At 70.1% G+C, this 56,917-nt stretch carries 53 protein-coding genes and 1 tRNA gene (1 of these 54 cut by a window edge); 6 read left to right on the top strand and 48 right to left on the bottom strand.

Translation table 11 applies throughout. The features are described from left to right. The 16 genes from KDK95_RS14115 to KDK95_RS14040 all read right to left on the bottom strand — a co-directional run. Positions 1-904, bottom strand: partial view of an NADH-quinone oxidoreductase subunit M gene (locus KDK95_RS14115; RefSeq protein ID WP_212518591.1) — the 5' portion only. It extends 653 nt beyond the left edge of the window; only the first 904 of its 1,557 coding nucleotides appear in the window; the start codon lies at positions 902-904; its stop codon lies off the left edge, out of view. A 1-nt stretch (position 905) separates the two neighbouring features. Continuing rightward, a complete protein-coding gene (nuoL, locus tag KDK95_RS14110) occupies positions 906-2,834 on the bottom strand; it encodes an NADH-quinone oxidoreductase subunit L (RefSeq protein ID WP_212518590.1) in 1,929 nt (642 codons plus the stop codon). A gap of 14 nt (positions 2,835-2,848) precedes the next feature. Then, the gene (nuoK, locus tag KDK95_RS14105; protein ID WP_212518589.1) at positions 2,849-3,148 is read right to left on the bottom strand and encodes an NADH-quinone oxidoreductase subunit NuoK; all 300 of its coding nucleotides are present in this window, start codon (positions 3,146-3,148) and stop codon (positions 2,849-2,851) included. Then, the gene (locus tag KDK95_RS14100) at positions 3,145-3,963 is read right to left on the bottom strand and encodes an NADH-quinone oxidoreductase subunit J (RefSeq protein WP_212518588.1); all 819 of its coding nucleotides are present in this window, start codon (positions 3,961-3,963) and stop codon (positions 3,145-3,147) included. Before KDK95_RS14100 ends, nuoK begins: the two co-directional genes overlap by 4 nt. Further along, positions 3,963-4,589, bottom strand: a complete 627-nt coding sequence (nuoI, locus tag KDK95_RS14095; protein ID WP_212518587.1) for an NADH-quinone oxidoreductase subunit NuoI — start codon at positions 4,587-4,589, stop codon at positions 3,963-3,965. Before nuoI ends, KDK95_RS14100 begins: the two co-directional genes overlap by 1 nt. Further along, positions 4,576-5,940: an NADH-quinone oxidoreductase subunit NuoH gene (gene nuoH, locus KDK95_RS14090; RefSeq protein ID WP_212518586.1), complete on the bottom strand. Its 1,365-nt coding sequence runs from the start codon at positions 5,938-5,940 to the stop codon at positions 4,576-4,578. Before nuoH ends, nuoI begins: the two co-directional genes overlap by 14 nt. Further along, positions 5,941-8,433, bottom strand: coding sequence for an NADH-quinone oxidoreductase subunit G (locus tag KDK95_RS14085; RefSeq protein WP_212518585.1), 2,493 nt, complete (start codon positions 8,431-8,433; stop codon positions 5,941-5,943). Continuing rightward, positions 8,433-9,749, bottom strand: coding sequence for an NADH-quinone oxidoreductase subunit NuoF (nuoF, locus tag KDK95_RS14080; RefSeq protein WP_212518584.1), 1,317 nt, complete (start codon positions 9,747-9,749; stop codon positions 8,433-8,435). The genes KDK95_RS14085 and nuoF overlap by 1 nt, the downstream gene beginning before the upstream one ends. Beyond that, complete coding sequence (gene nuoE, locus KDK95_RS14075; RefSeq protein WP_249161188.1) at positions 9,746-10,462, bottom strand: NADH-quinone oxidoreductase subunit NuoE; 717 nt, start codon at positions 10,460-10,462, stop codon at positions 9,746-9,748. The genes nuoF and nuoE overlap by 4 nt, the downstream gene beginning before the upstream one ends. After that, complete coding sequence (locus KDK95_RS14070) at positions 10,459-11,817, bottom strand: NADH-quinone oxidoreductase subunit D (RefSeq protein ID WP_212518599.1); 1,359 nt, start codon at positions 11,815-11,817, stop codon at positions 10,459-10,461. The genes nuoE and KDK95_RS14070 overlap by 4 nt, the downstream gene beginning before the upstream one ends. A 47-nt stretch (positions 11,818-11,864) precedes the next feature. Further along, the gene (locus tag KDK95_RS14065; RefSeq protein WP_212518583.1) at positions 11,865-12,599 is read right to left on the bottom strand and encodes an NADH-quinone oxidoreductase subunit C; all 735 of its coding nucleotides are present in this window, start codon (positions 12,597-12,599) and stop codon (positions 11,865-11,867) included. Positions 12,600-12,669: 70 nt separating this feature from the next. Further along, positions 12,670-13,227: a NuoB/complex I 20 kDa subunit family protein gene (locus KDK95_RS14060; protein ID WP_212518582.1), complete on the bottom strand. Its 558-nt coding sequence runs from the start codon at positions 13,225-13,227 to the stop codon at positions 12,670-12,672. Between the two features lie 16 nt (positions 13,228-13,243). Then, a complete protein-coding gene (locus KDK95_RS14055) occupies positions 13,244-13,603 on the bottom strand; it encodes an NADH-quinone oxidoreductase subunit A (RefSeq protein WP_212518581.1) in 360 nt (119 codons plus the stop codon). A gap of 495 nt (positions 13,604-14,098) precedes the next feature. Then, the gene (locus KDK95_RS14050; protein WP_307844351.1) at positions 14,099-15,376 is read right to left on the bottom strand and encodes a geranylgeranyl reductase family protein; all 1,278 of its coding nucleotides are present in this window, start codon (positions 15,374-15,376) and stop codon (positions 14,099-14,101) included. A gap of 34 nt (positions 15,377-15,410) precedes the next feature. Continuing rightward, complete coding sequence (locus KDK95_RS14045; protein ID WP_212518580.1) at positions 15,411-16,910, bottom strand: hypothetical protein; 1,500 nt, start codon at positions 16,908-16,910, stop codon at positions 15,411-15,413. A 56-nt stretch (positions 16,911-16,966) separates the two neighbouring features. Further along, positions 16,967-18,544 (bottom strand): N,N-dimethylformamidase beta subunit family domain-containing protein, encoded by a 1,578-nt coding sequence (locus KDK95_RS14040; RefSeq protein WP_307844353.1) that lies wholly within the window; start codon positions 18,542-18,544, stop codon positions 16,967-16,969. Between the two features lie 70 nt (positions 18,545-18,614). Here KDK95_RS14040 and KDK95_RS14035 point away from each other — a divergent pair, with 70 nt between their 5' ends. Next, positions 18,615-19,304 carry a demethylmenaquinone methyltransferase gene (locus tag KDK95_RS14035; protein ID WP_212518578.1) on the top strand — a complete coding sequence of 230 codons (690 nt, stop codon included), beginning with the start codon at positions 18,615-18,617 and terminating at the stop codon, positions 19,302-19,304. Positions 19,305-19,536: 232 nt separating this feature from the next. Next, a complete protein-coding gene (locus tag KDK95_RS14030; protein WP_212518577.1) occupies positions 19,537-20,337 on the top strand; it encodes a CPCC family cysteine-rich protein in 801 nt (266 codons plus the stop codon). Positions 20,338-20,505: 168 nt separating this feature from the next. Here KDK95_RS14030 and KDK95_RS14025 read toward each other — a convergent pair whose 3' ends face one another. From KDK95_RS14025 to mtrA, 32 genes are all read right to left on the bottom strand, one after another. After that, positions 20,506-21,051, bottom strand: coding sequence for a hypothetical protein (locus KDK95_RS14025; protein ID WP_212518576.1), 546 nt, complete (start codon positions 21,049-21,051; stop codon positions 20,506-20,508). Beyond that, entirely contained in the window at positions 21,038-21,694 is a 657-nt protein-coding gene (locus KDK95_RS14020) for a hypothetical protein (RefSeq protein ID WP_212518575.1), read from the bottom strand. Before KDK95_RS14020 ends, KDK95_RS14025 begins: the two co-directional genes overlap by 14 nt. Positions 21,695-21,826: 132 nt before the next feature. Beyond that, positions 21,827-23,101, bottom strand: a complete 1,275-nt coding sequence (locus tag KDK95_RS14015; protein WP_212518574.1) for an amidohydrolase family protein — start codon at positions 23,099-23,101, stop codon at positions 21,827-21,829. A gap of 11 nt (positions 23,102-23,112) precedes the next feature. Then, a complete protein-coding gene (gene mqnC, locus KDK95_RS14010; RefSeq protein ID WP_212518573.1) occupies positions 23,113-24,258 on the bottom strand; it encodes a cyclic dehypoxanthinyl futalosine synthase in 1,146 nt (381 codons plus the stop codon). Positions 24,259-24,269: 11 nt separating this feature from the next. After that, a complete protein-coding gene (locus tag KDK95_RS14005; protein ID WP_212518597.1) occupies positions 24,270-25,070 on the bottom strand; it encodes a menaquinone biosynthetic enzyme MqnA/MqnD family protein in 801 nt (266 codons plus the stop codon). Between the two features lie 62 nt (positions 25,071-25,132). Then, positions 25,133-25,459 carry a DUF4229 domain-containing protein gene (locus tag KDK95_RS14000; RefSeq protein WP_212518572.1) on the bottom strand — a complete coding sequence of 109 codons (327 nt, stop codon included), beginning with the start codon at positions 25,457-25,459 and terminating at the stop codon, positions 25,133-25,135. Between the two features lie 14 nt (positions 25,460-25,473). Further along, complete coding sequence (locus tag KDK95_RS13995) at positions 25,474-26,028, bottom strand: GNAT family N-acetyltransferase (RefSeq protein WP_212518571.1); 555 nt, start codon at positions 26,026-26,028, stop codon at positions 25,474-25,476. Positions 26,029-26,116: 88 nt separating this feature from the next. After that, positions 26,117-27,283, bottom strand: a complete 1,167-nt coding sequence (gene mqnE, locus KDK95_RS13990; protein ID WP_212518570.1) for an aminofutalosine synthase MqnE — start codon at positions 27,281-27,283, stop codon at positions 26,117-26,119. 122 nt (positions 27,284-27,405) lie between these two features. Continuing rightward, positions 27,406-27,861, bottom strand: coding sequence for an Lrp/AsnC family transcriptional regulator (locus KDK95_RS37695; protein ID WP_212518569.1), 456 nt, complete (start codon positions 27,859-27,861; stop codon positions 27,406-27,408). 117 nt (positions 27,862-27,978) lie between these two features. Beyond that, entirely contained in the window at positions 27,979-28,623 is a 645-nt protein-coding gene (locus KDK95_RS13980) for a UbiX family flavin prenyltransferase (protein ID WP_212518568.1), read from the bottom strand. Then, entirely contained in the window at positions 28,620-29,528 is a 909-nt protein-coding gene (gene mqnP, locus KDK95_RS13975) for a menaquinone biosynthesis prenyltransferase MqnP (protein WP_212518596.1), read from the bottom strand. The genes KDK95_RS13980 and mqnP overlap by 4 nt, the downstream gene beginning before the upstream one ends. Positions 29,529-29,533: 5 nt before the next feature. After that, positions 29,534-31,003, bottom strand: coding sequence for a menaquinone biosynthesis decarboxylase (locus KDK95_RS13970; RefSeq protein WP_212518567.1), 1,470 nt, complete (start codon positions 31,001-31,003; stop codon positions 29,534-29,536). A 22-nt stretch (positions 31,004-31,025) separates the two neighbouring features. Next, positions 31,026-31,688: a L,D-transpeptidase gene (locus tag KDK95_RS37690; protein WP_212518566.1), complete on the bottom strand. Its 663-nt coding sequence runs from the start codon at positions 31,686-31,688 to the stop codon at positions 31,026-31,028. Positions 31,689-31,807: 119 nt separating this feature from the next. After that, on the bottom strand, positions 31,808-32,896 hold the full coding sequence (locus KDK95_RS13960) for a dihydrofolate reductase family protein (protein WP_212518565.1): 1,089 nt from the start codon (positions 32,894-32,896) through the stop codon (positions 31,808-31,810). 34 nt (positions 32,897-32,930) lie between these two features. Beyond that, a complete protein-coding gene (locus KDK95_RS13955; RefSeq protein WP_212518564.1) occupies positions 32,931-34,790 on the bottom strand; it encodes an LCP family protein in 1,860 nt (619 codons plus the stop codon). Positions 34,791-34,883: 93 nt separating this feature from the next. Next, the gene (ccsB, locus tag KDK95_RS13950) at positions 34,884-35,933 is read right to left on the bottom strand and encodes a c-type cytochrome biogenesis protein CcsB (RefSeq protein ID WP_212518563.1); all 1,050 of its coding nucleotides are present in this window, start codon (positions 35,931-35,933) and stop codon (positions 34,884-34,886) included. Continuing rightward, positions 35,930-37,675, bottom strand: coding sequence for a cytochrome c biogenesis protein ResB (gene resB, locus KDK95_RS13945; RefSeq protein WP_212518562.1), 1,746 nt, complete (start codon positions 37,673-37,675; stop codon positions 35,930-35,932). Before resB ends, ccsB begins: the two co-directional genes overlap by 4 nt. Before the next feature lie 42 nt (positions 37,676-37,717). Then, the gene (locus KDK95_RS13940) at positions 37,718-38,530 is read right to left on the bottom strand and encodes a cytochrome c biogenesis CcdA family protein (RefSeq protein WP_212518595.1); all 813 of its coding nucleotides are present in this window, start codon (positions 38,528-38,530) and stop codon (positions 37,718-37,720) included. A 20-nt stretch (positions 38,531-38,550) separates the two neighbouring features. Beyond that, on the bottom strand, positions 38,551-39,144 hold the full coding sequence (locus KDK95_RS13935; protein WP_212518561.1) for a TlpA family protein disulfide reductase: 594 nt from the start codon (positions 39,142-39,144) through the stop codon (positions 38,551-38,553). A 126-nt stretch (positions 39,145-39,270) separates the two neighbouring features. After that, positions 39,271-39,939, bottom strand: a complete 669-nt coding sequence (locus tag KDK95_RS13930; protein ID WP_212518560.1) for a histidine phosphatase family protein — start codon at positions 39,937-39,939, stop codon at positions 39,271-39,273. Positions 39,940-39,994: 55 nt separating this feature from the next. After that, positions 39,995-41,296, bottom strand: coding sequence for a glutamate-1-semialdehyde 2,1-aminomutase (hemL, locus tag KDK95_RS13925; protein ID WP_307844348.1), 1,302 nt, complete (start codon positions 41,294-41,296; stop codon positions 39,995-39,997). A gap of 46 nt (positions 41,297-41,342) precedes the next feature. Continuing rightward, positions 41,343-41,918 carry an aminoacyl-tRNA hydrolase gene (gene pth, locus KDK95_RS13920; protein WP_212518558.1) on the bottom strand — a complete coding sequence of 192 codons (576 nt, stop codon included), beginning with the start codon at positions 41,916-41,918 and terminating at the stop codon, positions 41,343-41,345. Between the two features lie 6 nt (positions 41,919-41,924). After that, positions 41,925-42,530 (bottom strand): 50S ribosomal protein L25/general stress protein Ctc, encoded by a 606-nt coding sequence (locus KDK95_RS13915; RefSeq protein WP_212518557.1) that lies wholly within the window; start codon positions 42,528-42,530, stop codon positions 41,925-41,927. Between the two features lie 241 nt (positions 42,531-42,771). Then, on the bottom strand, positions 42,772-43,752 hold the full coding sequence (locus KDK95_RS13910; protein ID WP_307844347.1) for a ribose-phosphate diphosphokinase: 981 nt from the start codon (positions 43,750-43,752) through the stop codon (positions 42,772-42,774). Positions 43,753-44,001: 249 nt separating this feature from the next. Beyond that, the gene (glmU, locus tag KDK95_RS13905; protein ID WP_212518555.1) at positions 44,002-45,462 is read right to left on the bottom strand and encodes a bifunctional UDP-N-acetylglucosamine diphosphorylase/glucosamine-1-phosphate N-acetyltransferase GlmU; all 1,461 of its coding nucleotides are present in this window, start codon (positions 45,460-45,462) and stop codon (positions 44,002-44,004) included. A gap of 76 nt (positions 45,463-45,538) precedes the next feature. Beyond that, positions 45,539-45,609, bottom strand: a tRNA-Gln gene (locus tag KDK95_RS13900). An 89-nt stretch (positions 45,610-45,698) separates the two neighbouring features. Beyond that, on the bottom strand, positions 45,699-46,412 hold the full coding sequence (locus KDK95_RS13895) for a response regulator (protein ID WP_212518554.1): 714 nt from the start codon (positions 46,410-46,412) through the stop codon (positions 45,699-45,701). A gap of 220 nt (positions 46,413-46,632) precedes the next feature. Beyond that, positions 46,633-47,334, bottom strand: coding sequence for a ribosome hibernation-promoting factor, HPF/YfiA family (gene hpf, locus KDK95_RS13890; RefSeq protein WP_212518553.1), 702 nt, complete (start codon positions 47,332-47,334; stop codon positions 46,633-46,635). A gap of 243 nt (positions 47,335-47,577) precedes the next feature. Beyond that, positions 47,578-48,285 carry a ComF family protein gene (locus tag KDK95_RS13885; RefSeq protein WP_212518552.1) on the bottom strand — a complete coding sequence of 236 codons (708 nt, stop codon included), beginning with the start codon at positions 48,283-48,285 and terminating at the stop codon, positions 47,578-47,580. A 69-nt stretch (positions 48,286-48,354) separates the two neighbouring features. Next, positions 48,355-50,247, bottom strand: a complete 1,893-nt coding sequence (locus tag KDK95_RS13880; protein WP_212518551.1) for an LpqB family beta-propeller domain-containing protein — start codon at positions 50,245-50,247, stop codon at positions 48,355-48,357. Positions 50,248-50,284: 37 nt separating this feature from the next. After that, positions 50,285-52,099: an MtrAB system histidine kinase MtrB gene (mtrB, locus tag KDK95_RS13875; RefSeq protein ID WP_212518550.1), complete on the bottom strand. Its 1,815-nt coding sequence runs from the start codon at positions 52,097-52,099 to the stop codon at positions 50,285-50,287. 57 nt (positions 52,100-52,156) lie between these two features. Further along, positions 52,157-52,834 (bottom strand): MtrAB system response regulator MtrA, encoded by a 678-nt coding sequence (mtrA, locus tag KDK95_RS13870; RefSeq protein ID WP_034267548.1) that lies wholly within the window; start codon positions 52,832-52,834, stop codon positions 52,157-52,159. Between the two features lie 307 nt (positions 52,835-53,141). Here mtrA and KDK95_RS13865 point away from each other — a divergent pair, with 307 nt between their 5' ends. The 4 genes from KDK95_RS13865 to KDK95_RS13850 all read left to right on the top strand — a co-directional run. Beyond that, complete coding sequence (locus KDK95_RS13865; RefSeq protein WP_212518549.1) at positions 53,142-54,254, top strand: hypothetical protein; 1,113 nt, start codon at positions 53,142-53,144, stop codon at positions 54,252-54,254. A gap of 23 nt (positions 54,255-54,277) precedes the next feature. Beyond that, the gene (locus KDK95_RS13860; RefSeq protein WP_212518548.1) at positions 54,278-54,916 is read left to right on the top strand and encodes a DUF4129 domain-containing protein; all 639 of its coding nucleotides are present in this window, start codon (positions 54,278-54,280) and stop codon (positions 54,914-54,916) included. Then, positions 54,913-56,238, top strand: a complete 1,326-nt coding sequence (locus tag KDK95_RS13855) for a DUF4350 domain-containing protein (protein WP_212518547.1) — start codon at positions 54,913-54,915, stop codon at positions 56,236-56,238. Before KDK95_RS13860 ends, KDK95_RS13855 begins: the two co-directional genes overlap by 4 nt. Before the next feature lie 197 nt (positions 56,239-56,435). Beyond that, on the top strand, positions 56,436-56,917 hold a 482-nt coding region (locus tag KDK95_RS13850), incomplete at its 3' end, for an AAA family ATPase (protein WP_212518594.1).

Here is a 56,917-nt window from a genome sequence, read left to right as displayed (position 1 = left end):
CGTAGACCGTGCTGATGACGGCCAGGACGAGCACCGCCGGCGTGAACCAGTGCGACGCGTTCGGGAACAGCTCGAGGCAGAACCTGAGCATTCCGAAGGTGCCGATCTTGTCGAGCACGCCGACGAGCAGCACCGCGGTGCCGGGCGTCGCCTCGGACGCCGCGTCGGGCAGCCAGGTGTGGAACGGCCACAGCGGCGCCTTGACCGCGAACGCGATGAAGAAGCCGAGGAACAGCCAGCGCTCCACACCGGTGGAGAAGTGCAGCGTGCCCGACGAGACCGCGTTGGCCAGCGCCTGGAAGCTGAAGGGATCCGCCACGCTGCGCTCGGCCACGACGTAGAGGCCGATCACCGCGGCCAGCATGAGCAGGCCGCCGAGCAGGTTGTAGAGCAGGAACTTCACCGCGGCGTACGAGCGCTTCTGCTCGCCGCTGCGTCCGTACGAGCCGATCAGGAAGTAGGCCGGGATGAGCAGGCCTTCGAAGAGCACGTAGAACAGGAAGACGTCGGTGGCGGCGAAGACGCCGACCATCATGACTTCCAGCACGAGCAGCAGCGAGAAGAACGGCCGCGGCCGGTCTTTGTCGTCATGCCAGGAGGCGAGGATCACGACAGGTGTCAGGACCGTCGTCATCAGGATCAGGACGAGCGCGATGCCGTCCACCCCGACGCTGTAGTTGATGTGGAACTGCGAGATCCAGGTGTAGGACTCGTTCAGCTGGAACCGCGGTCCGCCGACGTCGAACTTCACCGCGTCGACGATCGACAGGACCAGGGTCAGCAGCGAGGCGCCGAGCGCGATCTGCTTGGACCGCGCCCCCGTCCCCTTCGGCAGCAGCGCGATCCCGGCCACGCCGACCAGCGGCGCCGCGATCGTGACGGTCAGATACGGGAAGCTCGACATGTCAGCCTCGCACCAGGAGTAGGGCCACGATCAGCAGCGTGGCGCCGCCGAACATCGAGAGCGCGTAGGAGCGGACGAAGCCCGATTGCAGCTTCCTCAATCGCCCGGAGCTGCCGCCGAGCCCGGCCGAGACCCCGTTGACCACGCCGTCCACGCCCTTCATGTCGAAGTACACGAGCACGCGGGTCAGGTACTGGCCGCCGCGCATGAACACGAGCTCGTTGAACGCGTCGCCGTACAGGTCCTGCCGGGCCGCGCGGGTCGCGAAGGAGCCGAGCGGCGGCGTCGACGGGGCCTGCTGCAGGCCGTAGCCCAGGTAGGCGTAGCCGATGCCGAGGGCGACGACCACCAGCGTGACCACCTGGAGGACGGCCGTGTTGATCGGCGAGTGGCCCTCGCTGAACCCGGTGACCGGGCTCAGCCAGTTCACGAACGCGTTGTGGTACGAGAACAGGAAGCCCGCGGCGACGGAGCCGACCGCCAGCACGACCATCGGGACCACCATGATCCACGGCGACTCGTGCGGGTGCGGCTCGTGGCCCTCGGCGTCCGGGACCCAGCGCTTCTGGCCGAAGAAGGTCATCAGCACCACGCGCGTCATGTAGAACGCGGTGACCAGCGCGCCGAGCAGTGCCGCGCAGCCGAGGATCCAGCCGGACGTGCCGCCTTGGGCGAACGCCGCCTCGATGATCTTGTCCTTGGACCAATAGCCGGAGAACGGCGGCACCCCGATGATCGCGAGGTAGCCGAGGCCGAAGGTGACGTAGGTCCACGGCATGAACTTGCGCAGCGCGCCGTAGTGCCGCATGTTCACGTCGTCGTTCATGCCGTGCATGACCGAGCCGGCGCCGAGGAAGAGCCCCGCCTTGAAGAAACCGTGCGTGATCAGGTGCATGATCGCGAAGACGTAGCCGATCGGGCCGAGGCCGGCGGCCAGGATCATGTAGCCGATCTGAGACATCGTCGATCCGGCGAGCGCCTTCTTGATGTCGTCCTTCGCGCAGCCGATGATCGCACCGAACATCAGCGTGATCGCGCCGATGATGGTGACGACGAGGCGGGCGTTCGGTGAGACGTCGAAGATGGCGTTGGACCTGACGATCAGGTAGACGCCCGCGGTGACCATCGTCGCGGCGTGGATCAGGGCGCTGACCGGGGTCGGGCCCTCCATCGCGTCGAGGAGCCAGGACTGCAGCGGGAACTGCGCCGACTTGCCGCAGGCGCCGAGCAGCAGGAGCAGGCCGATCGCCGTCATCGTGCCGACCTTCGCGCTGGAGGCGCCGTTGAGCACCGGGCCGAAGGCGAAGCTGCCGAACGTCGTGTACATCAGCATGACCGCGATGGACAGGCCGACGTCGCCGACGCGGTTGACGATGAACGCCTTCTTGGCCGCGACCGCCGCCGAGGGCTTGTGCTGCCAGAAGCCGATCAGCAGGTACGAGGCCAGGCCCACGCCCTCCCAGCCCGCGTACAGCAGCAGGTAGTTGTCGGCGAGGACGAGGACGAGCATCGCGGCGAGGAAGAGGTTCAGGTAGCAGAAGAACTTCCGCCGGTTCTCGTCGTGCTCCATGTACGCGACCGAGTAGATGTGGATCAGCGAGCCCACACCGGTGATCAGCAGCACGAAGACGATGGAGAGCTGGTCGAGGTGGAAGCCGACGTCGGCGGTGAACCCCGGCACCGGGATCCAGGTGTAGACGTGCTGGTCGTAGGAGCGCTGGGCGCCGGGCTTGGCCAGCAGCGCGAAGAAGAGCACCGCGCCGAGCACGAAGGAGCCGATCGCGGCCGCGCAGCCGAGCAGGTGGCCCCAGCGGTTCGTCCGCCGGCCGCCGATCAGCAGGATCGCCGCGCCCGCGAGCGGGAGCAGGATGACCCAGGCGGTCAGGGCGAACGTGCCGGTCGCCGCGACCGGGGCATAGGACGGTGTCATGCGCCTTCGGCCTCTCAGTACTTGAGCAGATTGGCGTCGTCGACCGAGGCCGAGCGGCGGGTACGGAAGACGCTGATGATGATGGCCAGGCCGACGACCACCTCGGCCGCCGCGACCACCATCGTGAAGAACGCGATGACCTGGCCGTCGAGCGCGCCGTGCATCCGGCTGAAGGTGACGAACGCCAGGTTCGCGGCGTTCAGCATCAGCTCGATGCACATGAACACGACGATGGCGTTGCGCCGGATCAGCACCCCGAGCGCGCCGAGGGTGAACAGGATCGCGGACAGGTACAGGTAGTTGTCCGGGTTCACTGCGACACCTCCTCGTTGCCCGCGTCGCCGCGGGAGGCGACGGCGGCTCCGTTGCGGCGGGCCCCGGGCAGCGGCAGCGGCCGGAAGCCGCGCACCGTGTCCCGGCCGCGCAGCGTCGCGTTGACGCTGGCCTCGCTCGGCGAGCCGTCGGGCAGCAGCGCCGGGGTGTCGACCGCGTTGTGCTGCGCGTAGACGCCCGGGTTAGGCAGGCCGGTGAGCGAGACCTTCTCGCCCTTGCCCCAGCGCTCGAAGCGCTCGATCGAGATCTCGCGCTGCGACTTGCGCGGCACGGTGCGCTCCCGGTGGGTGAGCACCATCGCGCCGGTCGCCGAGGTGATCAGCACCGCCGAGGAGACCTCGAAGGCCCAGAAGTAGCGGGAGAACAGCAGCAGCGCGAGGGACTGGACGTTGCCGCCGCCCTTCGCGTTCGCCGCGTCCGTGCCGACGAACTCCGGCAGGTTCGCGTGCGCGTAGACGCCGATGAGCACGAACCCGAAGGCGAGCACGAACGGCACGGCCAGCCAGCGCTGGCCGCGGATCGTCTCCACCAGCGAGTCCTGCGACTCGATGCCGATCAGCATGAGCACGAACAGGAACAGCATCATGACCGCGCCGGTGTAGACGACGATCTGCACCACGCCGAGGAAGACCGCGCCCTGGGCCATGTAGAAGAAGGCCAGGCACAGCATCACGGTGCACAGGCAGAGCGCGGCGTGCACGATCTTCTTGGAGAAGATCAGCCCGAGCGCGCCGAGGATCGAGATGATCGACCCGACCCAGAACAGAAATGTCTCGCCGTGTCCGGTGTTGCCCATCAGGAGCTCACCTCCGCGGCGTTCTCGTCGGCGGCCTTCGCGGCGGCGAGCATCTGGCCGAGCAGGTCGTCGTCCGCGCGCGGGACCTCGCCGCGGTAGTACTCCTTCTCGGTGACCTCGCGGCCCGAGGCGTCCTCGTACATCCGGTGCGGCGGCGGGACCATGCCCTCGGCCAGCGGCGCGAGCAGCCGGTCCTTGGTGTAGATCAGCGATTCGCGGCTGGTGTCGGCGAGCTCGTACTCGTTCGTCATGGTCAGCGCCCGGGTCGGGCAGGCCTCGATGCACAGGCCGCACAGGATGCAGCGCAGGTAGTTGATCTGGTAGACGCGGCCGTAGCGCTCGCCCGGGGAGAAGCGCTCCTCCTCGGTGTTGTCCGCGCCCTCGACGTAGATCGCGTCCGCCGGGCACGCCCAGGCGCACAGCTCGCAGCCGATGCACTTCTCCAGGCCGTCCGGATGCCGGTTGAGCTGGTGCCGGCCGTGGAAGCGCAGCTGGGTCGGTACCTTCTCCTCCGGGTACTGCTCGGTGTTCGGCTTCTTGAACATCGTGCCGAAGGTGGTGCCGAAGCCCGCGACCGAGGCGAGCGGCCCCGGCTTGCCCGGCTTCTTGCCCTTACTGGCGGCCATCTGAGGCCTCCTCCGCTGGAGTGTGTCCGTTTGCGGTGACGGCGAGGATCGGCGTGCGCAGCGGGCGCGGGGTGATCGCGGCGCGCTGCTGGCCCGGCATCGGCGGCACCGGGAAGCCGCCGCCGAGTCCCTCCAGGTCCTCCTCGCGGGCCAGCTCGGCCGCGTCGCGCGACCGGCGGTCCCGGGAGACCTGGTTGCGCTCGCGCACCTCGAGGGCGACGAGCACGAGGACGAACAGCGCGGCCGCGCCGAGGCAGATCGGGATCAGGTGCGCCTGGTCCATGTCGCCGACGTTCTTGAGCTGGCGGATCACCGCGACCAGCAGCAGCCAGACGAGGGAGACCGGGATCAGCACCTTCCAGCCCAGCTTCATGAACTGGTCGTAGCGCAGGCGGGGAAGCGTGCCGCGGAGCCAGATGAAGACGAAGACGAAGATCAGCAGCTTGACCAGGAACCAGATCATCGGGTACCAGCCCTGGTTCGCGCCCGACCACAGCGAGAGCGGCCAGGGGGCGCGCCAGCCGCCGAAGAACATCGTGATCGCCAGGCTGGAGACGGTGACCAGGTTGATGTACTCGGCCAGGAAGAACAGCGCGAACTTCAGCGAGGTGTACTCGGTGTGGAAGCCGCCGACGAGCTCGCCCTCGGCCTCCGGGAGGTCGAACGGCGCCCGGTTGGTCTCACCGACCATCGCGATGATGTAGATGATCCCGGAGATGCACAGCGGCAGGATGTACCAGGTCTGCTCCTGCGCGGCGACGATCCCGCTGGTGGACATCGTGCCGGCGTAGAGGAAGACGCCAGCGAAGCTCAGGCCCATCGCGATCTCGTAGGAGATCATCTGCGCGGACGAGCGGATGCCGCCGAGCAGCGGGTAGGTCGATCCGGAGCTCCACCCGGCGAGCACGATGCCGTAGATGCCGACCGAGGAGACGGCCAGGATGTAGAGCACGCCGATCGGCAGGTCGACCAGCTGCAGCGTGGTCCGGTGCCCGAAGATCGAGACCTCGGGACCCCACGGGATCACCGCGAACGCCAGGAACGCGGGGATCGCGGAGAGCACCGGCGCAAGCCAGAAGACCGGCTTGTCGGCGTTCTCCGGGACGATGTCCTCCTTGAGCGCCAGCTTCACGCCGTCGGCGAGCGACTGCAGCAGGCCCTGCGGGCCGACCCGGTTCGGGCCGATGCGCATCTGCATCCAGGACACCACGCGGCGCTCGAACCAGATGTTGAACAGGGTCAGGACGACGAGCATCGCGAACAGCGCGACGCCCTTGATCACGGTGAGCAGGAACCACCACGGGATGTGGGTGTCGAAGCCGTTGATGACCCAGTGGTCCATGTTCGCCATTCAGCTGCCCTCCGCGATGAGAGAGACGATGGCCCCGGTGTCCGCGCTGAGCATGCGGCGCACGTGGGAGCCCGGCGAGTTGGTCGGTAGCCAGACGACGCGGTCCGGCAGGTCCGCGACCTCGACCGGCAGCGTCACCGAGCCGGCGTCGGTGCTGACGATCACGGGTGCGCCGGCCGCGACGCCGATCTCGGCCGCGGTGGCCGCGGACAGCCGCGCGACGGGCCGGCGCGCGGTGGCGGCGAGGTGCTTCTCGCCGTCCTGCAGCCGTCCGTCGTCGAGCAGCTGGTGCCACGTGGCCAGTACGGCCTGCCCGGCGGCCGGCGCCGGGAGCTGCAGCATCTCGGCCCGCGGCGGCAGGGCGCGCGGTCCGTCCCAGGTGCCGAGCTCGTCCAGCTCGCGCCGCGCGGCGGCCACGTCGGGCAGGCCGAGGTGCACGTCCATCGCGTCGGCGATCCGGTCCAGCACGCGCAGATCGCTGATCTGGCCGCCCTGGGTCTGGGTGACCTCGGGGCTCAGCGCCGCCGAGAACGTGCGCACCCTGCCTTCCCAGTCCAGGAAGCTGCCGTCCTTCTCGGCGACCGCGGCCACCGGGAAGACGACGTCGGCCAGCTCGGTCACCGCGCTGCGCCTGAGCTCCAAGGACACCAGGAAGCCGACCGCCTCGAGGGCGTCGAGCGCGCCGGTGGGGTCCGGCAGGTCCGCTGGGTCCACGCCGCCGACCAGCAGGCCGCCGATCTCGCCGACCCGCGCCGCGGTGAGGATCGCGTCCCCGTCCCGGCCCTCGAGCGTCGGCAGGGCCCGGACGCCCCAGGCCGTGGCGACCTGGCCGCGGGCCAGCGGGTCGCCGATGGGCCGCGCGCCGGGCAGCAGGTTCGAGATCGCGCCGGCCTCGACCGCGCCGCGCTCGCCCGCGCGCCGTGGCACCCAGGCGAGCTTCGCGCCGGTTGCCTTGGCCAGCCGCAGCGCCGCGCTGAGCGCCGCGGGCACGGAGGCGAGCCGTTCGCCGACGAGGATGACCGCGCCGTCCTCGCGCAGCTGCCGCGCCACCTCCAGGCCCGCGTGGTCCAGGCCGGCCTCGAAGCTGCCCTCGGCCAGCGCCCGGAGGAACTCGGGCTCGGTGTGCGGAGCGGCCTTCAGCAGCGTCCCGTTGCACTTGCGCAGTCCGCGCGTGGCCAGCGGCGCTATGGCGACGACGTGCGTCTTGTTCACCCGCGCGGCCTTGCGCAGCCGCAGGAAGACGATCGGCGACTCGTCCTCCGGCTCGAAGCCGACGAGCAGCACGGCCGGGGCGCGGTCGAGGTCCGCGTACGTCAGGCCGCCCGATTCGGGGTTGCGGCCGGCCACGTGCGAGGCCAGGAACTCGGCCTCCTCGTGGCTCTGCGGCCGGGCGCGGAAGTCGATGTCGTTGGTGTCCAGCGCGAGGCGGGCGAACTTCGCGTAGGCGTACGCGTCCTCGAGGGTCGCGCGGCCGCCGACGAGCACGCCCGCCTGTCCGCGGGCCGCCCGCAGCCCCTCGGCCGCGAGGCGCAGCGCCTCCGGCCAGGACGCGGGAACGAGCTCGCCGTCCCTGCGGACCAGCGGGGTCGTGATGCGGTCCGCCTGCGTCGCGTACTGGAAGGCCCAGCGGCCCTTGTCGCAGTTCCACTCCTCGTTCACCGCCGGGTCGTCGCCCGCCAGCCGCCGCAGCACCTTGCCCCTGCGGTGGTCGGTGCGCAGCGCGCAGCCGGAGGCGCAGTGCTCGCACGCGCTCGGCGAGGAGACCAGGTCGAAGGGCCGGGAGCGGAACCGGTAGGCGGCGCCGGTGAGCGCGCCGACCGGGCAGATCTGCACGGTGTTCCCGGAGAAGTAGGACTCGAAGTCCTGGTCCCCGGCCACCGAGATGCCGACCTGCTGCTGCGCTCCGCGCTCGATCAGCGCGAGGAAGGGGTCTCCGGCGATCTGCTCCGAGAAGCGGGTGCAGCGCGCGCAGTTGACGCAGCGTTCGCGGTCGAGCAGGACCTGCGCCGATACGTTGATCGGCTTGGCGAAGGTGCGCTTCTTGTCCTCGAACCGCGTCTCGCCCCGGCCGTTGCTCAGTGCCTGGTTCTGCAGGGGGCACTCGCCGCCCTTGTCGCAGACCGGGCAGTCGAGCGGGTGGTTGATGAGGAGGAGCTCCATCACGCCCTTCTGCGCCTTGTCGGCGACAGGGGACGTGAGCTGCGTCTTGACGACCATGTTGTCCGACACGGTCGTGGTGCAGGAGGCGAGCGGCTTGCGCTGGCCCTCGACCTCGACCAGGCACTGTCGGCAGGCGCCGACGGGGTCGAGCAGCGGGTGGTCGCAGAAGCGCGGGATCGCGATGCCGAGCCGCTCGGCGACCCGGATGATCAGCTCGCCCTTCTTGGCGATCACCTCGATGCCGTCGACGGTGAGCTTCACGTGCCCCGGCGGGACCTCGAGCTGCGCGCTGCCGCCCTGGGCCGGGACGCTGTTCGTGGTGGTGACGGACATCAGTACGCTCCCGTCAGGGCCGGGGCCCATACCGTGGTGCGGCTCGGATCGAAGGGGCAGCCGCCCTGGCGCAGGTGCTCGAGGTACTCGTCGCGGAAGTACTTGATGGACGAGACGATCGGGGAGACCGCGCCGTCGCCGAGCGCGCAGAACGCCCGGCCGTTGATGTTGTCGCAGATGTCGAGCAGCTTCTCGAGCTCCGCCTCGTCGCCCTGGCCGGCCTCGAGCCGCCGGTAGGCCTGGACCAGCCAGTACGTCCCCTCGCGGCAGGGCGTGCACTTGCCGCAGGACTCGTGCGCGTAGAACTCGGTCCAGCGCAGGGCCGCGCGGACCACGCAGGTGGTCTCGTCGAAGACCTGCAGCGCGCGGGTGCCGAGGATCGAGCCGGCCGACGCGACGTTCTCGAAGTCCAGCGGCACGTCGAGGTGCTCGTCGGTGAACAGCGGCGTCGAGGAGCCGCCCGGCGTCCAGAACTTCAGCCGGTGGCCGTGCCGGATGCCGCCCGCGAGGTCCAGCAGCTCCCGCAGGGTGACGCCGAGGCCGGCCTCGTACTGCCCGGGCCTGGTGACGTGGCCGGAGAGGGAGAAGAATCCGAAGCCCGGGCTCTTCTCGCTGCCGAAGGTGCGGAACCAGTCCTTGCCGTTGCGCAGGATCGAGGGCACCGAGGCCACCGATTCGACGTTGTTGACGACGGTCGGGCTGGCGTAGAGGCCTTCGACCGCCGGGAAGGGGGGCCGGTTGCGCGGCTGGCCGCGGCGCCCTTCGAGCGAGTCGAGCAGCGCCGTCTCCTCGCCGCAGATGTAGGCGCCGGCGCCGACGTGCACGGTGAGGTCGAGGTCGAACCCGCTGCCCAGGATGTCCTTGCCGAGGAAGCCCGCGGCGTACGCCTCGCGGACCGCCGCCAGCAGCCGCCTGGCCACGTGCGTGACCTCGCCGCGCACGTAGATGAAGGCCTGGTGGGAGCGGATCGCGTAGCTGCCGATGACGATGCCCTCGATCAGCTCGTGCGGGTTGGCGAGCATGGTCGGGATGTCCTTGCAGGTGCCCGGCTCCGACTCGTCCGCGTTGACCACGAAGTAGTGCGGCTTGCCGTCGCCCTGCGGGATGAAGGACCACTTCACGCCGGTCGGAAAGCCGCCGCCGCCGCGGCCGCGCAGGCCGGACTCCTTGACCTCGCCGATGACCTCGTCCGGCGTCATCTCGGTCAGCGCCTTGCGGATGGCGGTGTAGCCCTCGCGCCGCCGGTAGCCCTCCAGCGTGTACGAGTCCTGCTCGTCCCACGCGCGGGAGAGCACCGGTGCCAGCTTGAGCGTCATGCCGACTCCCCTCGCGCCTGCGCGACTCGAAGACCGACGATCGATTCGGGCGCGATGGTCCCGCCGTGGACGGCGTCCTCGCGGCGGTCCTCGAACCCCGCGAGGATCCGCTCGGTCTCCCGGAAGGAGCAGACCGCCGGTCCGCGGCTGGCGACGACCTCGCGCCCGGCGAGCAGGTCGTCGACCAGCTGCTTCGCCTTCTCGGGCGTCATGTTGTCGAACAGCTCCCAATTCACGGTCATCACCGGCGCGAAGTCGCAGGCCGCATTGCACTCGATGTGCTCGAGCGTGAGGCTCTTGCCCTGCGCCTCCGGAACCCCTGCGCTGACCTCGGTGCGCTGGTCGTTCTCGACGCCGAGGTGCTCCTTGAGCGTCGCGAAGATCTCGTCGCCGCCGAGCACCGCGCACAGCGTGTTGGTGCACACGCCCACGTGGTAGTCCCCGACCTGGCGCCGCTTGTACATCGAATAGAAGGTGGCGACTCCGCTGACCTCGGCCGTCGTCAGGTCGAGCTTGTCGGCGCAGTACTTGATGCCGTCACCCGACACGAAGCCCTCCTCGGACTGCACGAGGTGCAGCAACGGGAGCAGGGCCGAGCGCTTGACCGGGTACCGCGCGATCACCGCGTCGGCGTCCTGGTCGAGCCGCTCCTTCACGTCCTGGGGATAGCCCTTGGCGGGCACGGCGGGCAGTCCGAGTTCCGCGGTGCTCAACGGTCGACACCTCCCATCACCGGGTCGATCGAGGCCACCGCGACGATGAGGTCGGCGATCATGCCGCCCTCCGACATCGCCGAGACGGCCTGCAGGTTGTTGAACGAGGGGTCGCGGAAGTGCACCCGGTACGGCCGCGTGCCCCCGTCCGACACCGCGTGGCAGCCGAGCTCGCCCTTCGGCGACTCGATCCCGACGTACACCTGCCCGGGCGGCACCCGGAAGCCCTCCGTCACCAGCTTGAAGTGGTGGATCAGGGCCTCCATGGACTCGCCCATGATGTGCCGGATGTGGTCCAGCGAGTTGCCCATGCCGTCGCCGCCGAGGGCGAGCTGCGCGGGCCAGGCGATCTTCTTGTCCTCGATCATCACCGGGCCCGGCTTGAGCTTCTCCAGGCACTGCCCGACGATCCGCAGCGACTGGCGCACCTCGTCCATCCGGATCCGGTAGCGGCCGTAGCAGTCGCTGGTGTCCCAGGTGACGACGTCGAAGTCGTAGTCCTCGTAGCCGCAGTACGGCTGCGACTTGCGCAGGTCGTGCGGCAGCCCGGTGGCCCGCAGCACCGGCCCGGTGATGCCGAGCGCCATGCAGCCGGTCAGGTCCAGGTAGCCGACGCCCTCGGTGCGCCCCTTGAAGATGGGGTTCTCGTTGCACAGGGCCTCGATGTCCTTCATCCGCTCCGGCATCAGCGCCAGGAACTCGCGGATCTTGTCCACCGCGCCGGGCGGCAGGTCCTGCGCGACGCCGCCGGGACGGATGAACGCGTGGTTCATCCGCAGGCCGGTGATCATCTCGAAGATGTCCAGCACCAGCTCGCGCTCGCGGAAGCCGAAGATCATCGCGGACAGCGCGCCCATCTCCATGCCGCCGGTGGCGATGCACACCATGTGCGAGGCGATCCGGTTCAGCTCCATGAGCAGCACCCGGATGACGCTGGCCCGCTCGGGGACCTGGTCCTCGACGCCGAGCAGCTTCTCCACCGCGAGGCAGTAGGCGACCTCCTGGTAGAAGGGCGTCGTGTAGTCCATCCGGGTGACGAAGGTGCAGCCCTGGGTCCAGTTGCGGTACTCGAGGTTCTTCTCGATCCCGGTGTGCAGGAAGCCGATCCCGCAGCGGACCTCGGTGACGGTCTCGCCCTCCGTCTCGACGACGAGCCGCAGCACGCCGTGCGTCGAGGGGTGCTGCGGCCCCATGTTGACGACGATCCGCTCCTCGACCGCCTCGCCGTCCGCCGCCGAGGCGAGCTCCTGGGCGATCTCGTCCCAGTCCCCGCCGCTGAGGGTGTAGACGGTCTCGTCGCCCTCCTCGGGACCGACCGTCCCGGCCGCCGCGTAGGGATCGAATCCACCGTCCATGTCGTCGTCCATCGCGTCGGGGCGGGGGCCATCGTTCGCAGTGAGAGTCATCGGTAGCTCCTGCGCTGGTCCGGGGAGGGGATCTGCGCGCCCTTGAACTCGACGGGGATGCCGCCGAGCGGGTAGTCCTTGCGCTGCGGGTGCCCGGGCCAGTCGTCCGGCATCAGGATCCTGGTGAGGGCCGGGTGGCCGTCGAAGACGATGCCGAACATGTCCCAGGCCTCCCGCTCGTGCCAGTCCGTCGCCGGGTAGACCGGGGTCAGCGAGGGGATGTGCGGGTCCTCGTCCGGGCAGCTGACGGCCAGGTGCACCCGGCGGTTGTGCGTGATCGACAGCAGCGGCACCAGGATCTGCAGCTCGCGGCCGGTGTCGCCCGGCAGGTGCACCCCGGAGACGCCGAGGCAGAGCTCGTATCTGAGCGCCGGATCGTCGCGCAGGGTCCTGGCGACCTCGAGCAGGTGCTCGCGGCGCACGTGGAAGGTGAGCTGCCCGCGGTGCACCACGACCTTCTCGATCGCGGCCTCCGGCGCCAGGTCGCGCTCGTCGAGCGCGCCGAACAGCTCGTTCTCCACCTCGTCGAAGTAGCCCCCGTACGGCCGCGGCGACTGGCCGGGGAACTCGATGGTGCGCACCAGCCGGCCGTAGCCCGAGGTGTCGCCGCTGGACCCGCTGCCGCCGAACATGCCGCGGCGGACGGCGACGATCTCGGCCGCCTGCTCGGCGAGCGGCTGCGGCAGCTCCGGCCGCGCGGGCTGCACCGGCTCCGGAAGATTCTCGCTCATCGCCACCTCGCCGGTGCCCGGTGGGCGCTTCGCGCACGCGCCGCCCACGTTGATTCGCTCGCAAGCTCGCTCATGGGCGCAGCAGCCCCTTCATCTCGATCGTCGGGAGCGCCTTGAGGGCCGCTTCCTCCGCCGCGCGCGCCGCGGCGACGCGGTCCACGCCGAGGGGGGTCTTCTGGATCTCCTCGTGCAGCTTGATGATCGCGTCCATCAGCATCTCCGGCCGCGGCGGGCAGCCCGGCAGGTAGATGTCGACCGGCACGACGTGGTCGACTCCCTGCACGATCGCGTAGTTGTTGAACATGCCGCCGGAGGAGGCGCAGACCCCCATCGAGAGCACCCACTTGGGGTTCGGCATCTGGTCGTAGATCTGCCGCAGCACCGGCGCCATCTTCTGGCTGACCCGGCCGGCCACGATCATCAGGTCGGCCTGCCGCGGCGAGGCGCGGAAGACCTCCATGCCGAAGCGGGCCAGGTCGTAGCGGCCGGCGCCGGTGGCCATCATCTCGATGGCGCAGCACGCCAGGCCGAAGGTGGCCGGCCAGAGCGAGCCCTTGCGCATGTAGCCGGCGAGCCCCTCCACCGTGCTGAGCAGGAAGCCGCTGGGGACCTTCTCCTCGATACCCATCTGGATCCAGGACCTCCTAGTCCCACTCGAGTCCGCCGCGCCGCCAGACGTAGGCGTAGGCGACGAAGACGGTGAGGATGAAAAGGAACATCTCCGCGAGCCCGAACCAGCCGAGCGAGTCGAACGCCACGGCCCAGGGGTAGAGGAAGACGATCTCGATGTCGAAGACGATGAAGAGCATCGCGGTCAGGTAGTACTTGACCGGGAAGCGGCCACCGCCGACCGGCTGCGGGGTGGGTTCGATGCCGCACTCGTAGCTGTCGTATTTGGCCCGGTTATACCGCTTCGGGCCGGTCATCGCGCCCATGATGACCGAGAAGACCGCGAAGCCTCCCGCGATCAGGCCGAGGATCAGCACCGGGACGTAGGTGTCCATTGGCGCCGCCACCTCCCTTGCTCCTCGTGAAGGAATTCACAAGCCCGACTCGGCGGGTGCCGCCGCGTCACGCTCCATTCGCCTGGGACTGTGATCTTTTGCCGCATCCGTGCCTTGCTCGCGGACATCCTACGCCGCGTCAGATGTGATGTCCGCCACGGCCCGATGAAGTCTTCTCCGCCTGATCCGTAACGTAGTCCTCACGGGCCGCATCGCGCTTCGTGATCTGTGTCACGCCCAGGCCATCCGCAATCGGATAGATCCGAAATGATCGTCGATCACGAGCCGGACATTTCGTGATGATCTCGGCTTGTGAGTGCGGTCACAATCCTTCGGGTGATCCGCCCGCGCATGATCCAACCCGTGAGATCGCTTTGACTTCGGCTCTCTACCTACAGTAGAAGCCGATCTCCGCGCCCGGAAGGCGCCGCGACGACAAAAAGTCCCCTCCATCCCGAACCGGGACGAAGGGGACTTTCCCGCGGCTGCGGGTGCCTAAGCGCGGGGGGTGACCTTGGCGATGCCGTTGATGATCCGGTCCATCGCGTCCCCGCCGCGCGGGTCGGTCAGGTTGGCGAGCAGCTTGAGGGTGAACTTCATCAGCATCGGGTGCGACAGGCCGCGCTGGGTGGCCAGCTGCATGACCTTCGGGTTGCCGATCAGCTTCACGAACAGCCGGCCGAGCGTGTAGTAGCCGCCGTAGGTCTCGCCCAGGATCCGCGGGTAGTCGGACAGCGCCAGCTCCCGCGCGTAGGTGCCGGTGCGCGCGTTGGCCTGGGCGATCACCCGCGCGGCCAGCTCGCCGGACTCCATCGCGTACGGGATGCCCTCGCCGTTGAACGGGTTGACCATGCCGCCCGCGTCGCCGACCAGCAGCAGGCCGCGGGTGTAGTGCGGCTTGCGGTTGAAGCCCATCGGCAGCGCGGCGCCGCGGATCGGGCAGGTCCGGTTCTCCTCGGTCAGCTCCCACTCCTCGGGGGTGCTCGCCAGCCAGCGGCGCATCATGTCCCGGTAGTCCACGTGCCCGAAGGCCTTGGAGGTGTCCAGGATGCCGAGGCCGATGTTCGAGGTGCCGTCGCCCATGCCGAAGATCCAGCCGTAGCCGGGCAGCAGCCGGTCGGGGTTCTTGGCGTCGGACAGCTCCAGCCAGGACTCGAGGTAGTCGTCGTTGTGCCGCGGGTTCTTGTAGTACGCGCGGTAGGCCACGCCCATCGGCCGGTCCTCGCGCTTGTGCAGGCCCATGGCGATGGACAGCCGGGTCGAGTTGCCGTCGGCGGCGACCACGAGCGGGGCGCGGAACTCGGTCTCGGTCTTCTCCGGGCCGAGCTTCGCGGTCACGCCGGTGATCCGCGAGGTGCGCGGGTCCAGGATCGGCCCGGTGACGTTGCAGTTCTCCAGCACCCGGGCGCCGGCCTTGCGCGCCTGCCTGGCCAGCAGCTCGTCGAAGTCGGCGCGCGGCCGGACGAGCCCGTAGTTCGGGTGCGCGGCCAGTTCGGGCCAGTCCAGCGTGAGCGTCACGCCGCCGGCCAGGATGCGCAAGCCCTTGTTGTGCAGCCAGCCGTTGGACTCGGAGGTGTCGATGCCCATCCGCACCAGCTGGGTGACGGCGCGCGGGGTGAGCCCGTCGCCGCAGATCTTCTCGCGCGGGAACGCGGTCTTCTCCAGCAGCAGGACGTCGAGCCCCGCCTGCGCCAAGTGGTAGGCGGTCGTCGACCCCGCCGGTCCGGCGCCGACGACGATGACATCGGCCTGGTTCTCGCTCAAGCTCTGCACATCGGAAGTCTAGCCGGAGGGATTGTCGGCTCTATCAGCCGGTGGGCAGCGCGGACGGCTCGACCCGGGTCAGCAGGTTGTAGGAATAGACAAGTACCTCGTACTCGTCTATCCGGTACATCGCCGCGGGGCGCCCGAACGCCGACTCGACCTCCGCCGGAGTCGTGCCGCCGGGTGAGGTGACGAAGAACCGCGCGTCGTGCGTCGCAGCGCTGTACCAGGGCGTCCTGGTCTCCCAGCCGTACACGTCGAATCCGCCGCCGTTCCAGACCACCGCGCGCACGGCGACCTCGAGGTCCGAGTCCACAGTGGTCGACGACGCGGTCCCGTAATCACTGATTCCGTAGCTCAGATGGAGTGCGCGCAGTCGGGCTATGAGGCCGGACGAGTCAGTCGCAGCGGCCGGTTGGGCGACGGCGAAGACCACGGCCGAGGCCGTCATCGCACCGGCCGCGAAGCGCACCGCCCCGCGTCCGACGGCCCATCGGCCCGGAGGCGCCTCGGCCGCCAGCAGCGCGCAGAACGGCAGCATCCCGGCGAGATCGAAGGCGTTGCCCGCGATGGACGACTGCTCGGAGAGCAGGTAGGCGAGCAGCGCGCCCGGCACGAGCAGCACGGCGATCCGCTGCGGCTCCCGGCTCGTGCGCCAATGCCACAGGGTTCTGCTCCCGCCGAGGACGATCAGCACGAGCAGCGACCAGCCGAGCGCCAGCTCGCACAGCCGCGCGAAGCCGCTGCCGACCTGCCCGAACCCGAGCAGCACGCGGAGTCCGAACCACGTGCTGCGCAGGTGCGCCATCCATTCGGAGCGCGGCGAGATGACTGTGTTCGGCGAGGACATCGCGTACGCGCCGAGGTGCCGCAGCTCGCTGCGTAAGTGACGGGCCGCGGGCACCGAGAGCAGCGCCGCCGCGATGAACCTCGGATAGTCCCAGGCCAGGCGGCGTTCGGCGAGCATCTGCCAGCAGCAGAGCCCGATCACGGCGCACACTCCGACGTACGTGACGAAGCCGTCGCTCACCTCGCCGACCGCGAGGAGTAGCAGAAGCAGCCACGCTGCGCACCAACGGTCGCGAAGCCGCTCCACGATCAGCGTCGCGAGCAGGATGAAGACGCTTGAGCCGAGGTGGTCCACACCGGAGATCAGCGCCTTCCGCGCCACTGCGTCGGACAGCGGCACGAGCAGCACGGCGAGCGCGAGCGTCCAGCGCGGCGCGCGGTCGCGCAGGCACCAGAGCGTGCACGCGACCACGAGCGTGTAGACCAGACCAGCCGTCAGATGCACCGCCGCCGAACTCCCGCCGAGGGCTACCGCGCTGAATGCCGCGACCGGGATTTCCAGCGCGTAGAAGGAGACGTCGGAGAGGATCCAGCCGTGCAGAAGCACGTCGCCGTGCGCGAAATCCCATCCCTCGAGGATGGTGTTGGAACCGTCGGAAAGCGTCGGCTCGGTCCACGCGACCCGGGTGAGCAGCGCGGCGAGCAGAACGATACCTGCTCCGATCAGCAGCCTTCGGCGAACTGGCGATGGCACGCACCAGTTCTAATCGCCCTATTTGTAAGACATATTCATTACTTCTGAGAGCCGGATTAATCGATGCCGAGGCCCTCGCCGTTCGGCACGCCGTCGGCCGCGGTGTTGTCCTGCGCCGGGTGCGTCCGGCCGGCCGGCCCCTGCGCGAAGGCCGTCAGCAGGTTCAGCGTCGCCGTGCGCACGAACTGCCGCGCGGCCGAGCCGAAGTGCGCGGAGCACTGGGAGCCGAGCGCGCACTCCCAGCGCATCGTGCCCGCGTCGAACACTCCGGCGCCGGACGCGACCGTGTAGTACGAGGATTCCTGATAGCTGCCGCTCCCCTGGCAGGTCAGCGGCGAATGGCTGAGCACCTCGATCGGATGCGGGGTCGTCCCGATGTCGACGACCCGGTCGTACTCGGGCCCGACGAGTCCGGAGAACGACGTGCCCTGGGTGACGCCGGTCCCGGCGAAGATCCAGTTCTTCGGGTCGTACACCACGTACGCGGCGTCGACCGGATTGCACTGGTAGAGCGAGCCGGTCAGCGCGTTCTCCGGCCGCGGGTCGGGGGCATAGCGCCACTCCTGCGTGGTGTCGGACGGGTTGGTCGAGGCGAGCGGGTCGATCGAGTAGTCCTTGTAGCAGATCACCAGGCGGTCGGAGCCGAGCTGCGTCGACCCCCACCGGATGTGCCGGAAGATCGAGTTCGCGCCGAGGAAGGCGAGGTTCGTGCCGTGCTGGTCCCGCGCGTCCGTCAGCGTCGTGCGCATGGCCGCGGAGTAGTACTCGTCGTGCCCGTCCGAGACGATCGCCCGCGCGCCGTCGAACAGCTGCGGGCTCGTCTCCAACTCCAGGTCGGTCTCGTAGGCGACCGGCAGATCGTGCTGCTCGGCGAAGGAGACGAGCGCCCGGTCGAAGGGGAAGAACAGTCCGTCGCCCTCCGGCTCGTCCGGGTCGATGTACGGCCGGTCGAAGGACACCGCGTACGCCCGGCTGGAGTAGCCGCCGTTCGCACCCTGATAGAGCGAGTAGCCGCCCCACGTGTTGTACGCCTGCCACGTCGTGATCCCGGCGACCAGCACGACCTTTCCGGCGGTCGAGGTCGAGTGCACGAGCAGCGGCACGTAGCGCTGGTTCCCGGCCGAGGAGACGAGCTTGATCAGGTACTCCCCCGGCACCCAGCCGGAGGTGTCCACGGTCATCGAGGGCTGCCAGTCGCATTCGACCGTACGAGTGGACGAATCGAAGGACTGCGCCGTCTGATGGACGCCCTTCGTCGGGGCCGACCCCCACACCTTCGTGCCGTCGGCGCCGCCGTAGTAGCCGATCCGGTAGGCCGTCGCGGTGAACGAGGAGGCCGTCGTCGAGACGTACAGCTTGAAGGACTGTCCCGGAGCGACGGAGGCGAGGTTCGTGTAGCCCTCGATCGCGTCCTGCGCGCCGAGCGCGTTCTCGTCGATCTGCCACGACCGGTCGCCGGCTTTCGCGTTCTCCGCCGCCACGTCGATCCCCGACGCCGACGCGGCGCTCGCCGCCGCGGTGCCCGCCGCGGTCCCCGCAGAGCCCTGATCGGGGGACGCCGAGGCCGGCGTGCCGCCGCCCGAACCTCCCGTGCATCCGGCCGCGAGCAGGAGTACGCAGGTCAGGGCCCCCACAGCCAATCGACGCGACACCATATCGAGCCCCTTTGCCCATACACCTACCCGAAGGTGCCAGGATAGGACCATGAGCAGAGCGTCGTTGGCCAAGAAGCCGCGCGAGGTTGCGGAGATGTTCGACGGAGTAGCCGAGCGCTACGACCTGACGAACGACCTGCTGTCGCTGGGCCAGACCCGGCTGTGGCGGCGGGCCGTGGCCCAGGCCGTGGACGCCCGGCCCGGAGAGCGGGTGCTCGACCTCGCCGCCGGGACGGGAACGTCCTCGCTCCCCTTCCAGCAGGCCGGTGCGAGCGTCGTGGCCTGCGACTTCTCGCTGGGCATGCTCGAGGTCGGCCGCAAGCGCAACCCCTACCTCGACTTCGTCGCCGGCGACGCGACCAAGCTCCCCTTCCGCGACGGCACCTTCGACGCGGTCACCATCTCCTTCGGCCTGCGCAACGTCGAGGACACCACCGCCGCCCTGCGCGAACTGCACCGCGTCACCAAGCCCGGCGGCCGCCTGCTGGTCTGCGAGTTCTCGCACCCCACCCTCGCACCGCTGCGCACGGTCTACCTCGAGTACCTGATGCGCGCGCTCCCGGCGATCGCCAACAAGGTCGCCAGCAACCCCGAGGCCTACGTCTACCTCGCCGAGTCCATCCGCGCCTGGCCCGACCAGCGCGGCCTCGCCACCCTGATCCAGGCCTCCGGCTGGTCCAAGGTCGCCTGGCGCGACCTGACCGGCGGCATCGTCACCCTCCACCGCGGCACGGCGTAGTCGTCGCCTCGTGCCGAGATCACCCCGACCGCGGTACGGCGGCGTCGTCCCCCTCACTGCGGCATGCCGTAATCGTCGCCCCGACACGGTACGGCGGCATCGTCATCCCCACCGCGGCACGGCGTAGGCACGACGCGGAACTCGCCGGCCTGCTCATTCGTCGATGGCTGCAGAAAGTGCGGCGCCCGGGCCGGGACTCGGTCCCCTGCCCACAGCGGCGTGAAAACCCCTGGTGAAATGGCTGGGCGCCAGGCAGGATTCCGCCGTGTGCTCTGCTCAAGCTAACCGGGCCGAATCTGGCGAGCACGGATTCCCCTGCCCGTGCTGCGGATACCTTGTCTTCGACGAGCCGCCCGGCTCCTACGAGATCTGCCCCGTGTGCATTTGGGAGGACGACCTTGTCCAACTCCGGTGGCCGAGTTACACCGGCGGCGCGAACAAGCCGTCCCTCATCGACGCCCAGCAGAACTTCAAGTCCTTCGGCGCCAGTGAGCAACGACGCGCCGCTCGTGCCCGTCCTGCCACCGCAGCCGAACCCCTCGACCCTGACTGGTACCTCATCGAGCCAAGCTCGCTGCACGCGTTCGAGCCGGTCGGCGAACCGACACGGCCATGGCCACCCGACCGCACCGTGCTGTACTGGTGGCGCCCGACCTACTGGCGGATCCCACCGCACATCCTGGGCGCAGATGGCGGACCGGCACCGCTGCTACGCGAGATACATCCCGACTTCTCGGCGGAACTGGTCTCACTACTCGAAGCCGAAGGACACACCGACCTCGCCGTCTGCGCTTACGACCTGCGCATTATCGCCCGGTGCCCATGCAAAGACGACTTCTGCCAGAGCTTCTACACCGCGCCCAAACCCGACGGCGCATACGGGCCCGGCCACAGCAACATCCCGCTGTTCAGCAACAACGACCACAGCGGCATGATCGTGCTCGACGTCGTCCACGGCCGCATCATGTTCGTCGAGGTCCTCTACTACCCGCCCCTGCGCGAGCTACCCAGCACCACTGACACAACGCAGTGAGTCCGGGAAGAACCGAATTCGATGTCGTAACCGTCCTCTCCACCTCTGTCATCGAGATGACCCACTGCAGGCCCCAACGGAGATGTCACGCGCGAGAGGGCGGTGACACGTCGGTATGACCGCTGGACGCTTCCTTCGAGGAAATCGAGAGTCACCACGCGTTCGGTGTCACGTGTGATCTGCGGCCCAGAGCTCGCTGCTTCGGTCCGCGGCATCACGCAGGACATCGCCGTCGATCTCGGCCATCGATTCGCCGATCCCGAGGTCGAGCCACTGGTAGTACAGCTTGACCGGACCGGCCTGCGGGATCGCGGTGACGACGATCTCCCAGTCGAACACGCCCTCGTCGCTCGAGGCCCTGCTGGTCGAGATCAGGGGGCCAGGCTCAAGGGGCCCACCGGAGGGCAACACGCCCGCACGTCGCTCCAGCGCTGCCCGGCGTCCGTCGGCGAACTGCACGCCCAACCGAAGTCCCCGGGCCAGGTCCTCGGCGGTGAGCGCGTACGGGTTGCCGCTGGCCTGCACCCCGGAGAAACGCTGCGCGGCCTCGGCGGACGCTGTAGGCCGCAACCGACCGGCGATCGCGATGCGGAACAGCGACCGGTACACCTGCAGTCTCGGCGCGAACAAGACGATCTCGGTCGTGTCGGCCAGGACCTTGTTCCACGCGATCGTGGTGGGAACGGTCCGTCCGATTTCTTCAGCCGCGTGCATCGCCGTCTCCTTCGTCTTGGGGTTCGTCCCAGAGCGTGACGGCGTGTGCGGCCGCGTCGCGCAGCAGATCGCCGTCGAGAAGGACGAGGGACTCGCGGGCCTGTTCGGCCGGCCAACGGTAGGTCAACTCGAGATCGCCGGTCGCGGGGATGCCCCAGACCCAAAGCCCCTGCGTCCACTCGCTTTCGCTCCCGTGGCCTGAGGTGAGGCTGACCAGCGGCTGCTCGGGCGGCCGCGTCTCGCCGGACCTTCTGCCACGCCCTTCCACCTCGCAGGCCCGGCCGTCGGAGTAGCGCACGCCGACACGGAATGCCTGTTCGATCTCCTCGGGCGTGGGAGGTTCGCCGCCGCGGGGCGAGAGTCCGGCGAACGGATTCGCCGTGCGCGGAAAAGGCACCGGCTGTCTGCGTACCGCGTCACTGCCGGGCGTGTGGACCACAGTGGTGACAGTGAAGGCGAAACCATACGGATAGACGTCGAAGCCGTTGACGTAGACCGCCTTCGTTTCGTTGCGGATGAGTAGGACGTCCACCGGCAGCGCGACGGGCAGGATATTGCGCTGCGGTCCCCGCCACGGCGGTAGCCGGGGGCGGCGCGGCCGTTGCGGAGGAATCGGCGGTGCAAAGGAGTCGAAGAAACCCATACTTCGTATCCTGACATGGTTAGGCCTGGTAGGTGACTCTTTGAGTCAGCGCGCTCAGACCAGCAGCTCCTCTGACCGGCACCCGCACTGCGAGATCGACATGACCCCGGTCGCGGCATAAAGACCACGCAGCTAGCCCCGGTGGACGATCGTGCCGCCGAGGATCGTGCCGAGGCACCTGTGGGCACCGGTGGACGCGGCGTCGAGCAGGGCGCCGTAGGCGGTGGCCGGGGTGACGGAGGCGAGATCGGGCAGGGCGAAGACGGCGAGGTCCGCGCGGGAGCCGGGCTCGAGGCGGCCGACGTCGGTCAGGCCCATGGCGCCGGCGCCGCCGAGGGTGGCGGCCTCGAAGATGCGGCGGTCGAGGTCGGCTTCGGTGTAGCCCTGGGTCACGGCCAGGGCGCGCAGGGCGGCGGCTTCCTCGAGCAGGTCGAGGGACGGGCTCGAGGCGAGCGAGTCGGTGCCGATGCCGAAGGGGGAGTCCTCGCGCAGGTAGTCGGCGACCGGGGGCCGGCCGGACTGCAGGATCTTGTTGGAGCGGGCGCACAGGGCGGCGTAGACGCCGCGCTCGCGCAGGACGTGGCGGTCGGCCGGATCGCAGTGCACGCAGTGCGCGGCGTGCATGTCGGGGCCGAAGACGCCGAGCTTGTCGAGGAACTGCACGGGGCTCAGGCCGCTGCCGCCGTCGCGGATCAGCTCCATCGCCTTGCCGGCCTTCGTCATGCTCTCCGCGAACGGGCCGGTGCCGGTGAGTACGTACTCCGACTCGGCGGGCGCCTCGGCGACGTGCGGGTGCAGTCGCAGACCCTTGTCCCGGGCTATGGCGACGCAGTCCGCGAAGACGGCCGTGGCGACCGTGTAGGGCGTGTGCGGGGAGATTCCGAGGGTCCGGGAGGCCGGGCCGGACGCGAGGCGCTCCAGCAGCCGCGCACGGCCCGAGTCGGACCAGCTGCGCGCGTCCTCGAACACGATCTCGATGTACGACACGCCGCCGATTCCGCTGCGCGCGGTGGGCGGCAGCACGCCGGCCGGGTCGGTGACGATGTCGGCGACGGAGGTGATCCCGGAGCGCAGCATCAGGTGCAGGCCGCGCCGGGTGGACTCGCCCCACATCGCGTCGGTGAAGGTGGCGCGCTTCTCGATCATCCTGCCGATCCACACGTGGAACGGCTGGTCGAGCGAGTTGAGCTCCTCGAAGTCGGTGTACTGCAGGTGCGCGTGCGCGTTGACCAGACCCGGCGTCAGCACGCCGGACCACGCCCGCTCCCGGACGCCGGGGTGGGCTTTGACGAGTTCTGCCCGCGGGCCCACGGCCTGGACGCGATCGCCGTCGACGAGCACCGCTCCGTCGCCGATCGGGTCCGTGGAGACGGGCAGGACTATCGGCGCGCTGTGGAGGGTCTGCATGGCCGAAGACTTTAGTCGACGACGGTCAGCGCGGTGGAGGCGATGTGCGAACGCACCCGGTCGTCGACCGGATCGTCCGCGGGGTCGGTGTGCACCGCGAGGAGCTCGTAGGTGGTGCTGCGCTGGGCCGGAACGCGTCCGGCTGTGCGGATCAGGTGGATCAGCTCGCTGCGGTTCGAGCGGTGGCGCGCCCCGGCGGAGGACACCACGTTCTCTTCGAGCATGACCGAGCCGAGGTCGTCCGCGCCGTAGTGCAGGCTCAGCTGGCCGGCCTCCTTGCCGGTGGTCAGCCACGAGCCCTGGATGTGGTTGACGTTGTGCAGGAACAGCCGCGCGACCGCGATCAGCCGCAGGTACTCGAGGGTCGTGGTCTGCGTGCGGCCCTTGAGGTGGTTGTTCATCGGCTGGTAGGTGTACGGGATGAACGCGCGGAAGCCGCCGGTGCGGTCCTGCACGTCGCGGATCATCGCCAGGTGCCGGATGCGCTCGGCGTTGGTCTCGCCGGTGCCCATCAGCATCGTCGAGGTCGACTCCAGGCCGCGCTTGTGCGCCGTCTCCATGATCTCCAGCCAGCGCTCGCCGCTCTCCTTGAGCGGCGCGATGACCTTCCGCGGCCGCTCGGGCAGCAGTTCGGCGCCCGCGCCGGCCAGCGAGTCGAGGCCGGCGTCCTTGATCCGGGTGATCGCCTCCTCGATGGAGACGCCGGAGACCTTCGCCATGTGCTGGATCTCGGAGGCGCCGAGGGAGTGGATGACCAGCTCCGGGTACCGCTCCTTGATCGCGGAGAAGGCGCGCTCGTAGTACTCGACGCCGTAGTCCGGGTGGTGCCCGCCCTGGAACATGATCTGCGTCCCGCCGAGCTCGACGGTCTCGCCGCAGCGGCGCAGGATCTCGTCGAGGTCGCGCGACCAGCCGTCGGGCGACTTGGGCGCGACGTAGAACGCACAGAACTTACACGCCGTCACACAGACGTTGGTGTAGTTGATGTTGCGCTCGATGATGTACGTGGCGGTGTCCGCCAGGTAGGGCAGCTTCGCGCGGCGCGCGGCGTCCGCGGCCTGGCCCAGCTCGTGCAGCGGCGCGTGCCGGTAGAGCTCGAGGGCTTCCTCTTCGCTGATCCGGCCGCCGGCCGCGGCGCGCTCCAACACCTCAGTCATGTCAGTCCACCCTACGCATCGGCACCGAGGACGTCGATCCGCACGTCGGGATCGATGTCGATCTGCCCGCTGATCTGGCGGGCGAACTCCCGGACGCCGGCCAGGTGGCGCGGCCCGAAGGAGAAGTCGAGGGTGGTGTAGTACTTCTCGAGCTCGGCGGCGTCGAACACCTCCCAGCGGGCGACCTGCGCGGCCACCTTGTCCACCTCGTTGACCGCCATCTCGACGGAGCGCAGGAAGCCCTGGTGCACCTCGCGCACCAGGTCCGGGTGCTCGGCCAGGTAGGCGCGGCGGACAGCGAAGACGGCGAAGACCATCGGCAGGCCGGTCCAGTCCTTCCAGGCCTGTCCGAGGTCGAGCATGTGCAGCCCGTGCCGGGGCACGTCGATGAGCGCGGCCCGCAGCGCCGGGTCGCCGATGAGCACGGCGCCGGGGGCCTCCTGCATCATCAGGCTGAGATCCGGCGGGCAGGTGAAGTACTCGGGTGCCACGTGGAACCGCTCGCGCAGCAGCAGCCGGGCGAGCTGAACCGTGGTGCGCGAGGTGGAGCCGAGGGCGACCCGCTGCCGGTCGAGCTCCTCGAAGGGCACCTGCGAGATCAGGTTGCAGGACATCACCGGGCCGTCGCAGCCGACCGCCGGGCCCTCGAGCACGACGAGGTCCTCGCTGTGCTTGAGGAAGTGCGCGAGCGGGATCGGCGCGATATCCAGCTCACCCGCGACCAGCCGCTCCCCGAGCCGCTCCGAGCTGTCCTTGACGAGCTCGATGTCGAGCAGGGCGCCGGAATGCACCAGGCCCCAGTAGATCGGCATGCAGTTGAGGAACTGGATGTGGCCGACGCGGGGCTTGCGTACCGGACCGGTCGACCCGGCCGTCACGCGTCCTGCTCCTCGTCCTCGAAGGACGCGGAGTCTTGGATCTTCCGGCTCAGCCGCTGGGATCGGGCCACCAGCCCGGCCGACATGGCGTCACGGTACTTGGAGAGGGCGAAGAAGGACACGGAGCTGGACAGCAGCAGCGCGACGGCCAGCAGGATCAGCCGGTTCGTGTCGGTACTCAGGTCCATCCCGGCCAGCTTCGCGACGCCCCACATCACGACCAGCGCGACCAGGAAGAGCCCGAGCCGCAGCGTCGTGTAACGCAGGGTGGCATGCGGGATTCGCTGCGGGGTCTGCTGCACGGGCTCATTGTTCGCACTCACGGATTCACGGTACCTCACAGCTCCAGAGCCATGAGGATGCGGTCCCGGTAAGGCGTCGCGCCCTCGCCGTCCTCCGTGCGACCAGGGAGTTTGAGGGCCTTCGGCAGCCGGCCGTACTCCTCGTAGCCGCACTTCTTGTAGAACAGGTCGGCGCCGGTGCCGCCGCGGCAGTCCAGCAGCAGCAGCTCGAGCCCCGACTCGCGGGCCACGGCGGCGATCTCGGCCATCAGCGCGTAGCCGTAGCCCTCGCCCTGGAAGTCCGGGTGCACCATGACCCTTCGCACGGTCTGCCAGTGCGCCGTGAAGGCGAAGTCACCGCCGACCAGGAAGGCGAGCGCGGCCAGCCGGCCCGCCTGCTCCCCCGCGGCGACGCGGCCGACGACCAGCCGGGCCTGGCCGGCCAGGACTCCGGCGAACTGCTTCTCGGCCGTCGGCAGCACATCGTCCATGGCGACCGGGGGCACGAAGCCGACGGCCCCGCCCGCGTTGGTGACATCCGTCCAGCAGGCCACGATCTCGGCCCGGAGCTGCTCGGTCAGCTCCGGGTCCACCTCGAATTGCAGCGTCATGCGAACCATTCTCGCATAAAACTGCCGTGCTATGCATGATGTTTCACGTGGAACAATGCGCGACCACCCGGTGACGCATAGCCATCCGCTACTCGGCGAACACCATCGACTGCGGGGACTCGCGGCGCTCGGTGTCCGGCCCCGGGAACTCGCGCACCACCTCGTAGCGGGTGTTGCGCTCGACCGGAGTGAAGCCGGCGTCCCTGATCAGGTCGAGCAGGCTGTCCCTGGACATCTTGTTCGGGGTGCCGAAATCGTCGGCGTCGTGGGTGATCTTGTACTCGACGACCGAGCCGTCGAGGTCGTCCACGCCGTAGTTCAGCGACAGGCCGGCCGTGCCGAGGCCGTGCATCACCCAGAAGCACTTCACGTGGTCGAAGTTGTCCAGCAGCAGCCGGGAGACGGCGAAGGTCTTGAGCGCCTCGGCGCCGGTCGCCATCGGCTGGTTCATCAGCCGGTTGCGCTGCTTGCCGTCCTTCGAGTCGTGGAAGTCGTGCTGGAAGCGCAGCGGGATGAAGACCGCGAAGCCGTTGGTCTCATCCTGCAGCTCGCGCAGCCGGAGCACGTGGTCGACGCGGTGCCGCGGCTGCTCGATGTGGCCGTAGAGCATCGTCGCGGGGGTGCGCAGGCCCTTGCCGTGCGCGAGCCGGTGGATGCGCGACCAGTCCTCCCAGTGGGTCGCGTGGTCCACGATCTGCTGCCGGATCTCCCAGTCGAAGATCTCCGCGCCGCCGCCGGTCAGCGACTCGAGCCCGGCGTCGATCAGCTCGTCGAGGATCTCGTCCGCGCTCAGCCCGGAGATCTTCTCGAACCAGTGGATCTCGGTGGCGGTGAACGCCTTGATCGAGACGCCCGGCAGCACGGCCTTCAGCTCGCTGATGGACTTCGGGTAGTAGCGCCACGGCAGCGTCGGGTGCAGCCCGTTGACGATGTGCAGCTCGGTGATGCCGTCCGGCTCCATGGCCTTGGCCAGGCGGACGGCCTCCTCGATGCGCATCGTGTAGGCGTCCTTCTCCCCGGGCTTGCGCTGGAAAGAGCAGTACGCGCAGGAAGCTGAACACACGTTCGTCATGTTCAGGTGCCGGTTGACGTTGAAGAAGACCTTGTCGCCGTTCTTCGCCGTGCGCACGTGGTGCGCCAGCGAGCCGAGCCAGGCCAGATCGTCGCAGGCGTAGAGGGCCTCGCCGTCCTCGCGGCTCAGGCGCTCCCCCGCGAACACCTTTGCTTCGAGTTCCCGCTTGAGTCCGACGTCCACGGCCCGCTCCTTCTCCCAGCTACGCGGCAGTTACCTGGACCAGCGTACGCCGGGGCGAGGGAGCGACCGCGGGATGGGGGCCGGATCAGGGAGCGGGCCCACATCCCGCGGCCGCTCCGCAATCAATCCTCCGCCGGGATCGGGATCTGCCGGGCCTCCCACTTGGTCGACAGGGCGATCGTGGTCCGGGTGCGGGCCACGCCGCGGATCCGGCCGAGCCTGCCGATGATCTTCTCCAGGCCGACCGGATCGCCCGCCCGCACCTTGAGCACGAAGGACTCCTCGCCGGCGACGAACCAGCAGTCCTCGATCTCCGGGACGTCCTTGAGCCGCCGGGCGACGTCGTCCAGGTCGGCGGCGTCCGAGAGCAGCACCCCGATCAGCGCGGTCACGCCGAGCCCCAGCGTGCTCGGATCCACCGCCGCGCGGTAGCCGGTGATCACGCCGGCCTGCTCCAGCCGGTTGATCCGGTCGGTCACACTCGGCCCGGACAGGCCCACCAGCCGCGCCAGCTCCGCGTAGGTGGCCCGCCCGTTGGCGCGCAGCGCCTCCACCAGGGTGCGGTCGACCGCGTCCACTGTTGCATCCGCCTTCCGACTTGTGCGCGGTGGCCCACCCGCCTCGCGCCGCACAGGTTACCGACCTCTTCCCAAGCCCCGGACACTACATGCAAACGCGTGCACAGTCCCACTCGGTTACCCGCGCTGCTCCCCCAGTTGCCCGTTCCAGCGGCGCAGCAGCGAGTGCTCGACGCCGAGCGCGTCCAGCGCCTTGCCCGCGACGAAGTCCACCAGCCGCTGCACGCTCTGGCCGCCCGCGTAGAAGCCGGGCGACGCGGGCAGGATCACCGCCCCCTCCCGGCTGAGCGTGAGCAGCTGCTCCAGGGTGGTCGAGGCCAGCGGCGCCTCGCGCACCACGAGGACGAGCGGCCGACGTTCCTTCAGGTTGACGGAGGCGGCCCGCTGCAGCAGGTCCTTGGACAGGCCGATGCTGATCCCCGCCACCGCGGCCGCCGTCGCCGGGATCACCAGCATCCCGCGCGCCGGATAGCTGCCCGAGGACGGTCCCGCCGCGAAGTCCCCGGCCGTCCAGTACCGCACCGCGTCCAGCCGCGGGTCGGACGGCTTCCAGTCCAGCAGCGCCGCGAGGTCCTCGCGCCAGTGCGAGTCGCGGAAGGAGATCCCCGTCTCGTCCAGGATCGTCAGCCGCGCCGCCCGGCTCACCACCAGGTCAACCTCCTCGCCGCCGTCCAGCAGCGCCCCGATCGCGGCCAGCGCGTACGGCGTCCCCGAGGCCCCCGAGATCCCCACCACCCAAGGCCGCCGCCCCTCGCCGGTCACGGCGAGATCCCGCGGACCGCGAGATCGGCCAGGGCGAAGCAGAACAGCGCGATGCCGACGAATCCGTTCACGGTGAAGAACGCGCGGTTGAGCCGGGAGAGATCGGTCGGGCTGAGCAATGAGTGCTCGTAGGTGAAAGCGCAGGCGACGACCGCGACGCCGAGCCACCAGAAGACGCCGGCGTGGGTCAGCAGCCCGAACCAGACGAACAGCAGGGTGGTCGCGACGTGCGCGACCCGGGCCCCGGTGAGCGCGACGGCGACGCCCCAGCGCGCCGGGACCGAGCCGAGGCCCTGGTCCCGGTCGGTCTCGATGTCCTGCAGCGCGAAGATCAGGTCGAAGCCGCCGATCCAGATGCCGACGGCCACGCCGAGCACCACCGCGTCCCAGCTCCAGCGGCCGGTCACGGCCATCCAGGCGCCGATCGGGCCGATCGCCTGGGCGAGCGCGAGCAGCGCGTGCGGGACGTTCGTGAAGCGCTTGCCGTAGGGGTAGACGATCAGCGGCACGGCGGCGACGGGGGCCAGCCAGAAGCAGAGCCAGTTGAGCTCGGCCGCGGCGCCGAGGAAGACCGCGAGGGCGATGACGGCGCCGATCCAGGCCGTCTTCACGGACAGCACGCCGGTGACGAGCTCGCGCTTCGCGGTGCGCGGGTTCCTGGCGTCGAATTCGCGGTCGATGATCCGGTTCACGGCCATGGCGAAACTCCGCGCGCCGACCATCGCGATCGTCACGATGAGCAGCTGGCGCCAGTGCACGGACTTCGACACGGTGAACATCGCCGTCAGCGCCGCGATGTACGCGAAGGGCAGGGCGAAGACCGAGTGCTCGAGCAGCACCAGGTTCTTGAAGGCCTTCGCCTTGCCGCCGACGCCCTTGGCCGGGATCGGGGCCGTCACCTCCATGGCGGTCACAGTCCGTACTCCTTCCAGCGCCGGTCCACCTTCGCGGCCGTGGCCGGGTCGGAGACGATCATCTCCGGCCAGCCGCCGTTGCGGGTGTAGCCCTCCTCGGGCAGCTTCCTGGTCGCGTCCACGCCCAGCTTGCCACCCCAGAACTGCTGGTACGAGGCGTGGTCCAGGTGGTCCACGGCGCCCTCGGTGAGCAGCAGGTCGCGGGCGTAGTCGACGTTGCCGAAGGCCCGCCAGGACACCTCGGCGTAGTCGTGCACGTCGCAGTCCGAGTCCACCACCACGATCAGCTTGGTCAGCGACATCAGGCCGGCGCCCCAGATCGCGTGCATCACCTTCTGCGCGTGCTTGGGGAAGCGCTTGTCGATGGACACGATCGCGCAGTTGTGGAAGCCGCCGGTCTCCGGCAGGTCGTAGTCCACGATGTCCGGGATGATCATCTTGAGCAGCGGCAGGAAGAAGCGCTCGGTGGCCTTGCCGAGCGGTCCGTCCTCGGTGGGCGGCCGCCCGACAACGATGGACTGGAACATGGCGTTCTTGCGCATGGTCATCGTGGTGACCGTGAGCGCGGGGAACGGCTCGACCGGCGTGTAGAAGCCGGTGTGGTCGCCGAAGGGGCCCTCCGGCCGCATCACGCCGGGCTCGAGCCACCCCTCGAGGACGACCTCGCAGTTCGCCGGGACCTGCAGCGGGACGCTCTTGCAGTCGACGAGCTCCACCCGCTCGCGCTGGATGAACCCGGCGAACAGGTACTCGTCGATGTCGGCGGGCAGCGGCGCGGTGGCCGCGTAGCTCACCACCGGCGGGCAGCCGAATGCGATCGCGACCGGCAGCCGCTCGCCGCGGCGCTGCGCGACGGCGTAGTGGTTCGTCGAGTCCTTGTGGATCTGCCAGTGCATGGCGATGGTGCGCTCGTCGTGCCGCTGAAGACGGTAGAGGCCCAGGTTTCGCAGGCCGGTCTCGGGGTGCTTGGTGTGCGTCAGGCCCAGGTTGAAGAAGGAGCCGCCGTCCTGCGGCCAGGTGTGCAGCGCCGGGAGCAGGTCGAGGTTCACGGCGTCGCCGGTCAGCACGACCTCCTGGCACGGCGCGCCGCCCTTCACCCGCTTCGGCGGCACGGACCGCAGCTGCGCCGCCTTGCCGAGCGCGTCCTTGAAGCCGGACAGGCCGTGCGGCAGCTCGGGCCTGAGCAGCCCGGCGATCCGCTCGCCGATCTCATCCAGACTGTCCAGGCCGAGCGCCATGCACAGCCGCCGCTCGCTGCCGAACACGTTCATGGCGAGCGGCAGCTTCGAGCCCTTGACGTTCTCGAACAGCAGGGCGGGCCCGGGCACGCCGTTCACCCGGGTCTTCTGCACCCGGTCGGTGATCTCCCCGACCTCGAGGTAGGGGTCCACCTCGACGCTCACGCGGCGCAGCTCGCCCTCCTTCTCGAGGGCTTTGAGGAAGGACCGGAGATCTTCGTAGGCCATGCCTACAAGTATCGGGTACGGGCTAGTCGCGTATCTCGACCAGGTCGCCGTAGCCGAGGAAACGGTAGAAGTACTCCGCGTTGTGCAGCGACAGATGTATGCAGCCGTGCGACCGGACGGTGACGGGATCCTCGTGGAACGCGTCGCCGCGGTAGAAGTACACGCTGTACGGCATCGGCGCGTCGTACGTGTTGGACCAGCCGTTGACGACCTTGTAGAAGACATGGAAGTCGCCGGCCGGCGTCGGCAGGCCGGCCCGGCCGGTGGCGACTCTGACCGGGCCGTAGACCACCTTGCCACCGCGCATCAGCCAGGCTTCCTGCTTGGAGAGCGAGACGCAGGCGACCGCGTAGATGTCGCAGGGCACGCCCGCGGCGCGCAGCGCGGCGGTCTTTCCGGCGGCCGAGTTCTCGTACGCGGCCCGCGCGGCTGCCGCGGCCTTGGCCTTCGCGGCCGCCGCCGCAGCCTGCTCGGAGGCCACGGCCTTCCGGGCGGAGGCAGCGAGCTCGGCGCCGAGCAGGGGCTTCGCGTCGGTCACGGTATGGGCCGCGGCGATGGACGTCGCGGCGGCCGGGGAGGCCGAGGCCGGGTCACGAGGCGTCAGGGCGGCGGTGACCGCGACGGCGGCCACCGCGGAGCCCGCGGCGAGAAGGGGTATGGAACGGCGGAACGCGGATACGGACACTGCCGACTCCCCACGTCGAAGAAGGGTGCGCTCTCTTTCGTAAGTAGTAGCCCTCTGCGACGTGCCCGAATCCTGCCAATCAGGTGATTAGTCGTATTTATCGAAGCGATATCGATGCTTCAGCCCCGGGCGAGCACCTTGCGGTTCACCTCGCGCACGGCAGGCGCCAGCGCGGGCAGCTCGACCACCTCGACCCCGGCCGCCCGCAGCCGCTCGGCGCCGTCGCACACTGCGAGCAGCGCGGGCTCCCGATACGCCAGCACGACCCGCGGGATGCCGGCGGCGAGGATGTGATCGGTGCAGCTCAGCGGGCGCGAGGCGCGCGGCGAGCAGGGCTCCAGGGAGGTGTAGATCGTCGCCGAGCGCAGCCGCGGGTCGGCCGGGTCGAGCTTCGCGATCGCGACCTCCTCGGCGTGGTTCTTCGACGGGTCGCCGAGCCCGTACAGCGGTTCGCGCGAATAGCCGGTACTCAGGATCGTGCCATCCTCGGCCACGATGATCGCCCCGACGGCGTACGCATTGAGCACCGGCGGGCAGGACCGGGAGAGTTCGATCGTCAACCCGAGCAGCTCCTCATCCGAATCATTCCTCTGAACGAGGTACCGCGCGTAGAGCACGTCCCCCAGAGAGCGGTACTCGGCCAGCAGCATCCGCCGTTCCGGTGACTGCGGGAAGCCCGCCGGGCCCGGCAGGCCGAAGGCGCGCGGCGCCGCGGCGTCGCCGATGAGGAAGGGCGCGTGGGCCACCTGGATCTCGTCGGCGAGGTCCGCCGCCAGAAACTCCGTCAGAACCGCCGAGCCGCCCTCGACCATCAGCCTGCGCACGCCGCGCTCCGCCAGGTCGCCGAGCACGTCGGGAAGCGAGCGGCGGCCCTCGTACACGACCGTCTCGGCGCCGGGCTCGGTCAGCACCGCGGCGGCCGGGTCGATGCCGCGCGAGCCGCCGAGCACGACGCGCAGCGGGCTCGGCGCTAGACCGAGCGAGGTACGTTCGGCCCGCCGTTCGGCCGAACGGACGAGAAGCCGCGGGTTGTCCGCGCGGATCGTGCCGGCACCGACCAGGATCGCGTCGCTCTCGGCGCGTGCCGCGTCGACGCGGTCGAAGTCGGCGGCGTTCGACAGGAGCAGCCGGTTCGGCGAGGCGTCGTCGAGGAAGCCGTCGAGGGACGCGGCGAAGCTGAGCAGGACGTGCGGGCGTGAGTCGGCCATGGCGTCGATGCTATCGACGCCATGGCCTTCCCATTCAGCCCACGATGTCGCCCGAGGCGACCTGCACGCACTGCCCGGTCGTCGACGCGTTCAGCTGGGAGGACGAGCTCGGTGCCGTCGCCGCGGTCGTCCCCGAGGTGCTCGGGGACGAGGACGAGCCGGCCGAGGAGTACGTCGTGCCGCTCGTCCAGTCCGTGCCGACGACGACCGTCACCTCGGAGTAGTTCGAGGACTCCTCGACCTGCGAGCTCGGGATGCCCAGCGCGTTCGCCACCGCCGAGGCCGAGTCGGAGCGGCCCGAGGGGTAGTAGACGACCGTCTTGGAGGCGGTGCTCGCGTTGCCGGTCCCGATGTCGGACGAGGTGAAGCCGCTGGAGACCAGGGCCTGCGCGACCGTCGAGGCGCGGCCGGAGACCCCGGTGCCGTTGAGGACCTGCGCGTGGACCTGGGAGGTGACCACGCTGGAGGCCTGCTCGACGGAGCCCGTCGTATACGCGGCGGCCTCGGCCGTGGCCACGCTGGCGATGCTGTCCGACTCGCTCTTCGACGAGCTGGAGGAGGTCTTGGTCGAGGACGAGGAGTAGGCCACGTCGTTCTTGATGTTCGCGAACATCTGCTTGGCCTCGGTCTCGTTCCAGATCACCCGGTTGGTGTTGTTCGGATCGAGCTCCCAGGGCATCGTCACGAAGGTGACCCGGTTGGTCGGCACCTTGTTCATCGTGTCGAACAGCCCGACCAGGTTGGTCACGCCGGCCAGGCCGTCGTCCACCTGCAGGGACTTCGTGGCCGCGTCGGCGATCGAGTAGAGGTTCGCCAGGTCGGTGAACGAGGCCTCCGAGCGGATCTGCCTGATCATGTTCGACAGGAAGATGTGCTGGGCCTTCTCGCGGCCCAGGTCGGAGCCGTCGTAGAAGCCGTGCCGGGTGCGCACGAACTCGAGCGCCTGCTTGCCCTCGATGGTCGTGGTTCCGGCGCTCAGCCGCAGGCCGGAGTCCTTGTCGTACATGCTGTTGGTCACGCAGACCGGCACGCCGCCGAGCGCGTCCGACATGGTGACTACGCCGGAGAAGTCGACCTCCATGTAGTGGTCGATCGTCAGGCCGGTGAGCTGGTGCACGGTCGCGACGGTGCAGGAGGCGCCGTAGGCCAGCGAGGAGTTGATCATGCCGTAGTACGAGGAGTTGGAACCGCAGTCCGGGATCGTGGTCTCGGTGTCCCGGGGTATGGACATGATCGTCGCGTTGGTGCGGTCGGCCGAGAGGTGGATCACCATGAGCACGTCCGAGTTGCCGCTGCCGCCCGAGGAACAGTCGCCGCCGAGCTTGCAGTCGGCCGCGGAGACCCGCGCGTCGGTGCCGATGAGCAGGATGTTCATGGCCGTGTTGCCGAACTTGTCCGGCACCTCGGCCTGCTGGGTGACCCCCGTGGGCAGCAGGGAGGTGTGCTTGATGTTGCTGTCCAGGTGGGCGACGACGTAGACGCCGACCCCGACGACCGCGGCCACCACGCCCGCGGTCCCCAGTGCGGTGTACTTCAGCACTTTCTTCTTGCGGCCGGAACCGGACCTCGCGCCGCGCCGGCGCTTCGCGTTCAGCCGGCTGCGCCCCTTGGGGTCCACCTCGTCGAGGTCGAGGTCCGGATTGACGGTGCCCTCGGCCGCCTGGGCACCGACCGCCTCGTGGACGGCGGTCGCGCCGGCCGGGCCGGCCGCGAACGCGGCGGTCTGCGCCGGAACCGACGCGCCCGGGCTCCACGGGTCGGCCGCGGACTCGTCGAAGGCCGGCGGCCGGTACGGATCGTTGCGGGAGTACGGAGCGCCGACCTGCTCCGGACGGCCGCTACCGTAACCGCGCCGCGGGGGCTGCTGGTCGAAGTAGTCGTCGTCGTAGCTCATGGTGGTGCTCGCCCTTCCCAGACACGGTTGTCTAGTCGAAGGACGAGCACCCCGGGCCGTTGGTTGCCCGTTTCGTTATCTGTCGCTTGGCTGTTACAGACCCGCGTACGAGTGCTTGCCCGTGAGCAGGGTGTTCACTCCGAAGTAGTTGAACAGCACGCAGGCGAACGCGATCAGTGCGACGTACGCGGCAGCCTTGCCCTTCCAGCCGTGCGTGGCTCGCGCGTGCAGGTAGGCGGCGTAGACCACCCAGACGATGAACGACCAGGTCTCCTTGGGGTCCCAGCCCCAGTAGCGGCCCCAGGCCTTCTCCGCCCAGACGGCGCCGGCCATGATCGCGAAGGTCCACAGCGGGAAGATGAACGCGATCACCCGGTACGCGGTGCGGTCCAGCGCGACCGAGGAGGGCAGCCGGTCGAAGGTGCTGTTGAAGCGGCGCAGGCCGCCTTCCTCGTTCGCCGACTTGAGCAGGTAGAGGATCGTGGCCACGGTCGCCACACCGAAGGCGCCGGTGCTTATCACGGCCGCGGTGACGTGGATGTACAGCCAGTACGAGTGCAGCGCCGGGACGAGCTCCTCGGCGTCGGTGTACAGCAGCGTGTAGGCGATGCCGAGGGTCAGCAGCACGATGCCGGTGACCGGCAGACCCATCCAGCGCACCTTCTTGCGCAGGACGAGCAGCACCAGGTAGGCGAAGCTCATCGCGAGCGCGGCGGCGCAGGAGAACTCGTACATGTTCGCCCACGGCACGCGGTGCGCGGCCAGGCCGCGGAAGAGCACGCCGGCGGCGTGGAATGCGAAGCCGATGAAGGTCGCCATCACGGCGAACCGGCCGACGATCTCGGCGCGGAGGTTGTCGCCGGCGATCGTCGGCTCCTCCTCCTCGGCCACGGCGCGGGTGAGCACCGTCACGCCGTTGCCGCCGTCGACCGCGTTGACCGCCTCGACCTTGGGGGCGGCGGCCTGCTTGCCGAGCTTCACGCCCTCGGCCGCGGTGCCGACCTTCTCGACGCTCTTGCCGAAGCGCGAGCTGGTGCCGAAGGCCCACTCGCCGCAATAGGCGAAGAAGGCCGCGGCGTACCCGACCAGCGCGAGGGCGATGAACAGATTGCTGTAGTGCGCGAAATTCTCGTTGATACTCACGCGGGGGCTCCATCGGGGACGGGCTGCCGCACGGCCGCGGCCAGGCTTTGCGCGGTTTGGGTCACTTCGGCCGTGGGCGTGGCGCCCTCGGTGCGGGCCAGGCCCGCCACCTCGACCAGGCGGGTGCCGTCCGCCTGCTCGGTGACCCGCACCCAGATCCGGCGGCGGCGCAGGCCCAGCGAGCCGATCAGGCCGAGCACGGCCAGGACCGCCGAGGGGAGCACGACCTTCTGACCCGGGTCGTAGGCGATGTTGAACTGGGCCCACTGCTTGACGCCGACGAACGTGATCGAGCCGAGCTCGTTCGGCAGCGTCGCGGTCTGGCCCACCTTCAGTTCGAGCGCGTTGCCCGCAGAGGCGCTGGCGCTCTTGGACTTCACGTTCAGCTGCTTCATGTCGGTCGTGTCGAGGCTGTAGACGCTCTGGTCCTCGCCGCCGTTCATGTTCAGGTTGCCCGAGTACGCCGAGAGGATCAGCATCGGGTTCTGCGCCGCCGGGAAGATCGAGGCGGGCATCGCGCCGGAGGAGATGTACGCGGTCGGCAGGAACCAGCCCTGGAAGCCGAGGTCCGTGCCGTTCTTCACGTTGCTCGGTGCCTTGATCGCGCCGGAGGAGTCGAAGTACTCGTCCTGGCCGAGGAAGGTCACCGGGCCGTCGAACAGCACGTCCCCCTTGCCGTTCTTGACCTCGACGACCGGCGAGTAGCCGTGGCCCTCCAGGAAGACGTTCGTGCCGTTGATCGTCATCGGCGAGTTGACCTGCACGTCCTCGTTCCTGGCCTTCGCCGAGGGCGAGGACTTGAAGCTGACGTAGGCGTCGAAGGTGCGCGGCTGGGCGAACTGGTCGCCGCTCTCCTGGTAGGTGGCGGAGAACTTGTTCAGCGTGAAGCTGAAGTCCGGCAGGTCCTGCGCGCCGACCCACGGGCCGAGGGTGAGGCTGTCGTAGCTGGTGACCGTGTCCGAGAAGCCGGTGCCCTCGGTGACCAGCACCGCGCCCTTGTAGCCCAGGAAGTGGCCGATCGCGATGCCGATCAGGATGCCGATCAGCGAGAGGTGGAAGAGCAGGTTGCCGGTCTCGCGCAGGAAGCCCTTCTCGGAGGAGACCCAGCCGCCTGCCCTGTCCTCGCCGCGCACGGTCTTGAACCGGCGTCCCCTGAGCCGCTTGGCCGCGAGCTTGAGCACCTCGTCGGCTTCGGCGGTGGTGCTGAAGGAGGCGTGCACCGGCAGCCGCTTGAGGTTGCGCGGGGCGGCCGGCGGATTAGCCCGCATCGCCTTGAAGTGCGCCCAGGAGCGCGGCACGATGCAGCCGATCAGCGAGATGAACAGCAGACCGTAGATCGCGCCGAACCAGGGCGACTCGAAGACGTCGAACAGCCGCAGGTCGTTGAGGATCGGCGCCCACTTCGTGTGCGACTGGTAGAAGGTGGTCACCTTCGACGGGTCGATCGAGTTCTGCGGCAGGATCGAGCCGGGGATCGCGGCCAGCGAGAGCATGAACAGCAGCACGAGCGCGATGCGCATCGAGGTCAGCTGCCGCCAGGTCCAGCGCAGCATGCCGAGGGCGCCGAGCGAGGGGACCGCTATCCCGTCGTCCGTCCTCGGCGCGGTGGACAGCTTCTCGGCCCGCTCGGCCGCCGCCGCCTCGACCGCGTCCTCGGTCAGGCGCTCCTGCTCGACGGGCTCGGGCGGGTCGGCGTCGGCGGCCGGAGCCGTTCCGACGGTGTCCTGCGTCTGCTCACTCACCTGGACTAATCCTTCGTTGTGTACGTCGTCCCCGCGTACGGTCTACAGGGGCAGCGTCGTGCCCGAGATCCATGACTGCATCTGCGTGATCAGGTGTTCCCAGAACCCGGAGACCAGGGCGATGCCGACCAGTCCGATCATCGCGCCGCCGAGCCGGGTCACCAGCGCGTAGTGCCGCTTGATCCAGCCGATCGCGCGCATCGCCCAGCCGAAGGCCAGCGCCGCGGCCAGGAACGGCACGCCGAGGCCGAGGCAGTAGAACGCGGACAGCAGGGCGCCGCGGCCGGCGGTGCCCTGGGTGAACGCGAGGCTCTGCACGGCGGTCAGCGTCGGGCCGAGGCAGGGCGTCCAGCCGATGCCGAACACCAGGCCGAGCAGCGGTGCGCCGAGCAGGCCCATCGCCGGCCGGTAGTGGAAGCGCACGTCCCGCTGCATCCAGCCGCTCCACCGGTCCGGGATCAGCCCGGCGAAGAACACGCCCATCAGGATCATCACCAGGCCGAACGCGATGTCGAGCCCGCGCTGGTGCGCGATCAGCGACTCGCCCCAGTCGCCGAAGGCGTAGCCGGCGGTGACGAAGACCGTGGAGAATCCGAGCACGAACAGGAACGCGCCGAGCAGCGTGCGGTGCCGGGCGCCGAAGCGGAAGCGGCGGGCCGGCCGGCCGTCCGCGCCCTCCGTCTCGTCCGGCGCGGCCGCGCCCGCGCCGGCCCGGTCCTGCGCGTCCACCGCGGACATGCCGGTGACGTAGGACAGGTAGCCGGGGACCAGCGGCAGCACGCAGGGCGAGGCGAAGGAGATCGCGCCCGCCGCCACGGCCACGGGGACCGCCAGCAGCAGCGAGCCGCTGTCCATCAGGGACCCGATCGACAAGGTCAGCTCCCGGAGAGGGTGTAGTCGATCTCCTTGAGCAGCTCCGGCTCCGTGATGCCGCCGAGCGCGCGCACCGCGACCTTGCCGCTGCTGTCCACAATCACGGTGGACGGCACGCTGGTGGCCGGGATTATCTCCTTCAGGTCGAGCACCAGCGTCTCGTCCGGGTCCTGCAAGGAGGGGTACGAGATGCCGAACTGCGAGTTGTACGCGATGGCCGCGGCGTTGTCGTCCCGGGTGTTGATGCCGACGAACTCGACGCCCTTGGCGTGGTACTTCTGATAGGCCTCGGCGAAGTCCGGCGCCTCCTCGCGGCACGGCGTGCACCACGAGCCCCACACGTTGATCACCGTCACGTGGCCGGTGTAGTCGACGGACAGCGACTTGCCCTGCAGCGTGGTGCCGGAGAGCGCGGGCATCGCCTGCCGGTCCGCGGCCTTCACCTGCGAGATGCCGGTGGTGACCTTGACGTATCCGGTCTGCGCTCCGTTCGAGCTGCCGGAGCTGCTCCCGCAGCCCGCGAGGACCGCGGCCGCGGCGAGGCTCGCGGCCGCGACGGCGAGCGTACGGCGGCGGGCGGGTTTCGGTGCGACCATGCGAAGAGTTTCGCATGCCCGATTTCTGGCGAAGCCGTCGGGTCAGCGGTTCTCAGGAAAGCTCAGCAAGCCGTGATCTCGGCGTGACCTTCTCCCGGCCGCCGACCCGACGCCCCGTCAGGCGTTTCACGCCCCGGCGACGAATTTCTTCGTGGTCTTCACCGGCAGCAGGTCCTTGGACGGCTCGTGGTACTCCAGGCCGACGAGCTGCGTCCCGACGTAGTGGAACGAGGTGACCGAGGCGAGCGAGCACTCGCGCTTGCGCGGGTCGTGCCACAGCGGCCGGTGCTCGGCGGCGAGCCGGCTGACCCAGATCGGCAGCTGGTGGCTGACGCACACGGCCTCGTGCCCGAGCGCCTTGTCGCGGGCCGCCTCGAGCGCCGCGCGCACCCGCGCGACCTGCTCCTTGTACGGCTCGCCCCAGGACGGCCGGAAGGGGTTGTACAGCTTGGGCCAGGTGGCCGGGCGCTTGAGCACGCCGTCGCCGACGCTGAACTTCTTGCCCTCGAAGAAGTTCGAGGCCTCGATCAGCCGGCCGTCCGTCGCCAGCTCGACGTCGCGCCGCGCCGCGATCGGCGCGGCCGTCTCCTGGGCCCGGTCCAGCGGCGAGGCCACCACGTAGGTCACGTCGCGCTCGGCGAAGAACTCGGCGCCGCGCTCGGCCATCTTGCGGCCGAGCTCGGACAGGTGGAAGTCGGGCAGCCGGCCGTAGAGGATCCCCTCCGGGTTGAAGACCTCGCCGTGCCGCATCAGGTGGACGACGGTCTTGACTCCGGGGTCGATCTGCTGCGTCATGCGCGTTCCTTCTGCTGGGGGTGCCATCGGTCGGGGCGTGGGACGGAGGGCGGGCTCAGGCGCTCGCGGCGGCCCGCGCGGCGGCCGGCAGGGCCTCGGCGATCCGGGCGATCGCGGCGTCGTCGTGCGCGGCGGATACGAACCAGGCCTCGAAGGCGCTCGGCGGCAGGTAGACGCCGTCGGACAGCATGCTGTGGAAGAAGGCCTTGAACTTCCCGGTGTCCTGGGTCTTGGCCGTCGCGTAGTCGTTGACCGCTGCGTCGGTGAAGAAGATCGAGAACATCGTCCCGGCGAACTGCACCCGGTGCCCCACCCCCGCCTCGGAGAGCGCGTCGGAGGCGAGCTGGGCCACGGTCTTCGCCGTCGCGTCCAGGTGCGTGTAGACCTCGGGGGTGCAGTGGCGCAGCGTGGCCAGGCCGGCGGCCGTCGCCACCGGGTTCCCGGAGAGCGTGCCCGCCTGGTAGACCGGGCCGTGCGGCGCGAGCTGGCCCATCACGTCGGCGCGGCCGCCGAACGCCGCGGCCGGGAAGCCGCCGCCCATCACCTTGCCGAAGGTCATCAGGTCGGGCGCGACGCCGTCGATGCCGAACCAGCCCTCGCGCGAGCTGCGGAAGCCGGTCATCACCTCGTCCGAGATGTAGAGGGCGCCGTTGGCGTGGCACAGATCACGCAGCGCGGCGTTGAAGCCGGGCAGCGGCGGGACCACGCCCATGTTCCCGGCGGCGGCCTCGGTGATCACGCAGGCGATGGAGTCCCCGAATTCGGCGAACGCCGCGCGCACCGCCTCGAGGTCGTTGTACGGGAGCACGATCGTGTCGCCGGTCTGGGTGCCGGTCACGCCGGGCGTGTCGGGCAGCGCGAGCGTCGCGACGCCGGAGCCGGCGGCGGCCAGCAGCGCGTCGACGTGCCCGTGGTAGCAGCCGGCGAACTTGACGACCTTCGAGCGTCCGGTGAAGCCGCGGGCGAGCCGGATCGCCGACATCGTGGCCTCGGTGCCGGAGGAGACGAGCCGGACCTGCTCCAGCGGGGCGATCCGGGCCACCATCTCCTCGGCGAGCGCCACCTCGCCCTCGCTCGGCGTGCCGAAGGAGGTGCCCCGGGCCAGTGCGGCGCCCGCGGCCTCGAGCACCGCGGGGTGCGCGTGGCCGAGGATCATCGGGCCCCAGGAGCAGACGAGGTCGACGTACTCGCGTCCGTCGGCGTCGGTGAGGTACGCGCCGCGCCCGGAGACCATGAAGCGCGGCGTCCCGCCGACCCCCTGGAACGCGCGGACCGGCGAGTTGACCCCGCCCGGGGTCACCGCCTGGGCGCGGTCGAACAGTGCGGCGGATGCGGGGGCGTCATAGTCGTAGCTCACGCTCCGATTCTCGCAGACCGCCGCCCGCCGCCCGGAACCCGACCGCTCAGACGCCCGCGTGGTACCGGTTCTGCGCGTCCTCCAGGCTGCCGGTGAGCAGCGCCTCCACGGCGTCCGCGGCGCGGTCGACATTCAGCGCCAGCTCCTTGGCCTCGGTCGAGGAGAAGGGCTTGAGCACGAAGTCGGCCGGATCCTGGCGGCCCGGCGGGCGGCCGATGCCGAAGCGGACCCGCAGGTACTCCTTCGAGCCGAGCGACTTGGTGATCGACTTCAGGCCGTTGTGCCCGCCGTCGCCCCCGCCGCGCTTGAGGCGCAGCACGCCGTAGTCGATGTCGAGCTCGTCGTGCACGACGACGATCTGCTCGAGCGGGACCTTGAAGAAGTTCTGCGCGGCCACGGTGGGGCCGCCGGAGAGGTTCATGAAGGACTTGGGCTTGGCGAGCACGACGCGCCGGCCCGCGACCCGTCCCTCCACCACCTCGGCGCCGCCCTTGTGGGCCTTGAACCTGCCGCCCATCCGCTCGGCGAGCAGGTCCACGACCATGAATCCGGCGTTGTGCCGGGTGGCGGCGTAGCCGGGCCCGGGGTTGCCGAGCCCGACCACCAACCAGGGTTCTGCCATGCGGAGTTACTCGGCCTCGGCCTCGGCGCCCGCCTCGGCCTCACCCTCGGCCGACTCCTCCTCGACCAGCGTGGCGGCCGGGGTCAGCACGTGCACGACGACGGCCTCGGCGTCGGTGACCAGGGTCACGCCGCTCGGCAGGGGGACGGCGCCCGCGGTGATCTGCGAGCCCTCCTCCAGGCCCTCGATGGAGACCTCGAAGGACGCCGGGATGTGGGTGGCCTCGGCCTCGACGGAGAGCGAGGTGAGCACGAGCTCGAGCAGGCCGCCGGGGGCGATCTCGCCGGCGGTGACGACCGGGACGTCCACGGTGACCTTCTCGCCGCGGCGCACGAGCAGCAGGTCGACGTGCTCGAGGGTGCGCTTGACCGGGTCCTTGGAGACGGCCTTCGGGATGGCCAGCTCGCTCTTGCCGCCGACGATGTCCAGGTTCAGCAGGACGTTCGGGGTCTTGAGCGCGAGGAACAGGTCGTGCTCCGGCAGCGCGAGGTGCACCGGCTCCTGCTTGTGCCCGTAGAGCACGGCGGGGATCTTGCCGTCGCGGCGCAGCTGGCGGGCCGCGCCCTTGCCGAAGGTGTCGCGCGGCTCGGCCGCGATCTTGATCTCGGACATGGTGTCGCCTTTGGTGTCGGGGGTCGGTTTCAGCCTGGACGATTCGGCGAATCGACCCCCGGCCGAGGCGTCGGCCCATGAAAAAAGGGCCGTGCGACGGCCCGGAGTGCGATCAGCACGTCGATCACGGAGCCCGCCGGATCCCGCTCTCGCGGAACCGCGGCCACTCCCTCGCCGGGCAATACGTCCATCCTACCCGGCGGGGAGGGCTGCTCCGCACCGCGGAGCGAGCGAGGGGCACTCAGTCGTCGGCGCCCTCGAACATCGAGGTCACCGAGCCGTCCTCGAAGACCTCCGAGATGGCCTGGGCCACGATCGGGGCCACCGAGAGCACGGTCAGCTTGTCGAAGCGGCGCTCGTCGGACAGCGGCAGCGTGTCGGTGACGATGACCTTGGTCACCCGCGAGTTCTTCAGCCGGTCCACGGCGGGCCCGGAGAACACCGCGTGGGTCGCCACTATGATCACCTCGGCCGCGCCGTGCTCGAAGAGCGCGTCGGAGGCGGCGCAGATGGTGCCCGCGGTGTCGATCATGTCGTCGACCAGGACGCAGACCCGGCCCTTGATGTCGCCGACGATCTCGTGCACCGAGACCTGGTTGGCGATGTTCGCGTCGCGCCGCTTGTGCACGATGGCCAGCGGGGCGCCGAGCTTGTCGCACCACTTGTCGGCGACCTTCACCCGGCCGGCGTCCGGGGAGACGATCGTCAGCCGGTCCCGGTCGATGTTCTCCCGGATGTAGTCGATCAGCAGGGGCATCGCCCACAGGTGGTCGACCGGGCCGTCGAAGTAGCCCTGGATCTGGTCGGTGTGCAGGTCGATGGCCATCAGCCGGTCGGCGCCCGCCTGCTTGAAAAGATCGGCCATCAGCCGGGCCGAGATCGGCTCGCGGCCGCGGTGCTTCTTGTCCTGGCGCGCGTAGCCGTAGAACGGCATGATCACGGTGATGTTCTTGGCGGAGGCGCGCTTGAGCGCGTCCACCATGATCAGCTGCTCCATGATCCACTGGTTGATCGGCGCGGTGTGGCTCTGCAGCACGAAGGCGTGGCTGCCGCGCACCGACTCCTCGAAACGCACGTAGATCTCGCCGTTGGCGAAGTCCCTGGCCTGGGTGGGCGCGAGCTCGACGCCCAGCTCCGCGGCCACCGCCGCGGCCAGTTCCGGGTGCGCCCGGCCGGAGAACAACATCAGTTTCTTCTGGCCGGTGGTCTCGATGCCGGTCACGCGACTAGCTCCTTGGGGAGTTGACGAGCCTTTGCCCGATCCTGTGTCAAAAGCGGGGGAAGCATCGGGCGTTATCCCGTTCATCGCGAGACGGCGGGTTCTGCCCCCTCCTATTGTCGCAGAAGTCGCGACATGCCGACCCCCGCCGGACACCATACGGACGTGTGCGGTTCATCCCACGAACCGCCCTCCGTCCGGCGAAAACGTGCGCGGTCCGTCACCGCGGCATCCGGACGGCTCCGGTCGGGGCTACTCGGCTCCCTCTCCGGCCGTCTGCGCCTTCGCCTCGGCCGCCGCCTTCGCCGCCTTGCTCTCCGGGCGCTTGCGCTCGATGTAGCCCGCGATGTTGCGCTGGCGGCCGCGGGCCACGGCCAGCTCGCCGGGGCCGACCGGGCTGCTGATCGCCGAGCCCGCAGCGACGAACGCGCCGTCGCCCAGCGTCGCCGGGGCGATGAGCACGGTGTTCGTGCCGACGAACACGTGGTCGCCGATCTCGGTGCGGTGCTTGGCCACGCCGTCGTAGTTCGCGGTGATGGTGCCCGCGCCGATGTTGCAGCCCTCGCCGATGGTCGTGTCGCCGACGTACGACAGGTGCGGCACCTTCGAACCCTCGCCGATCTCCGCGTTCTTCATCTCGACGAAGCCGCCCGCCTTGGCGCCGCGCGCGAGCTTCGTGCCGGGCCGCAGGTAGGTGTACGGGCCGACGGTCGCCTCGGGGCCGATCTCGGCGCCCTCGGTCGTGGCGTTCGTCACCCTGGCGCCCTCGCCCACGAACGTGTCGGTGAGCGTGCAGTTCGGGCCGATCTCGGCCCCGGCGGCGATCACGGTGCTGCCGTGCAGCTGCGTGTTCGGGTGCACGATCGCGTCCCGGCCGAGCGTGACCTGCACGTCGAGCTGGGTGGTCGCCGGGTCGATGATGGACACGCCCTCGCGCATCCAATGCTCCGTCAGCTTCCGGTTCAGCAGTCCGCGCATCTCGGCGAGCTGGACCCGGTCGTTGATGCCGAGCGTCTCGTGCCAGTCCTCGACGACGTGCGCGCCGACCGTGAGGCCGTCCGCCGCGGCGATGCCGAGCACGTCGGTCAGGTACTCCTCGCCCTGCTTGTTGTCCCGGTTCAGCCGGCCGAGGGCGTCGCGCAGCACCTTGGCGTCGAACGCGAACACGCCGGAGTTGACCTCGCGGATCGCGGCCTGCTCGGGCGTCGCGTCCTTCTGCTCGACGATCGCGACGACGGAGTCGCCCTCGCGGATGATCCGGCCGTAGCCGCGCGGCTCGTCCAGGATCGCGGTCAGCACGGTGACGGCGCGGCCGGCCCGGTGGTGCGATTCGAGCACGGCGGCCATCGTCTCGGTGCTCAGCAGCGGAGTGTCGCCGAACAGCACGAGGACGGTTCCCTCGAGCTCGCCGTCGGTCTCGGCCAGCGCCTCGAGCGCCACCCGCGTGGCGTGCCCGGTGCCGTGCTGCTCCTCCTGGACCACGGCGCGGATCTCCGGGTCCACGCTCGCCAGGTACGCGGAGACCTGCTCGCGGCCGTGCCCGACGACCACGGCCAGCCGCCGCGGATCGAGCCCGCGCGCGTTGGCCACCACGTGGCCGACGAGCGGGCGGCCGCACAGCGTGTGCAGCACCTTGGGCGTGTCCGACTTCATCCGGGTGCCCTGTCCGGCAGCGAGGACGAATACGGCGGCGGGGCGGAGCTCAGGGGGCATGAAGTGCCTACCTACTCTCGGCGACAAGGACCATCGCCGAGCCTACCTGGTGCCGATGAAGCGAATCCGAGCGCAGCTCCCGGGGGAGGATTCGAACCTCCGTACTCAGAACCAAAATCTGATGTCCTGCCACTAGACGACCCGGGATCGCAGCGACGCCTCCGGGCAGGCCCGGAGGTCGTGGTCAATGATGCCGTATCCGCGGCCCGGGCCGCCAATACGTTCAGGGGCGCCGGCTAGGGCAGGTCGAGGATCTTCTCGCGCACGGCGTACATGACCGCTTCCATCCGGGAGTGCAGCTGCAGCTTCTCCAGGATGTTGCGCACGTGGTTCTTGACCGTGTTCTCGCTGATGAACAGCGTCTTCGCGATCTTGCTGTTGTTCGCGCCGGTGGCGATGAGCTTGAGCACCTCGAGCTCGCGGTCGGTCAGCCGGGGCGCGGGCGGGCCCGGGTTCTTCCGGTCCTCGCCGTGCCGGACCATGGTGGCGAACTCGGTCAGCAGCTTCGCCGCCATCGGCGGGGAGATCAGCGACTGGCCGCCGACCACGGAGCGGATGGAGTCGGCGATCTCGTGCGGCAGCACGTCCTTGAGCAGGTAGCCGCTGGCCCCCGCCTTGATCGCCTCGTAGAGGTCCTCCTCGTCCTCGCTCATGGTGAGCATGACGACGCGGGCGCTCGGGGCGATGTCCTTGATCGCGGCCGCCGCCTCGATGCCGCCGCCGATCCCGCCGCGGGCGGGCATCTTCACGTCCAGCAGCACCAGGTCCGGCAGCAGCTCAGCCGCCTTGGCCAGGGCCTCGTTCCCGTCCCCGGCCTCGCCGACCACCTCGATGTCCGGCTCGGTCTCCAGCACGGTGCGCAGGCTCAGCCGCATCAGTGCGTGGTCGTCGACGAGCAGGACCCTGATCGGCTCGCCGCGCTGTGCCGCCCCTGCCCGAGCATCGGACATCAGTCCCAGCCCCTTCCGTCATCTCCCGCGGTCGCCGTGCGGCTCCCGGCCGTGCCGCCACCCGCCACGTGCCCGGCCGGCGCCGGGCACGGTAGCGATAGGTAGTCGGACCATCATCGTCTGGGGTCGATGACTCCTGATAATAGTCCTCCGCGCGGCGTGCATTTGCACAGATGCGCGAAGCGCGCGGCGCGCAGGGCGGAAGGGGGTTGACGGGGCGTCAGGCCGCACGCCCCCCGAAGTGCGCGGCGTCGTAGTCCTCGGCGAAGTGGGCGGCGTCGTCCAGCCGGATCACGCCGTAGTCGTAGCCGCGCCGGCGGTAGACCACCGAAGGCAGCTTGGTGTCGGCGTCGACGAACAGGTAGAAGTCGTGGCCGACCAGCTCCATCTCGTAGAGCGCCTGGTCCAGGGCCATCGGCTTGGCCGCGTGCGTCTTCTCCCTGACCACCAGCGGGCCGTCGCCCTCGACGTCGATGTTGCAGACCTTGTGCCGCTGCGCCTCCTGCTTGCCGGCGCCCCCCTCGGCCTCGGCGGCCTCCCTGGCCAGGTAGTCCGCGGCCTCCAGCTCGGCGAGATTCGAGGTGGCGACGGCGACGGACACCGGGCTGCGCCGGCCGTGGTGGACGCGGCGGCGGTCGGCGGCCCGGCGCATCCGCGCCTCGAGCTTGCCGACGGCCAGGTCCAGTGCGGCGTACGGGTCCTGCGCGCAGGCCTCGGCGCGGATCACCGGCCCGCGGGAGCGCATCGTCAGCTCGACCCGGTCCTTGCGCTCGGTCTGGCGGGGGTTGCGTTCCTTCGAGAGCTCCACGTCGAGGCTGATGATCTTGTGGTCGTACCGCTCGATCCGCGTGAGCTTGTCCACCACGTGCTTGCGGAACCTCTCGGTCACCTCAGCCTTGCGACCCTTCACGACGATCTCCACGGGTGCATCCCTCTCGCTTGTTCCGTCAGGGTGGTCCGACCATACGCCCGAACAGTCCGTATATGTAGGGAAAGATGGGGATTGAAGCCTCTCGTTTAGGGCGGAAACCATTCGGGTAAGGCGGCCTGCCGCCGCCCTCGCAGGCCCTCCTAGCCTCGATAGAGGCAAAGTAATCCCGGAAGCGCCCATACGGTAGACCCAAAAGACCCTGCTCCCCCATGCGGGTGAACAGTATGCAAACCCTCAGCTCAGCCGGGTGCTGAGCCGGGCCGCCGCGAGGACGGCGGCGCCGACCGGCGCGCTGCCGGCCGCGCGCAGCGCGCGGGCCGCCTCGGCGAGCGTGGCCCCGCTCGTCATCACGTCGTCCAGCAGCACCACCGGCCGCTCGGGCAGCAGCCTGGCGCTCGAAGCCCGCACCGCGAGTGCGCCGTCCAGATTCTCCGAGCGCTCCCGGCGGCCCAGCCCGACCTGGTCGGCGACCTTCCGACGGTGCGTCAGCGCGGGCAGCACCGCCACCGCCCGGCCGCTCGCCCGCAGCCGGGCCGCCGCGACCCGGGCCATCCGCAGCATCGGGTCCTGGCCGCGCCGCACGGTCGCCGCGTGCGTCGAGGGGACCGGCACCAGCCAGAACGGGTCGGCGCCGGCCGCCGCGGCCTCCGCGGCCCTGGCCAGCTCCACGCCGAGCGGTCTGGCCAGGTCGAGCCGGCCGTGCTCCTTCTGCGCGATGATGATCTCCGGGACCGGATCGAGGTAGGCGGCCAGCGCGTGCACCGGCGGCACGCCCTCCGCCGGCTTCGGCGGCCCGGCCGGAAGCGGCGGGCCGGAGAGGCTGAGCGCGCAGAGCGTGCAGAGCCCCGGCAGCGCGGAGCGCGAGCGCGATTCGCCGCAACCCGCGCACTCGGCGGGCAGGACCAGGTCCGCGAGCAGCAATGCCCAGTTCTTGAGCCCCATCTTGCCGATATTAGGCCGCGGTTGACGCGCAGTCAGTAGGCGAACGCCGAAAAGACGCTGAGTGAATCCTCAGTAACTCGGCGAGGTGCCCGACACCCCGGTGAGCAGCTGCGCGTCCACGCCCTCGACGGACAACTGGTAGAGCGAGTGCTTCCCGCCGTTCACCGCGGCCGCGACCGGCTGGCTGCCGGCGGTCCACACGAAGCTGTCCGCGTTGGCCGGCGGCCCGGCCTCGACCGGCTGCTCGGTGAGCGAGTCGTAGACCGCGGAACCGTCCGTGTAGACCTGGTAGAGGCCCAGGACCTGCGAGTTCGGCTGGATGCCGAGCACCGCGAGCGAGTCCTCGTTGTACCAGTCGAAGTCGTTGATCTGGCTCCAGTCGGCCGCGACCACGTCGGGTGCGGACAGGTCGAGCTGCCAGCCTCCGTCGTTCTGGGAGAGCGCGCCGATCGAGATCCAGGAGTCGCCGCTCGAGTCCTTGAAGCCCACCGCCACCCGGCTGCCGTCCGGAGCCGCCGCGACCTGCGTGATCGTGCCGTCGAGCCCGGTCACGGCGACCTGGCTGAGGGTGTTCTGCCCGTACCGGTAGACCGTCGTGGTTCCGCCCTGCGTGACGGTGAACCACAGGTCGCCGTACGCGTCCCAGCTCAGCCCGCCGACCGTCCCGCCGGTCGCGGTCGCGGTGCCCGGGTAGACCTGCGTGAGATCGCCCGAGGTGTCCTGCCGGCGCGTGACGTAGACCTTGGTGCCGTCCTGGCCGACCAGCGCGAGCTGCGGGGCGCGGTCCGCCTGCACCGGGTTGACCGCGACCTCCTTGAACTTCGACTTCGCCGGACCGTAGCTCTTCTCGTTCGAGCTCACCGAGTTGCCGGTGCCGACCTGCTCGACCTCGCCGTCGTCGGCGATGGCGTAGAAGGCGCTCTGGCCGCCCCGCGGGGCCTGGCTCAGGCCGTACGAGGTGAGCGTGGTGTCCAGGGGCGGGGAGTACTCGTGGTTGTTCGACTGGTCCTTCACGGTCACCGACGTGACCTTCGTGCTCAGGCTGTTCAAGCTCACGGCGAGCTGCTGGCTGAGGTACTCGCAGGCGCCGGCGTCCTTGGCGCATGCGCCGTGGCTGTCGATGGTGACAATCGCCGAGCCGTCGCCCTGGAACTGCACGCCGCTCTTGAGCACCGCGTTCTGCACCGGGTCCTGCACCGCGGCACCGAGCTCGTCCGGCACGCCCTGCACGACCTCGCGGGCCATCGCGTCCGCGAGCTCCTGGTCGGTGTCTATCGAGGGCAGGTAGATCTGAGCCGGGATCAGCTTGCCGCCGTACTGCGCGTTCTCGTAGTACACGTTGTGCCTGCTGTAGGAGGACTCGAAGTCCGAGCGCTCCATCAGCACGCCGAAACCGTCGGGCAGCGAGGAGATCCGGTAGCCGTTCTTGGTGTCGGTGAGCCCGAACTCGTACGTCACCTGGCCGCTGGAGGCGGAGTAGACGCCCGAGGAGTCCACCGTTCCGAGCAGGTCGCCCTGCACCTGCTCGGTGACGTCGGTGCCGGAGCCGCCGGCGTCGGTGTCCTGCGCGGCCTGCTCCGCCTGCCCGGCCGCCGGGATCTGCGCGGCCGCCGAACTGTCGCCCTGGTCCGCGGACGAGCCGTTCTGGCCGGGGGCCTGCGGATAGGTCTCCGAGTCGTCGGCGAGCACGAGCACCGTGTTCATCTCGGACTTCCACTGCCGCTGCATGTCCGCGTTCAGATAGGCCTCGGCGATCGACGCGTTCGCCGAGCCGCTGCGCGCGGCGGCCAGGAACCCGGTCACGATCGCGGTGGGCGACTCGCTCGCGGTCGGCGGCGAGGGCCAGATCTGCACCTGCGAGGACCCGGAGTCCCCGTCGGCGACGGTCGCGACCGGCCCGTTCGTCTGCAGGCTGACGCAGCCGGAGGCGAGCGCCGCGACCACCGCCGCGAGCCCCGCCATCCGTATCCCAGCCCGCCCCGGCCGTGCGGTCACCGGCTCATGCCTCCTCGTCGCGGGCCTGCTCCGGCTGCGGCGAACCCGCCGGGCCGGAGGGCGGCAGTACGAAGGTGCCCGGGTACCGGTCGAGACGCGAGGAGGAGTCGCCGGGCCCGGAGCCGGGGCCGATCGCGGCGATGGCGCCGGAGCGGACCAGGCCGCGCGCCGCGGTCGAGGCCGCGGGCAGCCGGCGGTGCCGCTGGTGGTGCTGGGAGTCCTCCGGCTCGAGCCGGATCGGCGAGTGCAGCAGCTCGGTGCCGACCGTGCGCGGCACGGTGAGCCGGAACTGGGTGCCCCCGCCCGGCTCGCCCCAGGCCTGCAGCCAGCCGCGGTGCAGCTTGGCGTCCTCGAGCGCGATGGACAGGCCGAGGCCGGTGCCGCCGGTGGTGCGGGCCCGGGCCGGGTCCGCCCGCCAGAAGCGGTTGAACACCAGCGAGGACTCGCCGGGCCGCAGGCCGACGCCGTAGTCGCGCACGCTGATCGCCACCGCGTCCTCGTCGGCGGCGATGGTGATGACCACGTCCTTGCCCTCGCCGTGCTCGATCGCGTTGACGACCAGGTTGCGCAGGATCCGGTCGATCCGCCGGGTGTCCACCTCGGCGACGGCCGGGGCCTGCGGGAAGCGGGTGACCACCCGGCTGCCCTTGTTCTCGGCCAGCGGCTCCGCGCCGTCGACGACCTTCTGGGTCAGCAGCCGCAGGTCCACCGGCTCGGCGTCGAGCACCGCGGCGCCGGCGTCGAAGCGGCTGATCTCCAGCAGGTCGGCCAGCAGCTCCTCGAAGCGGTCCAGCTGCGTCTGCAGCAGCTCGGCCGACCGGGCCACGGTCGGGTCGAAGTCCTCGCGGGCGTCGTGGATCAGGTCGGCGGCCATCCGGACCGTGGTCAGCGGCGTGCGCAGCTCGTGCGAGACGTCGGAGACGAAGCGGCGCTGCATCCGGGAGAGCTCCTCGAGCCGCCGGATCTGGCTCTGCAGGTTCATCGCCATCTTGTTGAACGACGTGGCCAGCGAGGCGAGGTCGTCCTCGCCGCGCACCCGCATCTGCTCGTCCAGCCGCCCGGAGGCGAGCCGTTCCGCGATCGCTGCGGCCATCCGGACCGGCGTGACCACCTGTCTCGTGACGAACCACGCGATGACCGCGAGCGCGAGCACCAGGACGAGCCCGGCGAGCAGCAGCGACTCCTCGACGTTGTTCAGCGTCTGCTGGTCCTGGCGCAGCGGGAAGCCGTAGTACACGTCGGCGGTCAGCCCGTCGCTGGTGCTCACCCGCTTCGCGAACAGCACCGCGGGCACGGTGACGGTCCGGCCGTCGACCGAGGTCTCGGTGAGCGTGTAGTACTCGCTGAAGGCCTGGTTGGCGTTCTCGGCGATCTTCTCCTTCAGCCCGGCCGGCACCACCGAGGGACCGAAGCCCCAGGTCCCGGTCGGCGGGACCGCGCCGGCCTTGTCCCCGATGAACTCGAGCGCGACCTGGTAGAGCTGGCCGTTGGCCGAACCGGTGTTGAGCAGGGTGAGCAGCTGCTCGGCGGCGTCCGAGAAGTTGGTGTCGCTGACCGTGCCGTTGCCGTAGTCCTGCAACTGGCTCTGCGCGAGCTTGAAGCCGGACGCGGTGATGCCCTCGGCCACGCTGTACCGCGTGGCCTGCAGGCCCTTGGCGACCCGGTCGGCGACGAACTCGCCCAGGCCGACCGCGACGATGACGGAGAGCACCATCGTCACCGCGACGACCCGGAACTGCAGCGAACGCCGCCACCGGAAACGCACCTTGCCGGGCAGGCGCAGCGCGGCCGCGCCCCACCGGCGCCACCTCCGCGCCATGATCAGTGCTCGTCCCTACTCTCGATCCTCATCGTTCCCCGGCCCGCCCGAACGGACTCAGGCCGGTCCCGCCTTGTAGCCCACGCCGCGCACGGTGATGACGATCTCCGGCTTCTCCGGGTCGTGCTCGATCTTCGAGCGCAGCCGCTGGACGTGCACGTTCACCAGCCGGGTGTCGGCCGCATGCCGGTAGCCCCAGACCTGCTCGAGCAGCACCTCGCGGGTGAACACCTGCCAGGGCTTGCGGGCGAGGGCGACCAGCAGGTCGAACTCCAGCGGGGTCAGCGCGATCGGCTCGCCGCCGCGCTTGACCGAGTGCCCGGCCACGTCGATGGTCAGGTCGCCGATGGCCAGCGTCTCCGGCTTGGGCTCGTCCGCGCGGCGCAGCCGGGCGCGCACCCGGGCCACCAGCTCCTTGGGCTTGAACGGCTTGATCACGTAGTCGTCCGCGCCGGACTCGAGGCCGACGACGACGTCCACCGTGTCGCTCTTCGCGGTCAGCATGACGATCGGCACGCCCGACTCGGCGCGGATCTGCCGGGCCACGTCGATCCCGTCCCGCCCGGGCAGCATCAGGTCGAGCAGCACCAGGTCCGGCTTGAACTCCCGGAACGCGCTGAACGCGCGGTCGCCGTCCGCCACCGCCGCGGTCTCGAAGCCCTCGCCCCGCAGGACGATGCCCAACATCTCCGCCAACGCGGTGTCGTCGTCGACGATCAACACGCGACCCTTCATCCGGGGTCCGCTCCCTTCACCTGGCCAACCCGCCCCTACACGCCCGGGGGTACCTGAATATCCTCGCATACCGTGACGACCTGATACGGGGTACGCGACAGGCCCGCGCTCTGGACGGCCTCCAGGCGGGCTCCGGGGCCCACGTTAGTGGGCGGACTGTGGATTTGGCTCTGCTCGGCATGACACAATCTGGACCCTGCGCGGTTGCGGGGGCCACGCCGTGTCTCGGCGGATCCAGGTGAGGGCGGGCGAGGGAATGCCGGAGGAGGCAGGGACCGACACGGCTGCGCCGTGGGCGTCGCCGTCCGTGCCAGCGTCGAACGGCCCGTCGGGCACCCGGATCCAGGCGGCCGCGCCGGCTGCCCGGGCCCCGGGGTCCACCGCGGCCGCCGCGAAGAGCACCGCGCCGCGCGAGTTCCGGCAGCGCCCGATCCCGCTGCGTCCGCTCTCCGTCCTCGAACTCATCGACGGCGCGGTCGGCGCGATCCCGTCGGTGCCCAAGGCGATCCTGGCCCGCGCGGCCGCCGTCGTCACCCTCAGCTCGGCCGCCGCACTGGCGCTGACCTGGTGGTTCAACCGGATGATCAGCCAGGACGTGCAGGCGCATCCGAGCTGGACGTCGACGGACTTCTTCGGCGACGCGACCGTGAACTACGCGCCGAGCACCGGCGAGAAGATCTGCTTGGTGACGACGGAGATCCTCATCGCAGTCGTCTGCTCCGGCTTCGCCGCGACCGTGCTCGCCGGGCTGTTCGCGCCCTCGGTGAAGGGCTACGTGGACGCGGAGCCCGTCGACGCCGCGAAGGCACGCGCGATGCTCAGGCGAAGGACCGCGCGCCTCTACGTCCTGGCCGCGATCACGACGGTGCCGCGCGCGTTCGCGACGTTCCTCTTCGGCCTGGCCGCGCACGCCGCGGCCGTGAATCCGGCCGGCAAGGTGAGCGGCTGGTACTTCCTGATCTGCCTCGGCTTCGTCCCGCTCTGCTTCGTGCTGAAGTCGGTGACGGCCGTCGCGGCCCCCGCCGCGGTGCTGGAGGGCGCCGGCATCGGCACCGCACTTCGCCGCTCGCGGCGGCTGGCCGCCCGCGGCATCTTCCGGATCGGCTGGTGCAGTCTGTTGACCATGCTGATCGCGGCGTGCGCGACAGCCTCGCTGACCGTGTTCGGCTGGCAGTTGCGCGACGCGTACGGCGTCGGCGACCAGTTCGCCGGCCTGCCGGGCAGTCCCGGCTTCAGCTGGTGGCTCGTCGCATACGCGGTCACGTACCTGGTCACGCTGCTGCTGACCACGCCGTACCGCGCGGCCACGGCCACGCTGCTGTACGTGGACCGGCGCTTCCGGCGGGAGGGCCTGGACATCCGAATCGCCTGGGCGCGCCTCGCGAACAGGTCCCGGCGGACTCAGGGGTCGATGCTGTGAGCGCGATATCCGAAGGCGCGCCGATGACGCCTGGGCGGCAGCAGGCGCAGCAGCAGGCCTCGCAGGAGCTGGCCCAGGGCAAGTACCACGTCCAGCCGACGAGCCCGAGCCCCACGCCGTCCACCTCGTCGCCCACACCGACCGTCTCGACGCCGAGCCCCACGCCGACCTCCACCGCCTCGCACCACTCCAGCGGGACCACGATCCTGCTCGTCATCCTGCTGATCGTCGTCGTCGGCATCGCGATCCTGCTGGTCCTGCGGAAGATCGGCAAGCCGCGCAAGGACGAGAACGCCAAGAAGGACAAGGGCAAGCACCTCGCCGGCGGCAGCGCGGAGACCCCGCTGTTCGGGGCCGCTCTGCACCGGCACAACGCCGAGCAGGCCGCGAAGGGCGGGAACTGGCAGGAGGCGATCCGCGAGCGCTTCCGCGCCGTCATCGCGGTACTCGACGAGCGGTCGCTGCTCCCCGAACGCAAGGACCGCACCGCCGACGAGGCGGCGCGCGACGCGGGCGAGCTGCTGCCGGAGCATGCGGAAGCCCTACGCGACGCCGCGCGCGCCTTCGACGAGGTCGAGTACGGCGAATACCTCGGAACGCCCGAGGGTTACGGCGTGATCAGCGCGGTCGACGATGCGATCGGTTCGGCGGTGCGCGCATGATCAAGGTACGCCGCGCTCCGTTCGTCGCCGCCGCAGCACTGCTGACCGCCCTGACTCCGACCGCGTACGCCGCGACCCCCTCTCCCACCAGCACCACGGCGCTCATCTCTCCGCAGAACGACGACGCGATGCTGAACATGTTGATGGAGAACGGGATCCAGTACACGACGTCGACCGCCGCCTCCGACGCCGACATCTACAGCGGCAGCGACACCACGCTGGTGATCGACCAGGACGAGACGGACATGAGCGCGGCCGACATCGCCCGGCTCGCGTCGACGGCCTGGGGCCGGATCATCGTCCTGAGCACCGATTCGGCTCTGATCGACGCGCTCGCGCCCGGCGTCACCGTCGACAAGCCGTCGACGACCGAGGCGTCAACGGTCGTCGACACCGGAACGGACTGCACGCAGTCCAACGCGACGAGCGCCGGGGCCGTCGTCATGCCGGACGGCAGCGAGACGTACCAGCTGCCCACGAGCTCCACGGCGACCACGTCCGCCACCGCGACGCCCACCGGCACCGCGTCGCCCGCGTACACGGATCTGACCGGCTGCTACGCGATCGGCTCGAACGCCGACCCGGCGCTGGTCTCCCTGCGGAACACCAAGACCGGCGGCGACGTGATCCTGCTGGGCTGGACCGACTTCACCGAGAACGAGTACCTCGCGAACCAGGGCGACGCCTCGCTCGCGCTCGGACTGTTCGGCGGGCACGGCACGCTGGTGTGGCTGGCGAAGCAGTTCACCCTGGACGAGAACCTCAACGGCTGCACCGGATCGGCCTGCGGCTCCGGTACGCCGACGGCCACCGCGTCCGGCGCGGGCGGCGGCGGAGGCGGAAGCGGCGGCGGGTCGGGCAGCGGCGGCGGCTCCAGCAGCCAGGCGGTGACGCTGGCCCAGCTGATCCCGCACTGGATCTGGTGGATGCTGCTGCAGCTGTTCATCGCGGCGGCTGCCCTCGCCTACTGGCGCTCGCGTAGGCTCGGACGCCTGGTGAGCGAGAACCTGCCGGTGAAGGTGCGCGCCGCGGAAACCGTTGAGGGGCATGCGAATCTCTACCGCCGCGCCGCGGCGCACGGCCGTGCCGCGGGCCTGCTCCGCAGCGCGGCGGCCCGCCGCATCGCGCCGCTGCTCGGACTGCCGGCCGGGGCCGCCGGCCGAAAGCCGGAGTCGCTCGTGCAGGCCGTCGCCGAGCGGCTGGGCCGGCCGCCGGAGCAGGTGCACGCGGTGCTCGCCGGCGAGGTCCCGATGACCGAAGCAGAACTGGTGCGGCTGACCGGCCAGCTCGACCGATTGGAACAGGAGGTCCGCTCGTCGTGACCGAATCCGGAGCCACGCAGGGTTTCCCGCAGCAGCCCGCGCCCGCCGACCAGCCCTTGAGCGCCCCGGGCTTCGCGCCGCCGCCGACCTTCGAGGACGGCCCGGTGCCCGGGACCGTCCAGATGCCGACGCCGACCCGGCCAGAGCCGACCCTCGCGCCGACCTTCGAGGACGGCCCGGTATCGGGGACCGTCCAGATGCCGACGCCGACCCGGCCAGAGCCGACCCTCGCGCCGACGCGCCCGGCCGTCCCCGCCGCCTCGACTCCCGAAGCGCTCGCCGCGCGCCGGGCGCTCAAGGCAGTGCGCGCCGAGGTGGCCAAGGCGGTCGTCGGCCAGGACGCGGCCGTCACCGGCATGGTCATCGCGCTGCTCAGCCAGGGCCACGTGCTCCTCGAAGGTGTCCCCGGCGTCGCAAAGACACTGCTCGTCCGCGCCCTGTCCGCAGCCGTCTCCCTCGACACGAAGCGCGTCCAGTTCACCCCCGACCTGATGCCCGGCGACATCACCGGCTCCCTCATCTACGACGCGCGCACCGCGGAGTTCTCATTCCGCGAGGGCCCCGTCTTCACGAACCTGCTGCTGGCCGACGAAATCAACCGCACCCCGCCCAAGACCCAGGCGGCGCTGCTCGAGGCGATGGAGGAGCGCCAGGTATCGGTGGACGGCGAGCCCCGCCC

The organism is Actinospica acidithermotolerans, assembly GCF_018139625.1.
Classification (GTDB): Bacteria; Actinomycetota; Actinomycetes; order Streptomycetales; family Catenulisporaceae; genus Actinospica; species Actinospica acidithermotolerans.
This window is presented reverse-complemented; position numbering and strand designations above follow the sequence as displayed.

What these genes read in the sequence shown, in the direction of transcription:
- nuoL (WP_212518590.1), bottom strand. Translation starts at nt 2,834, where the DNA reads ATGACACCGTCCTATGCCCCGGTCGCGGCGACCGGCACGTTCGCCCTG.
- KDK95_RS14100 (WP_212518588.1), bottom strand. Translation starts at nt 3,963, where the DNA reads ATGGGCAACACCGGACACGGCGAGACATTTCTGTTCTGGGTCGGGTCG.
- nuoI (WP_212518587.1), bottom strand. Translation starts at nt 4,589, where the DNA reads ATGGCCGCCAGTAAGGGCAAGAAGCCGGGCAAGCCGGGGCCGCTCGCC.
- nuoH (WP_212518586.1), bottom strand. Translation starts at nt 5,940, where the DNA reads ATGGCGAACATGGACCACTGGGTCATCAACGGCTTCGACACCCACATC.
- KDK95_RS14085 (WP_212518585.1), bottom strand. Translation starts at nt 8,433, where the DNA reads ATGTCCGTCACCACCACGAACAGCGTCCCGGCCCAGGGCGGCAGCGCG.
- nuoF (WP_212518584.1), bottom strand. Translation starts at nt 9,749, where the DNA reads ATGACGCTCAAGCTGGCACCGGTGCTCTCCCGCGCGTGGGACGAGCAG.
- KDK95_RS14070 (WP_212518599.1), bottom strand. Translation starts at nt 11,817, where the DNA reads ATGGACGGTGGATTCGATCCCTACGCGGCGGCCGGGACGGTCGGTCCC.
- KDK95_RS14065 (WP_212518583.1), bottom strand. Translation starts at nt 12,599, where the DNA reads ATGAGCGAGAATCTTCCGGAGCCGGTGCAGCCCGCGCGGCCGGAGCTG.
- KDK95_RS14060 (WP_212518582.1), bottom strand. Translation starts at nt 13,227, where the DNA reads ATGGGTATCGAGGAGAAGGTCCCCAGCGGCTTCCTGCTCAGCACGGTG.
- KDK95_RS14055 (WP_212518581.1), bottom strand. Translation starts at nt 13,603, where the DNA reads ATGGACACCTACGTCCCGGTGCTGATCCTCGGCCTGATCGCGGGAGGC.
- KDK95_RS14035 (WP_212518578.1), top strand. Translation starts at nt 18,615, where the DNA reads ATGAGCAGAGCGTCGTTGGCCAAGAAGCCGCGCGAGGTTGCGGAGATG.
- KDK95_RS14025 (WP_212518576.1), bottom strand. Translation starts at nt 21,051, where the DNA reads ATGCACGCGGCTGAAGAAATCGGACGGACCGTTCCCACCACGATCGCG.
- KDK95_RS14020 (WP_212518575.1), bottom strand. Translation starts at nt 21,694, where the DNA reads ATGGGTTTCTTCGACTCCTTTGCACCGCCGATTCCTCCGCAACGGCCG.
- KDK95_RS14015 (WP_212518574.1), bottom strand. Translation starts at nt 23,101, where the DNA reads ATGCAGACCCTCCACAGCGCGCCGATAGTCCTGCCCGTCTCCACGGAC.
- mqnC (WP_212518573.1), bottom strand. Translation starts at nt 24,258, where the DNA reads ATGACTGAGGTGTTGGAGCGCGCCGCGGCCGGCGGCCGGATCAGCGAA.
- KDK95_RS14005 (WP_212518597.1), bottom strand. Translation starts at nt 25,070, where the DNA reads ATGCCGATCTACTGGGGCCTGGTGCATTCCGGCGCCCTGCTCGACATC.
- KDK95_RS13995 (WP_212518571.1), bottom strand. Translation starts at nt 26,028, where the DNA reads ATGACGCTGCAATTCGAGGTGGACCCGGAGCTGACCGAGCAGCTCCGG.
- mqnP (WP_212518596.1), bottom strand. Translation starts at nt 29,528, where the DNA reads ATGGAGGTGACGGCCCCGATCCCGGCCAAGGGCGTCGGCGGCAAGGCG.
- KDK95_RS13970 (WP_212518567.1), bottom strand. Translation starts at nt 31,003, where the DNA reads ATGGCCTACGAAGATCTCCGGTCCTTCCTCAAAGCCCTCGAGAAGGAG.
- KDK95_RS13960 (WP_212518565.1), bottom strand. Translation starts at nt 32,896, where the DNA reads ATGGCCGACTCACGCCCGCACGTCCTGCTCAGCTTCGCCGCGTCCCTC.
- KDK95_RS13955 (WP_212518564.1), bottom strand. Translation starts at nt 34,790, where the DNA reads ATGAGCTACGACGACGACTACTTCGACCAGCAGCCCCCGCGGCGCGGT.
- KDK95_RS13940 (WP_212518595.1), bottom strand. Translation starts at nt 38,530, where the DNA reads ATGGACAGCGGCTCGCTGCTGCTGGCGGTCCCCGTGGCCGTGGCGGCG.
- KDK95_RS13935 (WP_212518561.1), bottom strand. Translation starts at nt 39,144, where the DNA reads ATGGTCGCACCGAAACCCGCCCGCCGCCGTACGCTCGCCGTCGCGGCC.
- KDK95_RS13930 (WP_212518560.1), bottom strand. Translation starts at nt 39,939, where the DNA reads ATGACGCAGCAGATCGACCCCGGAGTCAAGACCGTCGTCCACCTGATG.
- pth (WP_212518558.1), bottom strand. Translation starts at nt 41,918, where the DNA reads ATGGCAGAACCCTGGTTGGTGGTCGGGCTCGGCAACCCCGGGCCCGGC.
- KDK95_RS13915 (WP_212518557.1), bottom strand. Translation starts at nt 42,530, where the DNA reads ATGTCCGAGATCAAGATCGCGGCCGAGCCGCGCGACACCTTCGGCAAG.
- glmU (WP_212518555.1), bottom strand. Translation starts at nt 45,462, where the DNA reads ATGCCCCCTGAGCTCCGCCCCGCCGCCGTATTCGTCCTCGCTGCCGGA.
- KDK95_RS13895 (WP_212518554.1), bottom strand. Translation starts at nt 46,412, where the DNA reads ATGTCCGATGCTCGGGCAGGGGCGGCACAGCGCGGCGAGCCGATCAGG.
- KDK95_RS13885 (WP_212518552.1), bottom strand. Translation starts at nt 48,285, where the DNA reads ATGGGGCTCAAGAACTGGGCATTGCTGCTCGCGGACCTGGTCCTGCCC.
- KDK95_RS13880 (WP_212518551.1), bottom strand. Translation starts at nt 50,247, where the DNA reads ATGGCGGGGCTCGCGGCGGTGGTCGCGGCGCTCGCCTCCGGCTGCGTC.
- mtrB (WP_212518550.1), bottom strand. Translation starts at nt 52,099, where the DNA reads ATGGCGCGGAGGTGGCGCCGGTGGGGCGCGGCCGCGCTGCGCCTGCCC.
- mtrA (WP_034267548.1), bottom strand. Translation starts at nt 52,834, where the DNA reads ATGAAGGGTCGCGTGTTGATCGTCGACGACGACACCGCGTTGGCGGAG.
- KDK95_RS13860 (WP_212518548.1), top strand. Translation starts at nt 54,278, where the DNA reads ATGACGCCTGGGCGGCAGCAGGCGCAGCAGCAGGCCTCGCAGGAGCTG.
- KDK95_RS13855 (WP_212518547.1), top strand. Translation starts at nt 54,913, where the DNA reads ATGATCAAGGTACGCCGCGCTCCGTTCGTCGCCGCCGCAGCACTGCTG.